Here is a 51,320-nt window from a genome sequence, read left to right as displayed (position 1 = left end):
GGGCGGCGACGCGGCCGGCGGGGGGGGCGGCGGGGGCCCCCGGGGGGGCCGCCCCCCCCCCGCGCGCGCCCCCCCCCGCCCCGGCTTCGTCGGGGGGCGGGGGCGGTTCCGGACGGTGTCGTGACCGGCTTGGTCGGAGGTCGGGGGCGGCTTCGAGGGGGGTCGGGAGCGGCCCGGCTTCGTCGGGGTCCGGTGCGCTGCGAGGATGTGAGTTCAGGAAGTTCAGCCGGCCGAAGCGGGCCGGCCGGGGCCGCGGGGGACTACACCTGTATGGCGCCCCGGGAGAAGCAAGGGAGGAAGAACACCATGGTGGTCACGCTCGCCAAGGGCGGGAACGTCTCGCTCACCAAGGCCGCGCCGAACCTGACGCAGGTCCAGATCGGCCTCGGCTGGTCCGCCCGTTCGACCACGGGCGCACCGTTCGACCTCGACGCGAGCGCCCTGCTCTGCGGTGGCGGACGGGTGCTCGGTGACGAGTACTTCGTCTTCTACAACAACCTCAAGAGCCCCGAGGGCTCGGTGGAGCACCAGGGCGACAACCTCGTGGGCGGCGACGACGCGGGTGACGACGAGCTGATCCTGGTCAACCTGGAGCTGGTCCCGGCCCAGGCGGACAAGGTGGTCTTCGCGGTCTCGATCTACGAGGCCGAGGCCCGGCTGCAGAACTTCGGACAGGTGCGCAACGCCTACATCCGGGTCGTCAACTCCGTCGGCGGCGAGGAGATCGCACGCTACGACCTGTCCGAGGACGCGTCCAGCGAGACCGCGATGATCTTCGGCGAGCTGTACCGGTACGCGGGTGAGTGGAAGTTCCGCGCGGTGGGCCAGGGGTACGCCTCCGGCCTGCGCGGGATCGCGCTCGACTTCGGCGTCAACGTACAGTAAGGGCGTAAAACGGACTTATCGCACCGATCAACGATCAGATGATCACCGATCAAACGATCAAGAGAACAGAGGGCAGTGCGGGGGTGACCTGACCGGGCCCGGCCCGGTCAGGCGTCTCGGGACCAGGCCGCCCCCGACACGGCCAGAACCCGAAAGGTAGCCAACTCCCGTGTTCCTCCGCACATTCGGCTGGTCGTTCGCGATCACCGCCCTGGGCCTGATCGCGGCCGGACTGCTCTGGGGAGCCCAAGGCTTCGGCATCGTGCTGATCCTCTCCATCCTGGAGATCTCCCTGTCCTTCGACAACGCGGTGGTCAATGCCACGGTGTTGAAGCGGATGAACCCGTACTGGCAGAAGATCTTCCTGACGGTCGGTGTGCTGATCGCCGTCTTCGGGATGCGACTGGTCTTCCCGCTGCTGGTCGTCGGCCTCACCGCGAAGCTCAACCCCGCGACGGTGATCGACCTCGCCCTGCACTCCAACGCGACCCACGACGGCCTCACGTACGGCCAGTACCTGGAGGCGGCCAACCCGGCCATCGCGGCCTTCGGCGGCGTCTTCCTGTTGATGATCTTCCTCGACTTCGTGTTCGACGAGAAGGAGCACAACTGGCTCGGCTGGCTGGAGCGCCCGCTGGAGAAGGTCGGCAAGCTGGACGCCCTGTCCAGCGTCGTCGCCCTGGTCGCGCTGGTGCTGGCCTCGCGCTTCTTCGCGGCGGAGCACGCCGAAACCGTTCTGCTGGCCGGTGTGCTCGGCCTGGTCACCTACCTCGTCGTCGGCGGCCTCTCCTCGATCTTCGAATCGGGCCTGGAGGAGGAGGCCGAGCGCGAGGAGGAGGCGGAGAAGTCCGGCAAGTCCGTCGTCCAGGTGGCCGGCAAGGCCGCGTTCTTCCTCTTCCTCTACCTGGAGGTCCTGGACGCGTCGTTCTCCTTCGACGGCGTGGTCGGCGCCTTCGCGATCTCCAACGACATCTTCCAGATCACCCTGGGCCTCGGCATCGGCGCGATGTACATCCGCTCGCTGACCGTCTTCCTGGTCCGCAAGGGGACCCTGGACGACTACGTCTACCTGGAGCACGGCGCCCACTACGCGATCGGCGCGCTGGCCGTGATCCTGCTGGTCGGGATCAAGTACCACATCCCGGAGATCGTCACCGGCCTGATCGGCGTCGCCTTCATCGGGCTGGCCCTCCTCTCCTCGATGCTGCGCAACCGGCGCGAGGCGGCGGAGGGGGAGAAGGAACTCGTGGGCAGCGGGCAGTAGTCCGCCGCCCGCCACCCCCTCTCCGGCCGTAGGGCCGGGGAACGCGACGGCCGCCTCCGGGGATCCGGGGGCGGCCGTTCGCGTTGTTCCTGCGTTGTTCCTGCGTTGTTCCTGCGGGGTGCCGGGCGGGGCGTCAGCCCAGCTGCTGCTCGATCGCGCGCAGCTTGCGCTCCAGCGAGTCCAGCTTCGGCATCGAGAGGGTGTCGTCGTCGGCCGTCAGGTCGATGGTCGAGCTGCGGTAGGACGAGGACGAGGACGACGCCGAGCTGCCGGTCGAGCCGCTCGTGGAGCCGCTCGTGGAACCGCTCGTGGCGGAGGCGTAGGACGACCCGACGGCGGCACGCGGGCGGCGGCCGGTGTCCAGGGCGGAGCGGTCCAGCGTGCTCGCCGAGAGGGACGGGGTGGGGGAGAGGTACGGGTCGTGCGCGGTCGGGGCGGTGCGGTCGCTCTCGGCGGCTAGGGCAGGCTCCGTAGCGGTCTGGCCGTCTCCGGCCGCCGTGAGCGCGGGCACCTGACGCCCGCCGCGGGCCCGGGCGAGCATGCCGCCCTGGCGCGAGATCGCCTTCAACTCGGCCCGCTCGCGGCGGTCGGCGGAACGGGCGCGCACCTTGGCGTCCAGCTTCGCCTGGCGCTCCTCGCGCACCTCCTCGACCGCCTCGTCCAGGCTGCGGACGTTCTCCAGCAGCATCAGCGACCAGGCCGCGTAGGTCTCGCGCGGGGCGCGCAGCCAGCGGACGATGCGGATCTGCGGCAGCGGACGCGGCACCAGGCCCTGCTCGCGCAGCGCGGCCTTGCGGGTCTGCTTGAGCGCCCGGTCGAACAGGATCGCCGCCGAGATCGACATGCCGGAGAAGAACTGCGGGGCGCCGGCGTGGCCCAGGCCGCGCGGGGCGTGCACCCAGTTGAACCAGGCCGAGGCGATCGCGAACACCCAGACCAGCAGGCGGGAACCGAGCGCGGCGTCACCGTGGCTGGCCTCGCGGACGGCGAGCACCGAGCAGAACATCGCAGCGCCGTCCAGGCCGAACGGGACGAGGTACTCCCAGCCGTTGGACAGGCCCAGGTTCTCGATGCCGAAGCCCACCAGGCCGTGGAAGGAGAGCGCGGCCGCGACGCCGGCGCAGCAGAACAGCAGGGTGTACGAGGAGATGCCGTAGATCATCTCCTTGCGGCGGCGGCGCTCCTCGCTGCGCTCCCAGGAATCGCCGGCCTCGTCGTGCTTCGTGCTCTTGAATCGCAGCGTCGCCATCAGGATGGCGATGAACAGCAGGGCTGCGCCGCCGACGACGGTCCAGACCAGCTGTATGGAGGTCAGGTTCATTGCGGGTCGGGCCTCGGGTTTCCGCAGGGGACAGGTTCACAGCGCGACACAGGTGGTCAGGTCCCGCGGGGCGGGTGCCGCCTGACGGTTCGTTCGTCGCCGCACGACGTGCCCACCGCGCCCGCGCAGGGGCGGACGGGACACCTGTGCGGCTAGACGATATCGCGTCCGAAGGGGCGGCATGTTACGGGAGGGCGGCTTCCCCGGGCCAATCGACCCACCGGTTCGGGTCGCGGGTTCGGGTTGCGGGTTCGCGCCGCGGGTTCGCGCTGCGGGTGGGCGTCAACGGCCGGGCGGGGTAGGGAAAGGAGGAGTTCGGGTATCCGTCGGCCCGGTCGATGCCCGATCATGGACCAGCGGATCGTCCATGGACCGGCGGATCGTCAGACCGCCGCACGGAGGCAGGGGGAGAGGACTGGATGGTCTCGATCTGGGAGTACCTGCGCGGGGACAAGAGCTACACCTTCGACAACCCGGGCGGGCAGCACAAGGTCACGCTCACCAAGTCGGCGCCGCAGCACGCGATCACCGGCTCGGCCGCCACCACCGGCTACCTCTACGTCAACCTGCACTGGACCATGCGCTCGGGCGCCGTCCGGCCGAGCACCCGGGACACCCTCAAACGGTTCTTCAGCCCGCGGATCCTCAGCCCGCTGGAGCCCGACTCGCCGGGGGGCAACGAGCAACTGAACGTCGACCTCGACCTCGCCTGCATGTACGAACTCTCCGACGGCACCCGGGGCGTGGTGCAGCCGCTCGGTGAACTCTTCGGCGACCTGCGGGAACCGCCGTTCATCAAGCTCAGCGGCGACGACCAGTACGGGGCGCCCTCCGGCGAGACGATGTACGTCAACCTGGAGAAGAAGGACAAGTTCAAGCGGCTGCTGATCTTCGTCTACATCTACGACGGCACCCCGGCCTTCGAGCAGACCCACGCGGTGATAACGATCGTGCCGCAGACCGGGCCGCGGATCGAGATCAAGCTGGACGAACGTGCCCGGTCGGCGCGCTCCTGCGCGGTGGTGCTGATCGAGAACGCCGGGGACAACCAGCTGACCGTGCGCCGCGAGGTGCGGTACGTGAACGGGTTCCAGGCGGACATCGACCGGTTGTACGGCTTCGGGATGCAGTGGCAGCGGGGGTACAAGGGGCAGCAGCCGGGCGGGGGCGGGGACTGAGTCCCTGGCGGGGGCGTGGTGTTGCCCGGGGCCGGGGTGTCGCGCGGGGCCCCGCCGGGCGGCCCCGCCGGGCGTCGGGCTCGGCGGGGCGGGGTGTGGGGCGGGTCCGGGGTGCGCGGTGGTTCCGGCGGTTCCGGTGGGGACGGCGCAGTGGGTCAGTGGGGCTGGAACTGCGGTCCCTGCGGGGGCAGCGCGAACTCCTCGGCGGGCGGGCCCTGGGTCGGTGCCGGTGCCGGGGGCTGCGGCGGGACGGGCGGCTGCTGGCCGGTGCCCGGCTGGTGCTGGGGGTAGCCGTACCCGGTGCCGGGCTGGTGCTGGGGGTAGCCGTAGCCGCCGGAGTGGGTGCCCGGCTGGGGCTGCTGCGGCGGGTACGGCTGGTGGGGCTGGGGGTAGCCGTAGCCGGTCGCGGGCTGGTGCTGGGGGTAGCCGTACCCGGTGCCGGGCTGGTGCTGCGGGTAGCCGTAGCCGCCCGACTGGGTGCCCGGCTGGTGGGCCGGGGGCTGGTGGGTCGGGGGCTGGTGTGCCGGGGGCGCGGGCGGGGCCGGCGGGAGGTTCGGGGGCACGGTGGGCGGGGCCACCGGCGGGGGCGGGGTGGCCGGGCCGTTCGCGGTGGCGGCCGCCGGGGCAGGGGCCGGGGTGGCCGGAGCGGCCGGGGGCTGGGCCGGAGGTTGGGTCGGGGACTGGGGGACGGCCGGGCTCAGGGTGAAGGTGCCGGGTTCGGGCCGGGCCTCGGAGCGCGGGTCGGGCAGCGGGGTGGCCCGCGGGTCGACCGCGCCGGTGGGGGTGGCGGTGGAGGCGGGAGCCGGGGTCGACCGGGCCGCGGCCGCGGCGGCGGCCTCCGCCTCGTCGTCGACCGTGATGCCGAAGTCGGTGGCCAGGCCGATCAGTCCCGAGGTGTACCCCTGGCCGATCGCCCGGAACTTCCACGAGCCGTTGCGCCGGTACAGCTCACCCGCGACCAGCGCGGACACGTTCTCGGCGTCCACGATCGCGAACTCGGCGAGCGGAACCGCGCCGTCACCCGTGGCGGCGTCGAACAGCAGCAGCCGCAGCCCCGGGACGGCGCGGAACGAGCCGCCCTCGGAGGAACCGGCCAGCACCACCCGGTCCACCTCGACCGGCAGCTTGGCCAGTTCGACCTCGACCGTGTCGATGATCTCGGCGCCGCCCGCGGTGTGCTGCTTGGGCAGGTGGCGGACCAGGCCGGAGGGGTGGCGGGGCTGGTTGTAGAAGACGAAGTCGGCGTCCGAACGGACCTTGCCGTCGGTGCCGAGCAGCAGCGCGGACGCGTCCACGTCCGGCGCACCGGGCGTGGCGCTCCAGCGCAGCACGGCGCGGACCGCCGCCGCCGGCAGTGCGATGTTGGCGCCCTTGGCCATCACGTGCGTCATAGCGGACCATCCTGCCCGTTCGCCACCCCTTCGGACAACGTGACCGGGACGGTCGGCGTGGGGGCGGACTTTGCCAAGACTTGCGTCGGATCGAGGTTTGCGGCGGGCCTTCGCTGACCGGCGAGTGGTCCGTTCGCGCCGGGCCGTTGCCCGCAGGATGATCGTTCCGGGTGGGTCGGGTGCCGGCCGGATGTTCCGGGAGTTCAGTGCCCCGACGCCGGGAACGGCCGGAAACCGTCCGTACGATGGGCCTTCGAACAGGCCCCCGGAGGCCGGTGGAGGGGAGTCCGCCGGCGGTGCGTCCAGGCGGAAACCGCGGGCCGGAGGCCGTCCGTCCGGTCGGCCAGCCCGCCGTCCAGCCCCGAGGAGAGCACCATGCGCCATTTCGGCCACCTCGCCGACGACGTCCGCGCCCGGCTGTTCCTGGAGCAGCCGCGGACGTTCACCGCGGGGAGCGAGCCCGCGGTGCTCGCCACCGCCCTCGGCGGCACCCTCTACAGCCCCGCGACCAGGCCCGCACTGGCCGCCGACATCCGCAAGCTGGCCGGGCAGGGCGTGGTGTCGATGGTGCTCTGCCTGGAGGACGCGATCGCCGACCACGAGGTGGATGCGGGCGAACGCAACCTGATCGAGCAGTTGTCGGACCTGGTCAATGATTTCACCGATTGTGCACAGGATCATCCGCTTCTCTTCATCAGGGTCCGCACCGCCGAGCAGATCCTCGACCTGGCCGAGCGGCTCGGCCCGGCCGCCGGGCTGCTGAGCGGCTTCGTCCTGCCCAAGTTCACCCCGGAGACCGGCGGCGCCTACCTGGCCGCGCTCGCCGCCGCCGAGGCCGCCACCGGGCGGCGGCTGTTCGCCATGCCCGTCCTGGAGACGCCCGAACTCGCCCACCTGGAGACCAGGCGCGAACAGCTCTTCGGCATCGCCGGCCTGCTCGCCGAGCACCGCGACCGGGTGCTCGCCGTCCGGCTCGGTGTCACCGACCTGTGCTCCGCCTACGGGCTGCGGCGCTCACCCGACCTCACCGCCTACGACGTGGCCCTGGTCGCGGCCGTGATCGGTGACGTGGTCAATGTGCTCGGCCGGGCCGACGGCACCGGGTACACCGTGACCGGGCCGGTCTGGGAGTACTTCCCGGTGCAGGAGCGGATGTTCAAGCCGCAGCTGCGCCGCACCCCGTTCGCCGCGACGGCCGGCACCGCCCGGGCCTCCGGCGAGGAGGTCCGCCGGAGGATCATCGAGCACGACCTGGACGGGCTCATCCGCGAGGTCGAACTCGACCGCGCCAACGGCTTGTTGGGCAAGACCTGCATCCATCCCAGCCACGTCCCCGCGGTGCACGCGCTGTCCGTGGTCACGCACGAGGAGTACTGCGACGCGCGCGACATCCTGCGACAGGAGCAGGACGGCGGCGGGGTACTCCGCTCGGCGTACACGAACAAGATGAACGAGGCCCGGCCGCACCGCGCCTGGGCGGAGCGGGTGCTGCTGCGGGCGGAGGTCTTCGGGGTGGCCCGGGAGGACGTGAGCTTCGCGGAGCTCCTGTCCGCCTGCCTGTGCGGCTGACCCCGGCCCCTCGATCCGACCGTCATGGCCCGACCCGATCCGACCCGGCATGACCCGACCCAGTACGACCCGACACGCGCGAAACCGATCGATCAGCACCACCGAAGGCGGGACCAGCAGTGAAGAGAGCAGAGACGGCGGCGGTGGCGGCGGAGGGCGGCTGGACCGGGCGCTGGGTCGCCGAGCGGGCCGGGATCGCGCTGACCGGATCGGAGCGCCTGCCCGAACTGGTCGGCCTGGCCCTGCGGTCCGGCAACCCCAAGCGGGCCCACCTGCTGGTCTCCAGCGTGCTCGGCAAGCACGTCCCGCAGCGGCCCGCCGTGGTGCACGGCGCCGGCCTCGAACTCGGCCGCCGGGTCCGGGAGCTGCTCGGCCCCGCGGAGGCCGGCCGGGCCGTCGTGCTCGGCTACGCGGAGACCGCCACCGGCCTCGGCCACAGCGTCGCCGACGGGCTCGACGCACCCTGCCTGCACTCCACCCGCCGCCCCGTCCCCGGGGTGCCCCCGCTCGGCGGCTTCGAGGAGGAGCACTCCCACGCCACCGGGCACCTGCTCCTCCCGGCCGACCCCGAACTCCTCTCGGGTGACGGTCCGTTGGTGCTGGTGGACGACGAGCTCTCGACCGGCCGGACCGTCCTCAACACCATCCGTGAACTGCACCGCCGCCACCCGCGCGGCCACTACGTGGTGGTCGCCCTGGTCGACCTGCGCTCCGCCGAGGACCGGCACCGGCTCGCCGCGGCCGCCGCCGAACTCGGCGCCCGGCTCGACGTGGTGGCCACCGCGAGCGGTGGCGTCGACCTGCACGAGGACATCGTGGCCCGGGCCGAGCGGCTGATCGCCGCCGTCCCCCAGGCCGCCCCGCCGCCGGCCGTCGAGCCCGCCCCGCTGGTCCGGGTCGAGCTGGACTGGCCCGCCGGGCTGCCGGACGGTGGACGGCACGGCTTCACGGCGCACGACCGCGAGCGGCTGGACGCCGTACTGCCCGCTCTGGCCGGGCAGTTGGCGCAGGCGCTGGGTGCCGGCGCCGGGCCGGCGGACGGTGCGGCGGTGGGTGCCGGCGCGGCGGTCGGTACGGGTGCGGCGGTGGACGGTGCCGAGCAGCAGCGGGTCCTGGTGCTCGGCTTCGAGGAGCTGATGTACGCGCCGCTGCGGCTCGCCGAGGCGCTCGCCCAGCGGTTCGGCGGCGACCGCATCCGCTACTCCACCACCACCCGCTCGCCCGTCCTCGCCGTGGACGACCCCGGCTACGCCATCCGCACCCGGCTGGTCTTCCCGGCCCACGACGACCCGCAGGACGGCGGCTCGCGCGAGCGCTACGTCTACAACGTCGCCCCCGGTGCGGACGGGGCCCGCCGCTTCGACGCCGTGGTGCTGGTGGTGGACGACGTAGCCGATACCCCGGCCCTGCACCAGGGGGAGTACTCGCTGCTGCGCCAGCTGCGGCAGGTGACCGACCGGGTGGTCCTCGCGGTACTCCCCTCGTACCGCCCGGTGCTGCCCGCCGCGCCGTCCTCCGCGCTGTCCTCCCCGCCGTCCTCCCCGTTGCCGGCTGCGCTGCCGACTCCGCTGTACGGGCCGGAGTTCTCCTCCTACCGTCCGGAGGAGGTCGCCTGGCTGCTCAAGGACCTCTCCGACGTCCCGCTGGAGGCCCCCACCGAGGAGCGGGAGGAGGCCGTCCAGCACGGCGGCGCCCACTACGCCGAGTCGCTGCCGGTCGAGTACTGCCCCAGCCCCGAGTACCAGGAGCTGTTCCACCAGGCGCTGCGCGGTTCGGCCCGCCGGATGGCGCTCGCGGTCGGCACCGTCGCCGAGACCCTGTTGCGCGAGCGGGGGCCCGGCCTGGTGCTCGCCTCGCTGGCCCGGGCCGGCACGCCGGTCGGCATCCTGGTCCGCCGCTGGCTGGCCTTCGCCCACGGCCTGTCCGTGCCGCACTACGCGGTGTCCATCGTCCGCGGCCGCGGCATCGACCAGGTCGCGCTGCGCTATCTGGCGGCCCACCACCGGGCGTCCGACGTAGTCTTCGTGGACGGCTGGACCGGGAAGGGCGCGATCACCCGCGAACTCACCGACGCGCTGGCCGGCACCGGCTTCGACCCGGACCTCGCGGTGCTCGCCGACCCGGGCCGCTGCGTCCGGACGTACGGCACCCGGGAGGACTTCCTGATCCCCTCCGCCTGCCTCAACTCCACGGTGTCCGGGCTGGTCTCGCGCACCGTACTGCGGGCCGGACTGATCGGCCCCGGAGACTTCCACGGCGCCAAGCACTACGCCGACCTCGCGGGCGGGGACGTCTCGGAGGCCTTCCTGACCGCAGTGGCCGACCACTTCGGGGAGGTCCGCGCCCTCGCGGTCGAGGCGGCCGGACGGCTCGCCGCCGACCCGGACCGCACGCCCGACTGGGCCGGCTGGGCCGCCGTCGAGCGGATCAGCGCCGAGTACGGCATCGACAACATCAACCTGGTGAAGCCCGGCGTCGGCGAGACCACCCGGGTGCTGCTGCGCCGGGTGCCCTGGCGGGTGCTGGCCCGGCGCGGCGCGGGCACCGACCTCGACCACGTACGGCTGCTCGCCGCCCAACGCGGCGTCCCGGTCGAGGAGGTGGACGGGCTGCCGTACAGCTGCGTGGGCCTCATCCACCCCCGCTACAGTCGGGGCGCGACGGGGGAGAGCGGACGGGCCGTGACGGGGAGGGAGTCCTGATGGGTGCCGTGGACGGTACGGGTGGCAGCGCGGGTGGCGGTGCGGGCAGTGCAGGTGGTCCGGGCGGAGCGGGTGGTCCGGGCGGTGACGAGGGTGGCGTGCTGGTGGCCAGCGACCTCGACCGTACGCTCATCTACTCCGAGCGGGCCCTGGCCCTGGCCGGCCCCGACCGGCTCGCGCCGCGGCTGCTCTGCGTCGAGGTGCTGGACGGCCGCCCGCTGTCCTTCCTGACCGAACGGGCCGCCGCCCTGCTGGTCGAACTGGGCCGCCGGGCCCGCTTCGTACCCGCCACCACCCGGACCGTCGAACAGTACCGACGGGTCAACCTGCCCGGACCGACGCCCACGTACGCGATCTGCGCGAACGGCGGGCAGCTGCTGGTGGACGGCGAGCCGGACCGCGACTGGCGCCGCGAGATCACCGCGCGGATCGCCGCCGGCGCCGCCCCGCTGGACGAGGTGGTGCGCCAACTCGCCCTGAGCGCCGACCCGGAGTGGACGCGCAAACGGCGGGTCGCCGACGAGCAGTTCGCCTACCTGGTCGTCGAACGCGACCGGCTGCCCGACGGCTGGCTGCCCGAACTCACCGGCTGGTGCGCCGAACGCGGCTGGCGGGTCTCACTGCAGGGCCGCAAGGTGTACGCCGTGCCGCAGCCGCTCACCAAGAGCGCCGCGCTCGCCGAGGCCGTCCGCCGCAGCGGCGCGCACACCGTCCTGGCGGCCGGCGACTCCCTGCTGGACGCCGACCTGCTGCTCGCCGCCGACGCCGGGTGGCGGCCCGGGCACGGCGAACTGGCCGACGGCGGATGGACGGCCCCCGGCGTCACCGCCCTGGCGGAGGTGGGGGTGGCGGCGGGGGAGGAGATCGTCCGCCGGTTCCTGACGGCGGCCACCGCGGCCACCGCCTCGGTCATGCCCGCCGACCCCGTCGTCGCCGGTTAGCCGTCGGTCGGTCGCCACCGGTCCTCCTCGGTCAGCCGCAGCACCCGCCGCCGCAGCAGCCGCCCCCGCCCCCGCTCGGGGCCTGCTGCGGCGCGCCGCCCGCCGCGCCGGTGACGGCGACGGTGGACAGCAGCTTCACGGTGTCCGGGTGGCCCTGCGGGCAGACGGCGGGGTCGTTGGCCTGCGCCATCGCGCGGCGGAGCTCGAAGGTGGCGCCGCAGGAGCGGCAGCGGAAGTCGTAGCGTGGCATACCGGCAGGGTACCGACCGCGCTCAACGGTGCGGGCCCAGATCGCCGCGGATCATGCCGATCACCCGTGCCGCCGTCTCGCGCACCGCCGCCAGCTCGGTCAGGAAGTGCCAGTAGTCGGGGTGCCGGCCCGAGGCCTGGAGGGTCTCCAGCGCCCGGTCCAGTCGGGCCACCGCCTCGTCCAGCGGGCCGGCGTGCCGCGGGTCCGGCGCGGTGCGGCCCGCCATCGCCAGCCGCTGGGCGTCCCGGACGGCGAAACGGGCGCGCTCCGCCTCCCGGTTCGGGTCGTGCTGCACCTCGTTCAGCTGCCGCAAGCGGTCGTTCACGGCCTGCACCGAGCCGTCCGCGGTCTCCAGCAGCGCGCGGACCGTACCGATCGCGGCCGTGGCGTCCGCCCACCGCTGCTCGTCCCGGGCCCGGGCGGCCTCGGCGAGCTTGCGCCCGGCGGCCCGGCCCGCCTCGGCGACCTGCTCGGGCACCCGCTGGAGGTCCTGCCAGCAGGCCGTGCTGAACCGGCGGCGCAGCTCGCTCAGCGCCGGATCGACCGTCTCCGCCTTGGTCTCCAGCGCCTGGATCCGGGTCCGCAGGCTGGACACCCGGCGGTCCAGCTCCCGGGCCCGCTCGGGCAGCTGGGCGGCATCGGCGGTGATCGCCTCCGCCCGCCGCCGCACCTCCTCGGCCCGCTGCAGCGTGGCCGCCACGCCGTGCCGCGCCGCCCCCTCGTTCAGCCGCCCCAACTCCGGCGCCAGCTCGGCCAGCCGGGCCGCCAGGTCGTCCGCCCGCAGCCCGGCGCCGCGCACCTCGTCCAGCGTGGTGGTCGCCCGCAGCAGCGCGTGCTTGGCCTGCTCCACGGCCGGTGTGACCCGCATCAGCTGCTGCTCGGCGTGGAGCAGGGTCGGCTGGAGGCGGCGCAGGAAGTCGGTCAGCTCGGCGCGGGCCGAGCGGAGCTGGCCCTGCACGTCCACCAGCAGCCGCCGGGCCTGGGCCACCGAACCGGCGTCCAGGTCCTCCCGGTCCAGGTCATGGGCGTCGAGCGCGGCCAGGTAGTTCACCGTGACCTGCTCGACCCGGCCGGAGATCGCCGGCAGCTCGGCCAGCACCCGCTGCGCCGCCACACCCTCCTCGACCGCCCGGACGGTCTCCACCGCCAACCGGAGCTCGCGCTGCGTCTCGTCCAGCTCGTAGAACGCCTCCTGCGCCGCGGCCCGCGCCTCCCGCGCCTCCGCCCGCACACCGTCCCCGGCACCCCGCCGCCCCCACCAGCCGCCACTGCCCGCCGACGCCAGCCCGACCGCCCCCAACGCACCCGCCAGCACCACCGGCAACACCAGCGCGTCGCCCAGCGCACTCCCCGCCCGACGCCGCCCCCGCCGCCCGCTCCCGCCGGCCACCGCCACTGCGCGCTCCCTGCTCCGACCCGCTGATCCGCGCCCATTCTCCCCGATCCCCCCGCACCACGGGCAGCCCCCTCCCACCACCCCACCCCGCCCGCACCACACCACCCCGCCGGACCAGGTACCCTAGGCACTCGTCGTACGCCCGAAGGGCCACGACCGGGGGCGCGTAGCTCAGTGGTAGAGCGCTGCTCTTACAAAGCAGATGTCGGCGGTTCGAAACCGTCCGCGCCCACCCCGTGAACAGCTGAAACGCGCACTGCGGCCCAGGTCAGGAGCATGATTCCGACCTGGGCCGCAGTCGTTCCGGCAGGCTGACAGCAGTCTTGGACGGTTTCGATGCGCGAGTCCGACGCCTGAATCTCTCCTAAACGATCTCGGGGAGTCGGGGCCCGGTGCCGGCTCAGGCAGGGGAGGCGCTCCCGGTCGGTGGTGCGAGGTGAGGGGCTCCACCTCGGGGTGGACGGGGGTGGAGCGGGGGTGGCTCCACCCGGGGGTGGTGGTGGGGTGGTGGGGTGGGGCGGAGGCTTGCGGGATGGGAGCTCTGCAGTCGGTATTGGGTGTGGTGACCGGGACGTGCGTGGCGATCTTCTGCGTGGCCTGGGTCGCGGGTGTCGTCTACTTCGCTGTGGTGGGGAGGTCCGGGTTCCGGGGGTGGTTGGGCGGGTTGCGCCGTTCGCTGTTGCGGCGGGTCCTGTTGGGCGTCGGGGTGTACGTGGTGCTGGCGGTGGTGGACCGGACTCAGGGTTTCTGGCGGGAGTTGAGGTTCTGGCAGCCGGAACTCGCGGTGCTGGGTGGGGTGTTGGTGGTGGCCTCGACGGCTTTCCTGCTGTGGGCCCGGTGGGTGCTGGGCACGATGTGGGCGAGTGTGCCGGCCGTTCAGGAGCGGCACGAGCTGCGGACCGACGGGCCGTACGGGCTGGTGCGGCACCCCATCTACACCGGGCTGCTCGGGCTGGTCGGCGGGGGCATGCTGGCCTGCGGCTTCGGGGTGTGGGTCGCCTATCTGCTGGTCGTCGTCCCGTGGTTGCTGCTGAGGGTGCGGGCCGAGGACGGGATGATGGCCGGCCTGTTCGGGGCGGAGTACGAGGGATACCGGGCCCGGGTGCCGGCGCTGGTTCCGCGGGGGTGGCACCGCCCGGGTCCGTCCGGGAGTTGAGGGCGTCCCCGGGGCGCCGGGGCGGGGGCCTGCTGTGGTAGGAGAAACGGGTGACTACCAAGGCTTTTGATGCGGTGCTGTGTGATGTGGACGGTGTGATCCGGTTCTTCGACGGGGCCGGGGTGGCCGCGCTGGAGCGGGCCGCCGGGGTGGAGGAGGGGAGCACGGCGGCGGTCGGGTTCGCGCCGGTGAACGACCTGCCCTTGTTGTTGGGGCGGATCGGCCGGGCGGAGTGGGTGGACTCGATCGCGCGCGGGTTGGCCGGCCGGGTGTCGGAGGAGGCGGCCCGGGGCCTGGCGGAGGCGTTCGCGCACTCGCCGTTCTGGGCGGACGAGGTCGTGGTGGAACTGCTGCGGCGGGTGCGGGAGCACTGTCGGGTGGTGCTGGTGACCAATGCGACGGTGTGGCTGGACGAGGACCTGGCGTTCCTGGGGCTGACGGACCTGGCGGACGAGGTGGTGAACAGCTCCCGGGTGGGCAGCGCGAAGCCGGACCGCCGGATCTACGAGATCGCCGCCGGGCGGGCCGGGGCGAGGCCGGAGCGGTGCCTGTTCGTCGACGACCGGCAGGAGAACGTGGACGCGGCGGTGGCACTGGGGATGACCGGGGTGCTCTACCGGGGCCCGGAGGACCTGCGGCGGGCGCTGGCACCGCTCCTGGGGTGACTGGTGACGGGTGATGGGGACGGGTGACCGGTGGCGGGGCCGCAGGGGCCGGGCGAGGATCGGGGGGACCGTACGGACCCCTGAGGGCGGTGGGCGCGGATGGCGGAGCGGACGGGGGAGGCGGGGGAGACCCGGGCGGAGCTGTCGGCGCGGTTGAACTGGTTGCGGGCCGCCGTGCTGGGTGCCAACGACGGCGTGGTCTCGACGGCCGGGATCGTGACCGGTGTGGCGGGCGCGGCCGGGTCCCGCGCCGCGCTGCTGGCGGCGGGGGTGGCCGGGCTGCTGGCGGGGGCGATGTCGATGGCGGCCGGCGAGTACGTCTCGGTCAGCACCCAACGGGACACCGAGCGGGCCGCGTTGGCGAAGGAGCGGCGCGAGCTGGCGGAGGACCCGGAGGGGGAGCTCGACGAACTGACCGACTACTACCGGGACAGCGGGCTGGCCGACGGGCTGGCCCGGGAGGTGGCCACGGCGCTGACCGAGCGGGACGCGCTGGCGGCCCACGCGCAGACCGAACTCGGCATCGATCCGGAGGCGTTGACCAATCCCTGGGAGGCGGCGCTGGCGAGTGCGGCCGCGTTCACGCTGGGTGCGCTGGTGCCGCTGCTGGCGGTGCTGCTGCCGCCGGAGTCCTGGCGGCTGGGGGTGACGGTGGCCGCGGTGGTGCTGGCGCTGACGGCCTCGGGCTGGACGAGTGCCCGGCTCGGCGGGGCGGGGGCGGGGCGGGCGGTGGCGCGCAACGTGGCGGGCGGGCTGCTGGCGATGGCGGTGACGTACAGCGGCGGGGTGCTGCTGGACCACGTCACCGGCTGAGGCGCCCGTCGGTTGCCCCGCCCGTCGGCCGTCCCGCCCGTCGGCTGCCGCGCTCGACGGGCAGGCTCCGGCGGCCTGTGTTTGTGTGGCTGCAAACCGCTTGGGAGAGGTGAACCATCGTGACCATGCCCCCGTTCGGATCGAACGACCCGTTCTCCGACCTGCTCAGCCGGTTCTTCGGGATGAGTCCGCTGGCCTCCCCGCCCGCCGTGCAGCGGGTGCCGATCGGGCGGCTGCTCAGCGAGTCCTCCCAGGAGCTGCTGGGGCTCGCCGCGCAGCGTGCGGCCGAGGACGGCAGCAGCGACCTGGACACCGCGCACCTCGCCTGGGCGGCCACCCGGGTGGAGCCGTCCCGGCGGATGCTGGAGCGTGCGGGCATCGACCCGGACCGGCTCTCCGGGGACCTGGAGCACGCGCTGCCCTCCGGCAACTCGGAGGCGCTGGACGGGCGGCCCGCCCTGACCCCGTCGGCCAAGCGCGCGCTGCTCGCCGCGCACGCCCGTTCGCAGGCGGTCGGCGCCTCGTACATCGGCCCGGAGCACATCCTCGGTGCGCTGCTGGAGCAGGAGCGGTCCGGTGCGGGGACGGCGCTGCGCAACGCGGCGCCCTCGCAGGAGGCGTTGAAGTCGGTGCTGGACGGGCGCGGCACGGGCGGCGAGCGCAGCAGCACGGGCGGGCACCCGAGCGACACCCCGACCCTGGACGAGTACGGGCAGGACCTCACCGAGGCGGCGCGCGGGGGCCGGTTGGACCCGGTGGTCGGGCGGGCCGAGGAGATCGAGCAGACCGTGGAGATCCTCTCCCGGCGGACCAAGAACAATCCGGTGCTGATCGGGGAGCCGGGCGTCGGCAAGACCGCGATCGTCGAGGGCCTGGCCCAGCGGATCGTCTCCGGGGACGTCCCGCAGAGCCTGCGGGACAAGCGGGTGGTCACCCTGGACCTGACCGCGCTGGTGGCCGGCTCCAAGTACCGGGGCGAGTTCGAGGAACGGCTGAAGAAGGTGATCGACGAGGTCACGGCGGCCGAGAAGAGCGTGATCCTCTTCCTGGACGAGCTGCACACCGTGGTCGGCGCGGGCGGTGGCGGCGAGGGGTCGATGGACGCCGGCAACATCCTCAAACCGGCCCTGGCGCGCGGGGAGTTGAGCGTGGTCGGCGCGACCACGCTGGACGAGTACCGCAAGCACGTGGAGAAGGACGCCGCGCTGGAGCGCCGCTTCCAGCCGGTGCTGGTGCCGGAGCCGAGCGTCGAGGAGACGATCGAGATCCTCCGGGGGCTGCGCGACGCGTACGAGGCGCACCACCAGGTGCGGTTCACCGACGAGGCGCTGGACGCGTCGGCGACCCTCTCCGACCGGTACGTCAGCGACCGCTTCCTGCCCGACAAGGCGATCGACCTGCTGGACCAGGCCGGCGCCCGGGTGCGGCTGCGCAGCCTGAGCGGCTCCACCGAGTCGACCTCGGTGCAGGACCGGATCACCAAGTTGAAGCGGGAGCTGGACGAGGCGGTCGCGGACGAGGAGTTCGTCCGGGCCGCCAACCTCAAGTCCGAGCTGCGGCGCACCGAGGACGAGCTGGCGGCGATCGCCGAGTCCCGCGAGGAGGTCGTCGACGTGACCGCCGACGACATCGCGCAGGTGCTCTCCTCCCGCACCGGCATCCCGGTCGCGGAGCTGAACGCGACCGAGCGGGAGCGGCTGCTCAGGCTGGAGGACCACCTGCACGAGAAGGTGATCGGCCAGGACGAGGCGGTCACCGCCGTCGCCCAGGCGGTGCGCCGCGGCCGCGCCGGAATGGGCGACCCGGACCGGCCGACGGGATCCTTCCTCTTCCTCGGGCCGACCGGTGTCGGCAAGACCGAGCTGGCCAAGGCCCTGGCGGCGCTGCTGTTCGGCGACCCGGACCGGATGATCCGCTTCGACATGAGCGAGTTCCAGGAGAAGCACACCGTCTCCCGGCTGGTCGGCTCCCCGCCCGGGTACGTCGGCTACGAGGAGGCCGGGCAGCTGACCGAGGCGGTCCGCCGCAAGCCGTACAGCGTGCTGCTCTTCGACGAGGTGGAGAAGGCGCACCCGGACGTCTTCAACCTGCTGCTCCAGGTGCTGGACGACGGGCGGCTCACCGACTCCCAGGGGCGTACGGTCGACTTCCGCAACACCGTGGTGATCATGACCAGCAACATCGGCTCGCAGCGGATCCTGGACCACTCGGGCAACGTGGACGAGATCAGGGACGACCTGATGCGGGACCTGCGCCGGCAGTTCCGGCCGGAGTTCCTCAACCGGATCGACGAGGTGATCGTCTTCCACGCGCTCACCCGGAAGGACCTGCTGTCGGTGGTCGACCTGCTGCTGGAGCGCAGCCGGCGGCGGCTGCGGGCCCAGGACGTGCGGCTGGAGGTCACCGAGGCGGCCAAGGAGTACCTGGTCAACCGCGGCTACCAGCCGGAGTTCGGGGCCCGGCCGCTGCGCCGGACGATCCAGTCGGAGCTGGACAACCGGATCTCCAACCTGCTGCTGGACGGGACGGTGCGGGAGGGGGACACGCTGATCGCGGACGTCGGTGACGGGGAGCTGACGGTGACGCTGGCGCGGCCGGAGGCGTCGGCGGCCGTCGCGGAGGCGTCGGCGGGGGCGCAGCCGGAGGAGTAGCCGGGGGCGCCAGCAGGGGGAGTAGGGGGAGGCGCGGGCGGAGGGGTAGGCGCAGGGTGCGGGCGGCCGGGGCAGGGAGCTGACCGGTTCGGGCGTACTCCAGCGGGAGTACGCCCGAACGCCACCGGTGGAGGACGCGCCGGGGCCGGGCGCGGGTCTAGCCTTCCGGGCATGATGCCGCCCACGTCCCCACCGCCGGAGCAGGGGCCGCCCTCCCCGGAGGCGCCGCCCGAACCGTGGCGCCCGCCGTGGGCGCGGGGGGCCCGCTCGGGCCTGCCGGTGCGGCTGGCGGCGGCGGCCGCCGTGGTGCAGGTGGTCGGGTCGGGGTTCGCCGCCCGCCACCAGGACGGCCGGGCCCCGCTGGACGCCGTCGGCTACCTGCTGTTGCTGCTCGGCCCGGCGCTGCTGGCGGTGTTCGGCCGCCGTCCGGTCGCCGCGGTGGCGGGGACGTCGGTGGTCACCGCCGGGTACCTGGCCGCCGGGTACCCGTACGGCCCGGTGTTCGTGAGCTGGGTGATCGCCTGCTGCTTCGCGATCGGCTACGGACACCGCCGGGCGGCCTGGACGGGGGTCGCCGGGGTGTACCTGGTGCACGTCCTGATGTCCTTCGTCCTGCCGGACGACTGGCAGCGCGCCGCCAAGCCCCGGTTCGTCTGGCAGGTCGAACTCGGCCTGCTGGCCTGGCTGCTGCTGATGCTGGCGGTCGCCGAGCTGATCCGCTTCCGGCGCGAGCGGATCGCCGCCCACCGGGCCTACCGGCAGCAGTTGGAGCAGCGCCGGGCCAACGAGGAACGGCTCAGGATGGCAAGGGAGTTGCACGACATCCTGGCGCACAGCCTGTCCCTGATCAACATCCAGGCCGGGGTCGCGCTGGCGCTGCTGGACCGGCGGCCGGAGGAGGCCCGCACGGCGCTGGTCACCATCAAGTCGACCAGCAAGGAGGCGCTCGGCGAGGTCCGCCAGGTGCTCGCCACGCTGCGCGGGCCCGACGCCGCGCCGCGTGGGCCGGCCCCCGGGCTGGGGCGGCTGGACGAACTCACCGAGCAGGCCGACCGGGTGGGGCTGGCGGTCGAGGTGCTCGAGGACGGCGTCCGCCGCCCGCTGTCCGCCACCGTCGACCTGACCGCCTTCCGGATCGTCCAGGAGGCGCTGACCAACGTGATCCGGCACTCGGTGGCCCGGGAGGCGGTCGTGGTGCTGGACTGGCGGGACACCGCCGTCCTGGTGGTCCGGGTCGAGGACCCGGGGCCCGCGGTGGTCGCGGACGCCGGCGGGTCGGGCAGCGGGCTGGTCGGGATGCGGGAACGCGCCTCCGCGTTCGGTGGCACCATCACGGCGGGGCCGCTGCCCGGCGGCGGCTTCCGGGTCCGGGCGGAGCTGCCGACACCGAAGGCGGAGAGCGATTGATTCGGGTACTGCTGGCGGATGACCAACTGCTGGTCCGGGCGGGCTTCCGGGCCCTGCTGGACCTCCAGGACGACCTCACCGTGGTCGGCGAGGCGGACGACGGCGAGGCGGCGCTGCGGCTCGCCCGCGAACTGCTGCCCGACGTCGTGCTGATGGACGTCCGGATGCCCCGGATGGACGGGCTGGAGGCCACCCGGAGGATCGCCGGGGATCCGGCGCTGTCCTCCGTACGGGTGGTCGTGCTGACCACCTTCGAGCTGGACGAGTACGTCTTCGAGGCGCTGCGCTCGGGGGCGTCGGGCTTCCTGGTCAAGGACACCGAACCGGCCGACCTGCTGCGGGCGATCCGGGTCGCGGTGGCCGGGGACGCGCTGCTCTCGCCGGGTGTTACCAGGCGGTTGATCGGCGAGTTCGCGGCCCGCTCCAAGGGGCCGGAGACGGCTCCGGAGGGGCTCTCGGACGTCTCGGCGCTGACCGAGCGGGAGCGCGAGGTACTGGCGCTGGTCGGGATGGGGCTGTCCAACGAGGAGATCGCCCGGCGGCTGGTGGTCAGCCCGCTGACGGCGAAGACGCACGTCAGCCGGGCGATGGTGAAGCTCGGGGCGCGGGACCGGGCGCAACTGGTGGTGCTGGCCTACGAGTCGGGGCTGGTGCGGCCGGGCTGGCTGGGCTGAGGCGCCGCGGCCGGCGGGGCGGGCGGGGCGGGGCCTCGGGCGCGCCTCCGTGCGCCGGGCCTCGGGCGCACCTTCGTACGCCGAACCCCGGGCCCGCTTCCGTACGGCTACTTCCGGCCCGGCGTGGCGCGGGGCATCCGTACTCTCCCGGGAGTACCCCAACTGCCGCTGCTGGTAGGACGCGTGATGAGACCCCTCGGCGGGACGCTCAAGGCACCTCGGGAAGACCCGGGGCCGTGGAGCCGACCGAGGAGATGAACCGTGATGACCACACAGCTGGCGGAGCAACTGGCGGACTGGCACGGGCCGGGCCCCTGGATCCTGCTGGTGCCCCTGGTCTGGATCGCCGTGGTGGTCCTGGTGATCACCCTGCTGCGCCGGACGGTCTGGCGGCGGCGCGGCGCCTGCGGGTTCGGGGCCGGCGCCCCGGGTGGCGCGGAGCACCCGCTCGCCGTCCTGGGCCGCCGCTACGCCGAGGGCGACATCGACGCCGAGGAGTACCGCGCCAAGCGGGCGGTGCTCACCGAGCCGACGCGGGACGTCCCCCGGGGCGGTGGCGCCGCGTGACCACCCTCGACGTCGTACGCGGCACCGCCGCCCGGGTCGCCGACGCCGTGAAGGTCTACGGCGTCGGCGGCACCGAGGTCCGGGCGCTGGACCACGTGACGGTGGAGTTCCCGGCCGGGCGGTTCACCGCGATCATGGGGCCGTCCGGTTCGGGCAAGTCCACCCTGATGCACTGCGCGGCCGGACTGGACACCCTCACCGCCGGCAGCGCCTGGATCGGCGACACCGAACTCGGCCCACTGAACGACCGGCGGCTCACCCTGCTGCGCCGGGAGCGGATCGGCTTCGTGTTCCAGGCCTTCAACCTGGTGCCCACGCTCACCGTCCGGGAGAACATCACCCTCCCGCTGGACCTCGCCGGAGCCGCCCCCGACCAGGCCTGGCTGGACACCCTGATCGGGGTGGTCGGCCTCGGCGACCGGCTGCGGCACCGCCCGAGCGAGCTCTCCGGCGGCCTGCAGCAGCGGGTCGCGGTGGCCCGGGCGCTCGCCGGGCGGCCGCAGGTGGTCTTCGCCGACGAGCCGACCGGCAACCTCGACTCCCGCACCGGCGGCGAGGTGCTCGGCCTGCTGCGCCGCGCGGTCGACGAGATGGGGCAGGCCGTCGTCATGGTCACCCACGACCCGACGGCGGCCGGCCACGCCGACGAGGCGCTGTTCCTCGCCGACGGGCGGCTGGTGGACCGGATGGCGCGGCCGAGCGCCGACCGGGTGCTCGACCGGATGAAGGCCTTCGAACGGGGGCGGTCATGACCGCGGCCGACGCCACCCTCCGGCTCAGCCTGCGCTCGCTGCGCGCCCACAAGCGCCGGCTGGCCGGCACCCTGCTGTCCATCCTGCTCGGCGTCGCCTTCCTGACCGGCACGATGGTGCTCGGCGACACCCTGCGGGCCAACTTCGACACCCTGTTCGCCGATGCCAACGCGGGCACCGACGCGGTGGTCCGCAGCGCCGACGTCCTGGACTCCCCGGCGGCGCCCGGCGGGGTGCGGGCCCCGGTCGACGCCGCGCTCGCCGACCGGCTGCGCGCGCTGCCCGGTGTGGCGGCCGCCGAGCCGTCCGTCCAGGGCGCGGGCCAACTCATCGGCAGCGACGGCAAACCGGTCGGCGGCCAGGGCCCGCCCACCCTGGCGGGGAACTGGCTCACCGACGCCCGGCTGAACCCCTACCGGCTGGCCGAGGGCCGGGCACCGGCCGCGCCGGGCGAGGTCGTGGTCAACCGGGGCGCGGCCAAGGCGGGCGGGCTGCACCTCGGCTCGACCACCGTGCTGCGCACCCCCGATCCGGTGCCCGTCACCGTCGTCGGCATCGCCACCTTCGGGGCGAGCGCGGACGGCATGGGGCCGAGCACCTTCACCGCGATGACCTTCGCCGACGCCGAGCAGCACCTCACGCCCAAGGGTTCGGGGCAGGCCAGCTCGATCCAGGTCCGGGCGGCGGGCGGGGTGTCCCAGCGGGAGCTGGTCGACCGGATCGGCCCGCACCTGCCCGCCGGCGTCCAGGCGGTCACCGGCGCCGCGGCCACCCAGGAGAGCACCCAGCAGGTGTCCGGGCGCTTCCTCAGCCTGTTCACCACGCTGCTGCTGGTGTTCGCCGGGATCGCCCTCCTGGTGGCGACGTTCACCATCCACAACACCTTCGCCATCGTGGTCGCCCAGCGGACCAGGGAGAACGCGCTGCTGCGGGCACTCGGCGCGGCGCGCGGCCAGGTGCTCGGGGCGACGCTCGCGGAGGCGTCCCTGGTCGGTCTGCTGGCCTCGCTCGGCGGGCTGCTCGGCGGGATCGGGGTCGCGGCCGGCCTCAAGGCGCTGTTCTCGGTGCTCGGCTTCGCCCTGCCGACCGGCGGCATGGTGATCAGCACCGCCGCCGTGGTGCTGCCGCTGCTGGTCGGCACGCTGGTGGCGGTCGGTTCGGCGCTGCTGCCGGCCGTCCGGGCCGGCCGGACGGCGCCGCTGGCGGCCCTGCGGGAGACGGCGGTCGACGGGGCGGCCCGGGGCCGGGCGGGGCTCGTCCGGGTGGTGCTCGGGGGCCTGCTGCTGGCGGGCGGCGTACCGGTCGCCGTCCTCGGTGCCACCGACGGCCCGTCGGTCCTGCTGACGGCGGGCGGGGCGCTGGCGGTGCTGGCTGGCACGGTGGTGCTCGGGCCGGTCGCCGCGGCCGTCGCGGTCCGGACGCTGGGCGCACCGCTGCCCGGGCTGCGCGGGGTCTCCGGACTGCTGGCCCGGCGCAACGCGGCCCGCAACCCGCGCCGGACGGCGGCCACGGCGAGCGCGCTGATGATCGGCGTCGCGGTGGTCACGCTGTTCACCGTCTTCGGCGCCTCGATCAGGGCCACCCTGGACGACACGGTGGACAAGTCCTTCGCGGGCGACCTCGCCGTCACCACCGCCTCCTTCGGGGCGGGCGGCAGCGGGATCAGCCCCAAGGCGGCGGACGCCCTGGCCGCGCTGCCCGAGGTGCGGCAGACGGTCGGGCTCGGTCGCGGCGTCGCCCGGATCGACGGGCACGGCCGCACCCTGGACGTCACCGACCCGGCCCGGCTGCCCGGCATCGTCGACCTCGGCCGGGTGGACGGCTCGCTCACCGCGCTCGGCACGGACGGCCTCGCCGTCTCCCGCAGCGAGGCGAAGCAGCACGGCTGGCGGCTCGGACAGTCCGTCACCGTGGGCTTCACCGACGGATCGAGCGGGCCGTTCACCATCCGTGCCCTGTACGAGGGCGGCGGGTTGGCCGGCGACTACCTGATGACCAGGCAGGTCTGGGCCCCGCACCGGGGGCAGGACGCCGACACCATGGTCGCGATCGGGCTGCGCGACGGCGTTTCGCCGTCCGCCGGAAAGGCGGCGGTGGTCAAGGCGCTGGTGCCCTACGGCAGTCCGCAGGTGCAGGACCGGGCCGAGTACGCGAAGAGCGCGGCCTCCGGGGTCGACATGATGCTCTCGGTGGTCTACGCGCTGCTGGCGCTGGCCGTCCTGATAGCCCTGCTCGGCATCGCCAACACCCTCACGCTGGCGGTGCACGAGCGGACCAGGGAGTTGGGGCTGCTGAGGGCGGTGGGCCAGACCAGGGCGCAGCTGCGCGCGATGGTCCGCTGGGAGTCCGTGCTGGTGGCGGCCTTCGGGACGGTGGGCGGCCTGGGGCTCGGGGTCTTCCTCGGCTGGGCGCTGGTGAAGGCCTCGGACAGCGCGGGGACGGGGTCGTTCGCGCTCCCGGGCGGGCAACTGGCCGTGGTCCTGGCGGCCGGACTGCTCGCGGGAGCGGTGGCCGGGCTCCGCCCCGCCGGGCGGGCCGCGCGGCTGGACGTGCTGCGGGCGATCGCGGCGGAGTAGGAAGGAGGGAGCGGTGGAGCAGGAGGGGGTACGGGAGCGGGGGAGGCCCCCTCGCAGAGGGCCTCCCCGAGGTCCCGGGTCCGGCGGGTCAGTGCGCCGGCGGGTCAGTGGTCCGGCGGGTCAGCGGGCCAGCCGGCCGGCTGATCAGCTCACCGTGACCTGCGGGAACACCTCCCGCAGCAGCGGGTCCGGCAGCCCGCGCTTGCGCCACTCGCGCGGGTAGCCGAGCGAGACCTCCTCGAACGGGACGCCGTCGTAGGAGGTCTTGCGCGGAATGTGCAGGTGCCCGTAGATCATCGCCGCGGTGTTGAAACGGCGGTGCCAGTCGGCGGTCAGCTCGGTGCCGCACCACTGGGCGAACTCGGGGTACCAGAGCACTTCGGTGGGGTGGCGGACCAGCGGGTAGTGGTTGACCAGGACCAGCGGGACGTCCGGGTCGCAGGCCGCGAGCCGCTGCTCGGTCAGCCGGACGCGCTCGCGGCACCAGGAGTCGCGGTCCGGGAACGGGTCCGGGTGGAGCATCCGCTCGTCCGCGCAGACGATGCCGCTCTCGTACGCGGCCGCCAGGGACTCCTCCTTGGTGGTCGTCCCCGGGGCGCGGAAGGTGTAGTCGTACAGCAGGAAGAGCGGGGCGATCCGCACCGGGCCGGCGGGGCCGTGCCAGAGCGGGTAGGGGTCCTCGGGGGTGACGACGCCGAGGGCGCGGCACAGTTCCACCAGGTGGTTGTAGCGGGCCACGCCGCGGAGCTGGACCGGGTCCTCGGGGTGGGTCCACAGCTCGTGGTTGCCGGGGGCCCACACCACGCGGGCGAAGCGGTCGGCGAGCAGGCCGAGCGCCCACTCGATGCTGGTGGTGAGTTCGGCGACGTCACCGGCGACGAGCAGCCAGTCGTCGGGGTGGGTGGGCCGGAGCTTCTCCACCAGGTCGCGGTTCTCCCGGTAGGAGATGTGCAGGTCGCTCACCGCGAGCAGCCGCCCGCCCCCGCCCGCCCCGGTGGGCCTCGGCTGTGCGTCGCTGCGGATCTCGGTACTCACTCCTGCCCCCTGTGGTCACCCGGCCGATGTGGCCACCCTACGTGGCGGGCGGGGGTCGTGGGCAGGGTTGACATGATCGACTGTTCGGCCCGGGGCGCCAGGGAGTTGAAGCCCGGTCAGGAGCCGAGGTCGATGAGCACACCGTGGGAGGTGGCGGTGGTGACGGCGAGGATGGCCAGCGAGGCGATGCCGAGGGCCAGGCCGAGGAAGGCGCGGCCGCGGCGGCTGGTGCCGCGGACCAGGGCCAGGGTGGCGAGGGTGACGGCGATCGGGCCCAGCACGAGGTTGAAGAGCAGCAGGCCCGGGAGGCCGAGCAGGAAGGAGGCGACGGCCAGGTTGTCGGCCTCGGCGGTGCCCTGACGCTCCTCGGCGGCGCGCTCGGCGCTGCTGCGGACGGCGGCGGTACGGCCGGCGCTGTTACGGCTGGTGACGGCGTTGCTGGTGACGGCGTGGTCGGTGACGGTGCTCATGGCGGTGGCGGTCCTCTCGGCGGTCGACGGGAGTGGACGGTGCGGCGGGCTCAGCGGTGCCGCAGGCGGGCGACGCCTTCGCGGGCGCCGAAAGCGAGCAGCCAGGCGGAGATGGCGGCGGAGGCGGCGAGGAACACCGGGAGGGGGAGGTGGGCGGCGGTGCCGATCAGGACTCCCATGGCGACCAGTGCGGAGAACAGGATCACGGCTGGCTCCTTCGGCTGCGGATGCGGCTGCTGCCGCGCCGATTTCGGTTGACAAGTGTTCACTGACTTCGAGGCCCACTGTACGCCCGGCTGGCCAAGTTCGGCAAACGACTGTTTACTGAATGGCGTGAATCACACCGTGGGGGCCAGACAGGCCCAGAAGCAGCAGAGCCGGCGGGCCTTGCTGGACGCCGGTCTGCACCTGCTGGCCGATCAGAACCTGGCGAGCCTGGGCGTCCGCGAGGTCACCCGGGAGGCGGGGTTGTCCCCGGCCGCCTTCTACCGGCACTTCCCGGACCTCGCCGCCCTCGGCGTCGCCCTGGTCGAGGAGTCGCTGGCCAGCCTGCACGTCATGATCCGCTCGGTGCTCGCCGAGGCCGGGGGCGCCGAGGAGCTGATCGACCGGGCGGTGGACGTCATCCAGCGGCACGTCCGCGAACACCGGCCGCACGTGCGCTTCCTGTCGCGCGAGCGGCACGGCGGGGTCCGGCAGGTGCGCGAGGCGATCGACGCCGAACTGGGCCGATTCGCCGCCGAAGTGGGCTCCGCCCTGGCGCTCCAGCCGGTCTCGGCGGGCTGGAGCGAGCAGGACCTGCGGATGCTGGCCGAGCTCTACGTCGACCACATGGTGTCGACGGCCTCCGCCTTCCTGGAGGCCCAGGAGGCGGACCCCGCCCGCGAGCAGCGGATCGCCGCCACGGCGCGCTCGCAGCTGCGCCTGATCAGCCTCGGCCGGCGGCACTGGCAGGGGAGTTGACCGCAGCAGGGCCCTGAGTGCCGGGCCGGGCACCCGCCCGGGCGCCGGGCGGTCGATTCCATGACCAGGGGTGTTCTCTTGGTCTGGTTTTGACTCTTGACAGTAAGTCATGTCCGCGACAGCTTTGGGGGACCCCCACACCGAGAGGTCTCTCATGAAGAAGCCGCTCATAGGCATGCTCGCCACGCTCCTGGTCGCGGGAGCCACCGCCCTCGGCGGTGCCGCCCCGGCCCAGGCCGCCGCCCCGGTGCAGGTCACCGCCCCGACGGAGGCCGCTGCCCAGGCCGAGGGCTCCGCTCCGGCGGCCAAGCCGGCCGCCGTCAGCTTCGCCGGGACGGTCGCGCTCAGCAACTGCTCCGGCTCCCTGGTGCGGATGCCCGGCTCGGCCGCGACCGACCCGGCCCTGGTGCTCTCCAACGGCCACTGCCTGGAGTCCGGTATGCCCGGCCCCGGCGAGGTCGTCCTCAACCAGCCCTCCAGCCGGACCTTCACCCTGCTCAACTCGACCGGCGGCCGCCTGGCCACCCTGCGCGCGACCAAGGTGGTCTACGGCGCGATGACCGACACCGACGTGTCGATCTACCAGCTGAACACCAGCTACGCCTCGATCAAGTCGAAGTACGGGATCTCCCCGCTGACGATCGCCGACACCCACCCCAACCAGGGTGCGGACATCCGGGTCGTCTCCGGTTACTGGAAGAAGATCTACTCCTGCTCGATCGACGGCTTCGCCTACCAGTTGAACGAGGCCGACTGGACGTTCAAGGACTCGGTCCGCTACACCTCGGGCTGCAACGTGATCGGCGGCACCTCGGGCTCGCCGGTGGTCGACGCCTCGACCGGTCTGCTGGTCGCCGTGAACAACACGATCAACGAGAGCGGCGAGTCCTGCACCCTGGACAACCCGTGCGAGGTCGACGAGTCGGGCGCGGTCACGGTGCACCAGGGCATCGGCTACGCCCAGGAGACCTACGGCATCCCCGCCTGCTTCGCACCCGGCAACCGCCTCGACCTCACCCTGGCCGGCTGCACCCTGCCCCGCCCGTAGGCCCCGCTCGCACGCCCTGCCTGTAAGCCCTGCCCGTAAGCCCTGTCCGTGCAAGCCCTGTCCGCAAGCCCTGGCCCGGCCCGGGTGCCCCGGCCCGCCCGCACCGCACCCCCTCGGCGGGCGGGCCGACCCACCTGGCCTCCGGGCCGTCGAAGGAACCGCAGCGACCCCCTTGACCAGCACCTTCTCCCCGATGGGCCACCCGCGACCAGGCGGGTGGCCCATTCGGCCGTCCACCGGGCGGCCACCGCACCACCCGCACCGCAGAGTAGTGCCGACGAGGCACGTCATGTCCGTTGACCAGATGGAGAGTTGATGACCACCAGGTTCAAGAGGCTACTGGTATCCGCCCTGCTGATACCGATGTTCGCGATCGGCGGCCTGGCCGCTCCGGCCTCGGCCGACACCGGCCGCGGGGCCGAGGCGTCCGGGGCCGCGCACGGCCGGAGCCCCGCCGACGACCCGACCGCCGACATCAAGGACCGCCTGGCGGCGATCCCCGGCGTGACGATCACCGAGGAGAAGCCCACCACCACCGGCCACCGCTACTTCCTGGCCACCTACACCCAGCCGATCGACCACTTCCGCCCCTGGCTGGGCACCTTCCAGCAGCGTTTCAGCGTGCTGCACCGCGGCTACGACCGCCCGACCGTCTTCTACACCAACGGCTACACGCTGGGCACCACGCCGTCCCGCACCGAGCCGACCCGGCTGGTGGACGGCAACCAGGTCTCCATCGAGTACCGGTACTTCACCCCCTCCCGCCCGGAGCCGGCCGACTGGTCCAAGGCGGGCATCCGCCAGCAGGCCGCCGACTCGCACAAGCTGGTGACCGCGCTCAAGCGGATCTACGACCAGGAGTGGCTCTCCACCGGCGCCAGCAAGGGCGGCATGTCGTCGACCTTCTACCGCCGCTTCTACCCGGACGACGTGGCCGGCACGATCGCGTACGTCGCGCCGAACAACACCGACGTCAGCGACTACGCGGCCTACACCGAGTTCTTCCGCAACGTCGGCACCCCGGAGTGCCGTGCCAAGCTGAACGCCGCCCAGCGCGAGCTGCTGGTGCGCCGTGACCGCCTGGAGTCGCGCTACATCGCCGACAACAAGGCGGCGGGTTCCACCTTCAACACCCTCGGCACCCCGGACCGCGCCTACGAGGCCGGCGTGCTCGACGTCGTCTGGGCGTTCTGGCAGTACAGCCTGGAGTCGGACTGCGCGAAGGTCCCGGTGGCCGCGACCGCGACCGACGACGAGCTGTACGCGTGGTACGACGCCCAGTCGGGCATCACCGGCAACAGCGACCAGTCGCTGGCGAAGTACACCGCGTACTACTACCAGGCCGCGACCGAGCTGGGTGCGCCGTTCTTCGACGTCTCGTACTTGAAGGACCAGCTGCACTACGACTACAAGGACCTCTACTCGGCCCGCTCCTACGTGCCGAAGGAGATCCCGACCGTCTTCAACCCGAAGGCGATGCCCGACATCGACCGCTGGGTGAAGCGCGAGGGCGAGCGGATGATGTTCGTCTACGGCGGCAACGACCCGTGGGGTGCCAAGCCGTTCCACCTCGGCCGGGGCAGTGACGACAGCTACGTCTACGTCGTGCCCGGCGGCAACCACGGCTCCAACATCGGCAAGCTGCCGGCCGACCAGTCGGCGGAGGCCACGGCCAAGGTGCTGGAGTGGGCCGGTCTGGGCGACCAGGCCGCCGCCCGCTCGCTCGCCAAGTCGGCGCAGCCGGGGGCGCCGTTCGGCCCGCTGGACGTCGAGGGCCAGCGCCTGGAGCAGGAGCGCCGCCCGCTGTAGCGCTGCGTAGCCCAGGAGCAGAACCAGGAGCAGGACCAGGAGGCCGCCCCGCCCGGGGCGGCCTCCCGTCGTTCCCGCCGCCGATCCCGCCGTCGTTCCCGCAGGTCCCGCTGCTGCCGCCGTCTCGGCTCTCCCTCCCCCTCCCCGAAGCAGTGAATCGGTGCTTCAATGCTTCCATGGCCTACCGACGCACCCCCGCCGTCCAAGCCCGCCTGGACGCCCAGCGCGAGGCGGTGCTGCAGTCGGCGGTCGGCTTGCTCGCCGAGCGCGGTTACGGCGGCTGCACCATGGCCGCGGTGGCGGACCGCGCCGGGATCGCGACCGGCAGCCTCTACCAGCACTTCGCCAACAAGGCCGAGCTGTCGGTGCAGTTGTTCCGCCGGGTGGTCACCCGCGAGATGGCCGCGGTGAACGCCGCCGTCGCGCTGCGGGACACCCCGCGGCAGCGGATCGCCGCCGTGGTCGAGACCTTCGCCACCCGTGCCCTGCGGGCCCCCCGGCTGGCGTACGCGCTGCTGGTCGAGCCCGCCGACACGGTGGTGGACGGCGAGCGTCTGGTGTTCCGGCGGGCGTTCCGGGACGTGATCGCCACCGAGATCGCCGCTGCCGTGGCGGCCGGCGAACTCCCCGAGCAGGACCCGGTGCTGACCGCCGCCGCCCTGGTCGGCGCGGTCGGCGAGGCCCTGGCCGGCCCGCTCGCGGCCCAGCCCTCGGGCCCCCAGCCCCCCGACGCCCGGCTCCCCGGTCCTCAGCCCTCCGACCCTCAGCCTTCCGGCCCCCGGCCCCACTCCGACCCCCAGCGGGCCACCGCCGAGGTGGTCCCCGCCCTGGTCTCCTTCACCCTGCGTGCCCTGGGAGGACGCGATGACAGCGACGCATGAGGTCACCAACCAGGTGCCCCTGCCGTACGGACACGACACCGCCGCCGATCCGACCCTGCTCGCCGCCCTGCACCGGGCCGGCGCCGGCTGGGCCGAGCCCGAACTGCGCGAGCTCGGCCGCCTGGCGGGCTCCGAGCAGGCCGCCGACTGGGGCCGGCTGGCCAACGAGAACCCGCCGGTGCTGCGCACCCACGACCGCTTCGGCCACCGGATCGACGAGGTCGAGTTCCACCCGTCCTGGCACGAGCTGATGCGCACCGCCGTGTCCTACGGCCTGCACGCCGTGCCCTGGCGGGACGACCGGCCCGGCGCCCACTCCGCCCGCGCCGCCAAGTTCTTCGTCTGGAGCCAGGTCGAGGCCGGTCACACCTGCCCGATCTCGATGACCTACGCCGCCGTCCCGGCCCTGCGCCAGAACCCGGCCCTGGCAGCCGAGTTGGAGCCGCTGCTGGCCGCCACCGAGTACGACTACGGGCTGCGCGAGCCGCGCACCAAGCGCGGGCTGATCGCCGGCATGTCGATGACGGAGAAGCAGGGCGGCTCGGACGTCCGGACCAACACCACCACCGCCGTCCCGCAGTCCGACGGCAGCTACCGGCTCACCGGGCACAAGTGGTTCACCTCGGCGCCGATGTCCGATCTCTTCCTGACCCTCGCCCAGGCCCCCGGCGGGCTCAGCTGCTTCGTGCTGCCGCGCGTCCTCCCGGACGGCAGCCGCAACCGACTGCACCTGATGCGGCTCAAGGACAAGCTCGGCAACAAGTCCAACGCCTCCGCCGAGCTGGAGTACGACGGCGCGGTCGGCCTGCTGGTCGGCGAGGAGGGCCGGGGCGTGCCGACCATCATCGAGATGGTCAACATGACCCGTCTGGACTGCACGATCGGCGCCGCCTCCGGGATGCGCTACGGCGCCACCCGGGCGGTCCACCACGCCCTGCACCGGCGGGCGTTCGGCAAGGCGCTGGTCGACCAGCCGCTGATGCGCAACGTGCTGGCCGACCTGGTGGTGGAGTCCGAGGCGGCCACGGCCGTCGCGATGCGGCTGGCCCACGCGACGGACCTCACCCTCGCCGGGGACGGGAACGAGGCGCTGGTGCGGCGCCTGGGCCTGGCAGTGGCCAAGTACTGGGTCTGCAAGCGCGGTCCGGCGCACTCCGCCGAGGCGCTGGAGTGCCTGGGCGGCAACGGCTACGTCGAGGAGTCCGGGATGCCCCGGCTCTACCGCGAGGCACCGCTGGTGTCGATCTGGGAGGGCTCCGGCAACGTCGCCGCCCTGGACGCCCTGCGCGCCATGGCCAAGCGGCCGGAGACGATCGAGGCCTTCATGGGCGAGCTCGACGCGGCGGCCGGGGCGGACCGCCGGCTGGACGCGGCCGTCGCCGGACTGCGCAAGCAGTTCAGCGACCCGACCGACCTGGAGTACCGCACCCGGCGGCTGGTGGAGTCGATGGCGCTGGCCTTCCAAGGTTCGCTGCTGGTCCGGTACGGCAGCCCGGCGGTGGCCGACGCCTTCTGCGCGAGCCGGCTCGGCGGCGACCACGGCGCCGCCTTCGGCACCCTGCCGTCCGGCGTCGACACCGCCGCGATCATCGACCGCGCCCGCCCGGTGCCCGCGTGAACGATCGGGAGCACGATCTCGCGAACGATCGGGAGCACGACCCCGCGAACGACCAGGAGTCCGCAGGCGTACGGGAGTTCTGGCAGGGCCTGGGCCTGCCCGGGCTGATCGACGTGCACACCCACTTCATGCCGAAGAACGTCCTCGACAAGGTCTGGGCGTACTTCGACGCGGCCGGTCCGCTGGTGAACCGCCCCTGGCCGATCACCTACCGCGAGGCCGAGGAGCAGCGGGTCCAGCGGCTGCGGGACTTCGGCGTCCGGGCGTTCACGTCCATGCTGTACCCGCACAAGCCGGGTATGGCCGGCTGGTTGAACGCCTGGGCCGCCGAGTTCGCCGCCCGCACCCCGGAGTGCCTGCACACCGCGACCTTCTTCCCCGAACCCGGGGCGGCCGGTTACGTGGCCCGCGCGATCGAGGACGGCGCCCGGGTGTTCAAGGCGCACCTCCAGGTCGGCGGCTACGACCCGACGGACGACCGGCTGGACGAGGTCTGGGGGCTGCTCGCCGAGACCGGCACCCCGGTGGTCACCCACTGCGGATCCGGGCCGGTGCCGGGCAAGTTCACCGGTCCCGGCCCGATCGGCGCGGTGCTGGACCGGCACCCGGGCCTGGTCCTGGTGGTCGCCCACCTGGGCATGCCCGAGTACCGCGACTTCCTCGACCTCGCCGAGCGCCACCCGGCCGTCCGGCTGGACACCACCATCGCGTTCACCGACTTCGCCGAGGCCGACGTGCCCTTCCCGCGCGACGAACTGCCGCGCCTGCGCGGGCTCCGGGAGCGCGTCCTGCTCGGCAGCGACTTCCCCAACATCCCGTACCGGTACGTCCACCAGCTGGAGGCGCTGGCCGGACTGGGGCTGGGGGAGGAGTGGCTGCGGGCGGTCTGCCACGACAACGCGGCCGCGCTGTTCGGTCTCACCTGAGGCCTCACCTGAGGCCTCACCCGTGGCCTCGCCCGAGGCTTCGCCCGTGAGGCCTCGCCCGAGGCTTCACCCAAGTCCCACCCCGGGCCTCACCCGACCGCGCGCAGCACCCCCACCGCGTCCGCGTGCAGTCCGGGCGCGGCGGTGAGGAAGCCGTCCGAGCCGGCCGTCCAGGCCGACCCGGCGGTGTCCGTCACCGTCGCGCCCGCCTCGCTCGCCACCAGGGCGCCCGGCAGCAGGTTGCCCGCGTCCTGCCCGTACTGCCAGAACAGCGCCAGGTGCCCGGAGCCGACCTGCGCCACCTGGAGCGCGGTCGGGCCGAGGTTGCGCACCGCGAGCACCGCGCCCGCCATCGCGGACAGCGACTCGCCGGCCCGGCGCAGCGCCACCGGGTCGGCGGCCACCAGCGGCGGCTGGCTGGTGGCTGCGACGGTGGCCGCCAGCTCGCGCTCCAGCGGCGCGATCGGCCGCCCGTCCAACTGGGCGCCGCCGCCCAGCACCGCCCGGTAGGTCCGGCCCGCGCCGAACAGCTCCGGGGCGTGCACCACGGCCAGCACCGCCGCGCCGTCGCGCACCAGCGTGGCCGTCACCGCCCAGTGCGGCTGCCCGAGCAGGTACTGCACCGCGCCGTCGGTCGCGTCACAGACCCACCACTCGCCCTCGGCGGGCACCGAGCTGTCCAGTTCCTCCGGCACCCACCCGGCCTGCGGGCGAAGCGCGGTGAGCCGCTCGCGCAGTTCGGCGGCGGCCGGGCCGTCCAGCTCGGCGAACCGGGCCATCGCCTCCTCGACCGTCCGCCCCGGGGTCGGCTCGACCGGCCGGGCCGCCGCCAGCCCCGCGCCGACCTCGCGCACCGCCGCCTCCACGGCCTCCGTCAGCGCCCACAGCTCCGCGACCTGTCCCTGTCCGTCCATGTCCTGCCTCCTCGGCTCCGTGCTGCTCCGCCCCGGTCCGGTGCGTCCCGGCGCGTTCCGGCCGCGTTCCGGCCGGGCAGGACAAGGAGTACCGTCAGGACTGCCGAACAGGACGTACGGGCAGCCCGAAGCGACGGAGATCGGACACCATGGACCTCGACACGACGGATCCGGACACCGTGCTGGACACCCTGGACCGCCGCCTGGTCTGCGCGCTCCAGGTGGACGGACGGGCCGAGCCCGGCCGGATCGCCGAGGTGCTGGGCGTCTCCGCCCGGACGGTCACCCGCCGGCTGGGCCGGATGCGCGAGGCCGGAGTGCTCCGGGTGGTGCGGCTGCCCGACGTCGAGGACGCCGCCGTGGGCGCGCTGCTGCTGCGGGTCCGGGTGCTGCGCGGCCGGGTGGACGCCCTCGCCCGGGCGCTGGCCGACCGCTCGGACGTGCCCTTCGTCGACGTGATGCTGGGCGGCCACGAGGTCGGCGCCGTGATGCTGGGCGACGCCCACGGCCGGGACCGGCTGCTGTACGGGCAGCTGCCCGCGACCGGTGCCGTCGTCGAGACCACCACCCACGCCGTCCTGCACGCCTTCGCGGACGCCGGGCAGTGGCGGGCCGGCGGGCTGACCGACGAGGAGGCCGCCGCGCTCGCCCGGCCGCTCGCCCCGCGCCCCGCCGTGCCCCCGCCGCTGGACGACCTCGACCGCGCCCTGCTGGACCGGCTCGGGCAGGACGCCCGGCAGTCCCACGCGGTGCTGGCCGGGGCGGTCGGCGCGCCCGAGTCGACCGTACGGCGCCGACTGCACCGGCTGGACGGGCTCGGCCTGCTGCGCACCCACGCCACCGTGGACCCCCGGCTGCTCGGCATGGCCGTGGACGCCAACCTCTGGCTGGACGTGCCGCCGGGCCGGCTCGCCGAGGTCGGCGCCGAGCTGGCCCGCCACCCGCAGGTGCACGGCGTCTTCGCCACCAGCGGCCCGACCAACCTGCTGGCCACGCTGTTCTGCCCGGACCACGGCGGCCTCTACCGCTTCCTCACCGACACCCTGGGCCCGCTGGGGGTCACCCGCGCGGAGACCACGATCACCGCCCGCGCGGTGAAGCGGGCCGGGGTGCTGCTGGACCGGCCGTCGCGCGCACGGTGAGCTCCGGGCGGGCCGGGCCGGGCGCCTCGCCCGTGCGGTGGCCGGGTACGTGACCCGCGGGGTAATCGACGGGCGCCGTCCGGCCCGGCAGGGTGGAGGTACCCGGGCGGGCGGTCGGCGCCACCGGGACACCACCCCGGTCAGGAGACGATCCGCATGCGTGCGAACGCACACCCCGTCACCCCCGCCACCCCCGCCCGGCCCGCTGCGGTGTTCTCGCCGTGGACGGTCCGCGGGGTCCTCGCCCTGGACGCGGTGGTCACCGCGGGCAACGGCCTGGCCTATCTGGCCTTCGCCGGTCCGCTCGGCGGCCTGCTCGGGGTCGGTCGTCCCACCCTGCTGGTCCTCGGGCTGCTCCTGACCTGCCACGGCCTGGTGCTCGGCGCGCTGGCCGCCCGCCGCCCGCCGCGGCCCGCGGTGCTGGCGGTGGCGGGGATCAACGCCGGGTGGGTGCTGCTCAGCCTGGTCGCGCTCGCCGTCCGGTTCGCGCCGACCGCGTCCGGCACGGTCTGGGTCCCGGTGCAGGCCGCCGCCGTGGCGCTGTTCGTGGTGCTCCAGCTCGCGGCCCTGCGCCGGAGCGGTGCCCGGCGGTAGGGCCGACCCACCGGGCACCGCTCCGGCGCAGGGCTACCGGTCCGGGCCGACCACGGACTGCAGGTGCTGCACGGTCTCCCGGTCGGCGGGCAGGAAGGTCTCCAGGGCGAGTTCGGAGACGGTCACGTCCAGTGGTGTGTTGAAGGTGGTGACGGTCGACAGGAAGGAGAGCACCCGGCCGTCGTGCCGGACCCGCAGCGGCAGCGCGAAGGGGTTCCGCTCCTCGGCGGCTTCCGGGGTCGGCTCCTCCTCCGGTTCGGGGTAGCCGAGCACTTCCTGGTACAGCTGCCGCAGCGGTTCCGCGTGGATCCCCGGCTCCAGCCGCTCCTCCAGCCGGGAGAGCAGGTGCCGCCGCCACTGCCGGAAGTTGACGATGTGCCGTGCCAGCCCGTCCGGGTGCAGGGCGACCCGGACGGCGTTGAACGGCGGCCGGAGCAGCTCGGGGGCGACGCCGTCCAGCAGCAGGGTGAGCGAGCGGTTGGCCGCCAGCACCCGGAAGGTGCCGTCGACGACCACGGCCGGGTACGGGTCGTGGGCGGCGAGCAGCCGTTCGACGCCGCCGCGCAGCGCGTCCATGGACGGGGCGTCCAGCGGTGTCTCGGGGTAGTGCGGGGCGTAACCCGCCGCCAGCAGCAGGGAGTTGCGCTCGCGCACCGGGACGTCCAGCTGTTCGGCCAGGCGCAGCAGCAGCTCCCGGCTCGGCCGGGCGCGGCCGTTCTCGACGAAGCTGAGGTGTCGGGCCGAGGAGTTCGCCCGCAGGGCCAGCTGGAGTTGGCTGAGCTGCCGCCGCTCCCGCCAGCCGCGCAGCAGCGGTCCGACGCCGGTCCCTGTCGGGCCGCCCATGCCCGCCATGATCGTCATGGGCAAGGACGGTACTCGAACCGACCCCGTCCGCGGGAGGGGGCCGTGGGTGCGGGTGTCGTGAGGTCGGGTGTCGTGAGATCGGGTGCCGGAGGTTCAGGCGCCGGTGGTCGAGCCGGGGCGGATCACCATCAGCACCACGACCACCGCCCACAGCAGGTTGAACACCCCGGCGGTCATCGGCAGCAGCCGCAGGCCGCTGACGGCCTTGGTGCGCTGCTCGTCCGCCGGGTCGAGGCCGAGCGCGTCCACGGCGGCCTGCTGGCCGGGCAGCACGAAGAGCAGCAGGGAGAGCGCGGCGACCGCGGTGAGCACCATGGAGGCGATCAGCCAGGACTGGCCGAGCACGTCCATCACCTGGGCCACGCCGATGCCCAGCAGCGGCACCGCGACGCCGAGCAGCGCGTAGACCTGGGTGATCCGGTGCAGGACGCGCAGCACGCCCGCGTCCGAGGCCTGGTCCGGGCCGCCGGCCAGGGCGGCCTTCGCCCGGCGCGGGAACATGCTGACGGCCACCGCGACCGGGCCTATGAACAGGACCGACGCGAGGACGTGCAGGCTCAGCAGGAACTTGGCCATGGCGGGGCACCCTTTGATCCGGTGGGCAGCGGGGGGACGGCGGGCGTGCGCGCTCGGCGTGCCCACGACCAGGCACGCTAACACCGCTTATCCACCGGCCCCGCGCTCGGGTGCCCGGCCCGGTGCCCCGCTCAGCCCGCCGGGACCAGCTCCACGATCCGCGGCGGGGCGGTGCTGACGGCCGCGACGGCGGCGCCCTGCCCGGGGTCGGTCCAGTCGAGCAGGTGGAGGTCCTCGAAGCGGCTGTGCAGCGGGGCGCCGGGCGGGACGTCCAGCGGCAGGGCGGAGAGGTCGACCTGCCCGAGGGTGTCCAGGGTGACCCGCCCGATCTTGATCAGCGACTCCTTGCGCACCCACTGCCGCAGGAACGCCCGGTCCGGCTCCGGGGCCGCCTCGACCAGGGCCAGCTCGGCGGGGGCGAGCACCCGGCGGGCCACGGCGCGCAGCGAGCCGCCCCGGCCGGCCAGCTCGACGTCCACGCCGACCGGGCGCCGGCCCGCGCCGGCCGCGACCACGCCCCGGGTGTGCGACAGGCTGACCTCCACCCCGGGGTGGTCGGGCAGGTAGGGCTTGCCGTGGTCGGCGAGGCCGCAGTCCGGGCACTCCTGGGCGAGCACCAGCCCGGCGACCGGGACGCCGAGCAGGCGGGCGGCGCAGAGCCGGACCAGCACGTGCCCGGCGACGAAGTCGGTCCGCCCGGACTCCTGCCGGAAGCGTGCGGCGCGGGCCCGCTCGATCTCGGTGAGCAGGTGTTCGCCCGCCTCGGGGTGCCGCAGTACGGCGTCGGCGGACGCGACGGCGACGAGCGGCGCGTCCTGCTCCTGGGCCTCGGTGGTCATGACCTCCAACCTAGTCCGCCCAGCCGCCGGGCGGGGAGCCGGACCCTGGGGGAGCGGGCGGGACCGCGGTCCCGGCGGCGGGCGGGTCGGGCGGAACGAGGGGTCGTCCGCAGGGTGCTCGGATCCGATCTGAGGGCCCGCAGGGTGTGAACAGTCCGTTTTAGGATTGAATGTCTCTGATCTGTGGGATCATCAGGAGATATGAATGAATCTGGCAGGTCGTCCGGACCTGCCCTTTTCTCTGCGCGGAGGAATTGTCGATGGGTCAGGCCACCGGTTCGCCGGATCACCGAGCGACCGCCGTGAGAAGAACACCCGCCACCGGCCGCCGCCGGGCCGTCCGGATCGCCGTGGCGACCGCCGTCGCCGCCGTGCCGCTGGCCGCCGTGCTGACGGTCGGTTCGGCCGCCCCGCTCGCCCCGCCGCTGGGCGCCTGCTCCGGCCCCGACTGCCCCGCCACCTGGCCGCCGCCGAACAACGGCGACTTCACCGGGCGGGACGCCACGATCAACGTCTTCACCGGCGGCGACTACACCGTCAACGGCCGCGCGGCCGAGGCCGAGGGCAAGATCGTCACGCTGGGGAACCTGACCGTCGACAAGAACGGCGGCGGCGTCTACAACATGGGCGTGGTGGGCGTCGGCTCGCGCGTCGTGCCGCCCGACGGCAGTGACTTCGTCACCACCGGCGGCAACGTCGACGTCAGGACCGGCAACTCGATCCTGATCGGCGGCAGCGATTCCCACGGCCCGGCCTTCGGCAACCTGCGCCACGCGGGCGGCGTCACCGGCACCGTCAGCATCGACCCCACCGGCCGGTCGATCCAGGACCCGAACGCCGCCGCGCCCTACCAGGACGTGCTGACCCGGATCGAGGAGGTCTCCGACTGCGTCGGGCGGGCCACCGCGACCGGCACCGTCGACGTCTCCTCCAGCCAGGCCACCTTCACCGGTGACGGCGTCAGCATGAAGCAGGTCTTCAACGTCACCCAGAACCTGGCCTCCCCGAGCGGCGGCCAGATCGGTCTGGTCTTCACCAACATCCCGGCCGGGGCCACCGTCGTGGTGAACATGCTCGGGGACAGCCCGGTCATCAACACCTACACGGGCACCGGCCTGGCCGGCGACCAGACCACCGACCTGCGCTCCAAGCTGCTGTACAACTTCCCGACCGCGACCTCGGCGCAGATCAACGGCAGCGCCCAGTTCCAGGGCGCGGTCATGGCCGGCAACCCGGGCAGCACCACGACCCTCGCCCAGCCGGGCATCAACGGCCGGGTCTACCTCGCGGGCAACCTGATCCACACCGGTACGGGCGGCTACGAGATCCACAGCTACCCGTTCGACGGGGACCTGCCGGACTGCCGGGTGACGCCGAGCCCGACACCGACCTCGCCCTCCCCGACGTCGCCGTCCCCCACCTCTCCGTCGCCGACGTCGCCGTCGCCGACGTCGCCCAGCCCCACCTCGCCCAGCCCCACCTCGCCGAGCCCGACGTCCCCGTCGCCGACGTCCCCGAGCCCGACCTCGCCGCGTCCGACCCCGACCTCCCCGAGCGCGAGCACCACCTCGGCATCGGCGAGCTCGTCCACGTCGAGCGCGGGCCCGGCCCCGACCAGCCACCACCCGAGCGGTCACCACCCCGGTGGCCACGGCGAGTTGCCCTCGACCGGTGCGGGTAACGCGCCGGTGGTCTTCGGCCTGGCCGGTGTCGGCCTGCTCGGCCTGGGTGGCCTCGCCGTGCTGGCCGCCCGCCGTCGCCGGGGCCGCCACAGCTGACGCCCCGGCCAGTGCCCCTCGGGCCGCCCGCCCTCGTGGCCGGGCGGCCCGAGTCGCGTCAGCGCCCCGACTCGGTGCCCCGACCCAGTGCTCCGGCTCAGCCCCCCGACGGGTATCCGGCGAGTCCGGAGGCGAGCAGGCCGAAGGCCCGGTCCGCCGCCGACGCGACCCGTTCCCGCACCTCCTCGGCCGGCTCCCCGGCGACCATCGCCCGCCGCACCTCGCCGAGTGCCGCCCGGTGGGCCCCGGCGAGGGCGCCGGCCACCACCCGGGGGAGCGGGTCCGCCGGTCCGGCGTCCGACTCCTCGGCCAGGGCGGCGGCCAGGGCGGCCTCGGAGCGTTCGCCGAGTTCCAGCAGCCGGGCCCGCAGGGCCGGGCTGTCCGCGACGATCCGCCAGAACGCGGCCATCCGGGGGTCGAGCCCGATCGTCGGCTCCCCGTCGGCGAGGCCCGCCAGCAGGTCGGCCCGGACGGCGTCGACGGCGGAGCTGCCGGCGGGCCGGCGGCGGACCACGTCGGCGAGGTGGCCGACGACCTCGTCCTGCCGGTCGAAGAACAGGTCCTCCTTGGTCGGGAAGTAGTTGAACACCGTGTTGGGCGAGACCCCGGCGGCCCGGGCCACCTCGACGACGGTGACCCGGTCGAAGCCGTGCTCGGCGAACAGGCCCATGGCGGTGTCGGAGAGGAGTTCCCGGGTCTGCTGCTTCTTGAGTTCGCGAAGTCCCATGGCCGCATCGTAGCGCCGAATCATGGTGTCACTTAAAACTTGCAGTGACACCAAAAATATCGGCTACGGTGTCGCCATGACCTTCACCTTCGGCATCTACCCCGGTGGACTGCTCGGCGACGAGGCAGGGCTGATCCCTCCCGTCCGCCCCGACGATCCCGCGGAGATCACCGCCGCCCTGCGCGAACTCCAGGGGGAGGCGGCCGAGTTGCTCGTGCGCGCCTACCGCCTGTACCCGGACGGCGCGCACACGCCGGAGCGGCCCGAGCGGTACGCCGCCGAGGGGCGGAAGCTCGACCTCGTGCTCCAGTTCCGCGAGCGCAGCGGGGAGTTGGCGGGCTGGCTGGACTTCGTCCGGCGGACCGTCCGGGCCGAAGGCCCTCGCCTCGCGCTCCTGCAGATCTGCGAGGAGCCCAACCTGGACCTGCCCGTCCTCGACGGCAGCACCCCGAACGTCCGCCGGGCGCTGGTCGAGGGTGTCGTCGCGGCCAAGGAGGAGGCGCTGGCCTGCGGTTACGACCACCTGGCGGTCGGTTTCAACGCGGTGCCGAGCTTCGACCCCGCCGACACCTTCTGGCCGGAGCTGGGCCGGCTCGCCGACGAGCGCTTCCACCGTGCCCTGGACTACGTCGGCCTGGACTTCTTCCCGGACGTCTTCCGCCCCGTCCCGGAGGGGCGGCTCGCGGACGCGGTGCGGGCGGTGCTCACCGGCTTCCGGAACGACGCGCTGCCCCGGGCCGGGATCGGGCCGGCCGTCCCGTTGCGGATCTGCGAGAACGGCTGGCCCACCGGTCCGGGGCGGAGCGAGGCCCGGCAGGCCGAGGTGGTGGAGCAGGTGGTCCGGGCGGTGGCCGGGCTGGCGGGTGAACTCGCCGTCCGGAGCTACTCGTTCTTCTCCCTCCGGGACGCCGACAGCGCCGGCCCGGGTCCGTTCCACCACTTCGGACTGCTTCGCGACGACTGGACGCGCAAGCCGGCCTTCGGCGTCTACCGCCAGTTGGTGGCCGAGTTGACGATCGGTCAGTCGATCGGCTGAGCGAAGAACCGCTCCACCGTGCGGCGTTGGGCGGCGACGGTGTGCACCGGTTCGCCGACCACCCGGCCGGCCAGCACGACGGCCAGGTCGCCGACGTCCTGCCGCAGTACACCGGCGGCCTGCGTCCGGTCGGCGGCGATCCGGGCGCGGCCCGTGGCGAGGAGCAGTTCGCGGTCGCGGACGCCTTCGGCGCGGGCCGCCGCGATCGCCGCCGTGCCGCGCTCGGTGTACTCCTGGCGGATCCGGGCCGCCTGGTGCCGGGCCTCGGTGATCTCGTGCAGCGCCGCGTCCCGGACCGCCTCGGCCTCGGCGCGGACGGCCTCCGCCCGTTCGGCGCGCCCCTCGGTCGCGTCCCACCGCTGGGCCCGCACCCGTTCGATGCGGGGGAGCAGGACGACGCCGAGGGCGAACATGAGCAGGAAGAGCTGGGCCAGGCCGAGGACCAGCATGGAGGGATCCGGCTTGAGCGGACCGAGTTCGATGTTCACGCCAACCTCCCCAGGGTGTGACGGATCGTCAAGGACGAGGTTTCCCTGGTGCGATGGCGGTCGAACTCCCGCTCGGGCATGAGCTGCGTCACGTCGCCGGGCGCGCCGTGCTCCCGGTCCCGCTGCGGGCTACTGGCCCATGACGTACCTGACGGTCGGCCCGGTGGTCCAGCCGCCGTCCACCGCCAGCTCGGCGCCGGTGACGTAGGAGGAGTCGTCGGAGAGCAGGTAGACCACGGCGGTGGCGATCTCGGGCGCCTCGCCGACCCGGCCCATCGGGGTGTTGGGGTAGTTGCCCTCGCCGCGCCGGATGCCGACCGAGGCGGTCATCGGGGTGTAGGTCATGCCCGGGTGCACCGAGTTGACCCGGATCCGCTCGGTGCCGAGCTCCACCGCGCCGATCTTGCTGAGGCCGCGCACGCCCCACTTGGAGGCGCCGTAGCCGGCGGTGAGCGCCAGGCCCATCAGGCCGGCCGCCGAGGAGATGTTGACGATCGAGCCGCCGCCGGCCGCGCGCATCGCCGGGACGACGGTCTTCATCCCGATGAACACGCCGGTCAGGTTGATGTCCAGGACCTTGCGGAAGTGCTCGACGCTCTCGTCCGCGAGCAGTGAACCGGTGGAGATCCCGGCGTTGTTGACCAGGCCGTGCAGGGCGCCGAACTCCGCCACCGCGAAGTCCACCACGCGCTGCCAGTCCGCCTCGGAGGTCACGTCGTGCCGGACGAACCGGGCCCGCTCGCCGAGTTCGGCGGCGGTGGCCGCGCCGTCCTCCGCCAGCACGTCGGTGATCACCACGTTGGCGCCGGCCGCGACGGCGAGCCGGGCGGCCTCGGCGCCGAGGCCGCGGGCGCCGCCGGTGATCAGGACGGTCCTGCCGGTGAGGTCGTTCATGACGTGCTCCTTCGGGGGGTGGGGGCGGAGAGCATGGCGGCGGACACCGTCACCAGGTCGGCGAGGAAGGTCTCCTCGTCCGTGAGGGGGGTGGACCCGGTGAGGTACTGCTGCGCCCGGTCGGCCAGGGCCGCGCCCACCAGGGTGAGGACCAGGTCGATCCGTTCCAGCCGGATCGGCTCCGGCAGCGCGGCGATCCGCTCCTCGACCAGCTCGATCAGCCGCCAGTAGCCGCCGCCCGCGAGGGTGGGGTGCGGGGTCCGGGTGCGGACCCCGCTGCTGTGGCTGACCTGGGCGGAGATCCGCAGGCAGTACCGGCCCTGTTCGGTGCGCAGTTCGGTGGCCTCGGCCGCGACCAGCGCGTCGAGCAGTCCGGACAGGTCCGAGTCCGCGAGTGCGGGCAGACGCGGCGCGAGGGCCCGCTCGGTGCGGTCCTGGCGGCCGGCCATGATCGCGTCGAGCAGGCCCTCGCGGGAGCCGAAGTGGTACTGCACGGCGGACGGGTTGCCCTGTCCGGCCAGCCGGGTGATGTCCCTGGTCAGGGCACCCTCCACGCCCCGGGTGGCGAAGAGTTCCTCCGCCGCCCGCAGCAGCCTGTCGCGGGTCTCGTGGCCCGCCGATGTCCTTGCCATGCGCACCAGATTAATACTGTGCATTATTAACGGCAAAGGCCCCCCGCCGCCGGCCCCTTCCGCCGGCCCCTTTCCGCCGGCCCCTTGCCCCGGTCAGGTCACCTCGCCCCGACGGGAGAACCGTTCCTCCCGCCACTCACCGCTCTCCAGCACCTCGGCCAGCTGCCGGGCCGCGTCCCACACCTCGGTGTACGAGAGGTACAGCGGCGTGAAGCCGAAGCGCATCAGGTCCGGTGCGCGGAAGTCCCCGATCACCCCGCGCGCGATCAGCGCCTGGACCACCGGGTACCCGTCCGGGTGCCGCAGCGCGACCTGGCTGCCCCGCCGGGCGTGCTCGCGCGGGGTCACCACCTCGATCCCGTCCAGGCCCTCCACCAGCGAGACGAACAGGTCGGTCAGCGCCAGGCTCTTGACCCGTACGGCGGCCAGGTCGGCCCGCTCCCAGATGTCCAGGGAGACCTCCAGCGAGGCCTGGCCGAGCAGCGAGGGCGAGCTGGTCAGGAAGCGCCCGATGCCCGGCCTGGGGTCGTACCCGGGCTCGAAGGCGAACGGGCGGGCGTGCCCGAACCAGCCGCTCAGCGGCTGCCGCGGACCGGCCGCCAGGTGCCGCTCGGCGACGTACAGGAAGGCCGGCGAGCCGGGGCCGGAGTTCAGGTACTTGTAGGTGCAGCCGACCGCGAAGTCGGCGCCGGCGGCGCCGAGTTCGACCGGCAGCGCGCCGACGGAGTGGCAGACGTCCCAGATCATCAGGGCGCCCGCGGCCTGCACCCGGGCGGTGATCCCGGGCATGTCCAGCAGTTCGCCGGTGCGGTAGTCCACGTGCGAGAGCACCACCGCGGCGACGTCGCCGTCCAGGTGCCGGTCCAGCTCCTCGGGGCGGATCAGCACGCTGCGCCCGCCCTCGACCAGGCCGGTCACGCCCTCGGCGATGTACAGGTCGGTCGGGAAGGCCTCGACGTCGCCGAGCACCGTGCGCCGCCCCGGGCGCAGTTGGAGCGCGGCCGCGAGCACCTTGAACAGGTTCACCGAGGTGGTGTCGCAGACGACCACCTCCGCCGGATCGGCCCCGATCAGCGGCGCGATCCGCCGTCCCAGCCGGTACGGCTGCTCGAACCAGCCGGCGTCGTTCCAGCTGCGGATCAGCTCCCGGCCCCACTCGCGCTCGACCACCCGGGCCACCCGCTCGGGCGTGCGCACCGGCAGCGCGCCCAGCGAGTTGCCGTCCAGGTAGATCACCCCGTCCGGCAGGGCGAACTCCTCGCGGAACGCCGCCAGCGGGTCGACGGCGTCCAGCGCCGCGCAGTCCTCGCGCGTGGTCATGCCCGTTCTCTCCTTCGCCACCGGCTCGGTCACAGCTCGTCCCGGATGGTCCACAGCTCCGGGAACACGTCCTGCTCGGCCGCCTTGCGCAGCCAGGTCAGTCCGCTGGAACCGCCCGAGCCGGGCTTGGCGCCCATGGTCCGCTTGACCGAGCTGAGGTGCCGCTGGCGCCAGCGGGTGACCCGCTCGGCGACGTCCAGCAGCGTCTCGGCGAGCGGCTGGAGGTCGGCGTACTCCGGCTCGGTGTAGACCCGGCGCCAGGCCGCGGCGACCTCCTCGGAGGGCCGGTAGCGCTGCTCCGGGACGGCCGCGGGCACCGCCAGGCCGCGGCGGGCCAGCAGGCCGAGCACCTCGTCGTACAGGCCGGGGGAGCGCAGTGCCTCGGCCAGCTCGGCCCGGGTCTGCGGCATCCCCTCGTACATGTTCAGCAGCGCGGCGTTCTTGTTGCCGAGCAGGAACTCCAGGTGCAGGAAGGCCGAGGACTGGAAGCCGGAGGCCTCGCCGAACAGGGCGCGGAAGGAGTTGAACTCCTGCGGCGTCATGGTGGCCAGCAGGTCCCAGGACTCCACCAGCACGTCCTGGACGTGGGTGCCGCGGCGCAGCGCGGCCCGCGCGGCGGTCGGGTCGTCCTCGCGCAGCGCCTGCCGGGCGATCGTCCACTCGTGCCGCAGCAGGTCGAAGAGCAGCTCCATCACCTGGGTGGTGACGATGAAGGACAGCTCGGCCGGCTCCTTGCTGCGCGGGTGCTGGAGGCTGTGCAGCTCCTCCAGCCGCACGTACTGCGCGTACGGGGTGCCCCGACCCGGCCGGCCGTCCCCACCGAACGACAGGCTGGGTGTCTCCACCGTGTCGTGCCCCATCCCGATCCCTCCTGCTCCGTCCGGGCCGCGTCGCCCGGGTCCGGTGGAGCGGACGGACGTCCTGGTTCCACCGGGGTGCCCATTGTGCGGCGCCGCGGTCCCCCGCTTGAATGGCCGACGAGCACCGCAACAGGGCTTCGGGTTGTCGTTCGCGAGGCGTTCGGTCGATCTGCTTTACGAATGAAAAACCGCTGATCACACCTGCTGATCACCATCGCTCCGGGAGCCCCCATGGACGCCGTCGACCGCCGCCTGCTGGCCGAACTCCAGGCCGACGCCAGACTCTCGTACAACGAACTCTCCCGCCGGGTGAGCCTGTCCGCACCCGCGGTGGCCGAACGGGTCCGCCGCCTGGAGGCGGACGGCGTGATCAGCGGCTACCACGCCCACGTGGACCCCACCCGGGCCGGGCTGCCGATCACCGCGCTGGTCCAGGTGCAGTGCTACGGCCCGCGCTGCGTGCTGCGCGACCCCGAGGTGGCGACCTGGCCGGAGGTGCTGCAACTGCACCGGGTCACCGGCGGGGCCTGCTGCGTGCTGCTGGTCGCGGTCGCCACGATGGCCGAGTTCGAGGCGCTCTGCGACCGGCTCGGCGGGTACGGGCCGCCGGCCAGCTCGATGATCCTCTCCAGCCCGGTACCCTGGCGGCCGCTGCTGCCGAGCTGACCGGCGCGAGCCCGCCTGCCCCCCCCGGCGCCGGCCGGCCCTGGCGCCGGTTGGCCTTGACGCGGACGTCAGGGAGTAGGTTCCTCGGCATGCCGAACGAGCGCCACATCCTGCTGCTGCCCGGGAGCCTGCGGGCCGGTTCCGCCAACGAGGCCGTGCTGCGCACCGCCGCCGCGGTGGCCGACGACCTGCCCGGCGTCCGGACCACGTACTACGCCGACCTGGCCGGGCTGCCGCACTTCAACCCGGACCACGACACCGACCCCCTGCCGGAGCCGGTGGCCGCGCTGCGGGCGGCGATCGAGGCGGCCGACGCGCTGCTCGTCTGCACCCCCGAGTACGCCGGGACGCTGCCCGGCTCGTTCAAGAACCTGCTGGACTGGACGGTCGGCGGGATCGAGATCTCGGACAAGCCCGCGGCCTGGATCAACTGCGCCGGGCCCGGCCGCGGCCAGGGCGCCGAGGCGACCCTGGGCACCGTCCTGGGCTACACCGGCGCGGCCGTGCTGGCGCAGGCCTGCGTGCGGATCCCGCTGGAGCGCGGCGCGGTCGGCCCGGACGGGCTGGTCGCCGACCCGCTGGTGCGCGGGCGGATCGGCGAGGTGCTGACCCTCCTGGCGGCCGGCTGAGCGCCCGTCCGGGGGCTGCGGCTCAGTGCCCGGCGGGCAGCGGCACCCCGAGCCCGGCCAGGCCCTCCAGGAAGAGCTCGACGCCGACCGCCGCGAGCAGCAGCCCGAGCAGCCGGGACGCCACCTCCAGCGAGGTGCTGTGGGTGCGCCGCATCAGCGGCGCGAGCACGGCCACGCAGAGGTAGTTGAGCACCGCGACGGCCACGTACGCCCCGGCGACGGCGGCCTTCCAGCCCCAGTTGTCCTGGTTGAGCGAGGCGACCAGGACGGCGGTGATCGCGAGCGGGCTGGCGATGTACGGCAGCAGCAGTTCGCGGATGCCGTCCACGAGCGGGTTGCCCAGGTGCTCGTCGTCGTCGCCGTCCGCGCCGAGGTGGAGGCCGAAGACCAGCGCGACGGCGTAGACGAAGAAGATCGCCCCGCCGGCGAGCTGCAGCGACTGGTCGCTGATGTGGAAGAGCGTGGTCACCTCGTCCGCGCCGAAGCCGAGGACCAGGCCGATCAGCGCCGAGACGGCCGTGCTCCAGGCGGCCAGCCGCCGGAGCTCCCGGGTGCTGCGGTCCCCGGCCAGCCTGGCGAAGGTCAGCAGGGTCTTCGGCGGGCCGACCACGGCGAAGAAGGTGATGAAGGCGCTGCCCAGGTTGAAGACGAACATGGGCCCAGCATTCCTTGTCGGGGCCGGATTCGCCCGGATGGCGGCCCCGGGTCGAGCCGGCGGGCGCTCTCGGGTGCCATGGAGGTACGGACGACCACTCCCCCGGCGGAAACGAGGATGCGACATGTGCCTGAACCGTAGGGACCTGGGCCTGCTGGCCCTGCGCAGCGCGGTCGGCGGGGTGCTGATCGCGCACGGGACCCAGAAGCTGTTCGGCTGGTTCGGCGGTGGCGGCCTGGAGGGCACCACCCAGGCGATGGACCACATGGGCTTCCACCCGGCCCGGGAGAGCGCCATCGCGGCGGGCGTCGGCGAGGCGGGCGGCGGCGCGCTGCTGGTGGCCGGGCTGGCCACCCCGGCGGCCGGTGCGGTGGTGGCCGGGACGATGGCCGGGGCCGTGGCGGTGCACGCCCCGGCGGGCTTCTTCGCGATGTCCGGCGGCTACGAGTACCCGGCGTTCCTGGGCGGGACCGCCCTGGCGATGGGCCTGGCCGGCCCCGGGCGGTACTCGCTGGACCACCTGACCGGGCACGTCTTCGACCGGCCGTGGGTCGGCGCGCTGGCCTTCGTGGCGAGCGCGGCGGGCGCGTACGGGGTGGTGGCGCGCCGTCGGCACCTGGTGCGGCTGCGCGAGGAGCGGGCGGCGGTGGAGGCCGACGAGCAGGAGGGCTCCGGGCTGTCCTGAGGCCGGGCCCCGTCCGGAAGGCCGCAGGAGGCCTCACCCGGAGGCACCACCCCTGCTGGCGGGCGCGGCGGGCGGCTCGGAGGGTGGGCGGGAGGTGTGCCGGGCAGCCCGGCGCCGGAAGGAACGAGGACCCGCATGGACCGCCAGCCGCTCACCCGGGCCGCCTCCGGGCCGCGCCGCACCGCACCGCGCCCGGCCGTACCGACGAACCGTCAGCACCGGCTGGCCGCAGGGGTGTTGGCGGCCGCCGTGCTGGGTTCGGCGGTGCTGGCCGGCTGCTCCTCCGGCAAGAGTGCGCGCGGTGAGGCCTCCGCGGCGGCCGGCGAGGTGCAGAAGGCGGCCAGCGCCGCCGCCTCCGCCGCGTCGGCGCTGGCCTCGGCGGCCGGCGGCGTGGGCGGGCTGCTCGGCTCGGCGCAGGCGGAGGCCTCCGCGGCGGTCTCGGCGGCCTCCTCGGCGGTCGCCGGGATCAAGGGCGGGCTGGACGCCAAGGGGGACGTCTCGGTCGGCGCGGTGTCGACCGGTCCGGACGGCAGGCCGCAGGCGCAGCTGACCGTCACCAACCACGGCCAGGAGTCGTACCGGTACGTGGTCCAGGTGAACTTCACCGACGGGAGCGGCAAGCTGCTGGACGCCACCGCGGTGACCGTCCAGGACGTGGCGGCGGGCCAGAGCGCCCAGGCCACCGCGCAGGCCAACCGGGAGCTCAGCGGCACGGTGGAGGCCGAGGTGGCGAACGCCGTCCGGTTCTGAGCACCGGGCCGCGGGGAGCCCGTTCCGGCTCCGGGCGCCGCCGTTCCGGGGCGGGTGCGGAACCTTAAGCGGGTCTCAAGGCCAACAGGACCCCTTGACGGGGGAGTTGGTCTAGTCCATTTTTATTCCCCAGGTGCAGGGAGCCCCTGAACCGGCGTCACCGGCCTCGTGCCGGGGGCGCCGGTTCGGCACATCCCGGTGTCCGTCATGGCCTGTCCGCTCGATTCCCACCCCTGATCTGTCATGTCCCGGTCGTCCGGCCCCACCCCGGACGCGCCACCCCACCGGGCGACGGAACCCCCACACCCAGGAGTCACGCACCCATGCTGCGCTCACGCATTGAAAGGGCCGGGACCCCGGCTCCGGACGGGCCCCGCCGGCGCCGCCCGAAGAGCCTGGCCGCCATCGCGGCCGGCACCACCGCCTCGCTGCTGCTCGGCGCCGGCCTCGCGCTGTCCGGCGGTGGCGCGGCCAACGCCGCGACCACCAACTCCACCGGCGCGACCGCCACCAGCGGCGGCATCAAGGTCGCCTACTACGACCAGTGGTCGGTGTACGCCAACGCGTACTACCCGAAGACGATCCAGGACACCGGCGTGGCCGGGAAGCTGGACTACCTGATCTACGACTTCGCCAACATCTCCCCGTCCGACCTGGGCTGTTTCGAGGCGACCAAGGCCGCCGACACCAACGACAACAACCCCAACGCCGGTGACGGCGCGGCCGACGCCTTCGCCGACTACCAGAAGAGCTTCGGCGCGGACATCTCGGTGGACGGCGTCGGCGACGTCTGGAACCAGCCGATCGCGGGCAACTTCAACCAGCTCAAGAAGCTCAAGGCGAAGAACCCCAACCTCAAGATCCTGCTGTCGATCGGCGGTTGGACCTACTCCAAGTACTTCTCGTCGGCGGCCGCCACGGACGCCTCGCGCAAGCACCTGGTCTCGTCCTGCCTCGACATGTTCATCAAGGGCAACCTCCCGTCCGACGCCGGCTACGGCGGTCCGGGCACGGGCAAGGGCGTCTTCGACGGCATCGACATCGACTGGGAGTACCCGGGCGGCGGCGGCCACACCGGCAACATCTCCAGCCCGGCCGACAAGCAGAACTTCACCCTGCTGCTGCAGGAGTTCCGCAACCAGCTGGACGCCCAGGGCAAGGCCGACAACAAGACCTACGCCCTCTCGGCGGCGGTCGGCGCCGGCCAGGACAAGATCATGAACGTCGAGACCGACAAGATCGGTCAGTACCTGACCTTCCTCGACGTCATGACCTACGACATGCACGGCGGCTGGGACCCCCAGGGTCCGACCAACCACCAGGCCCCGCTGTACTCCGGCCCGAACGACCCGTCGACCCCGGCCAAGCCGGGCAACGGCAAGTACTCGATCGACAACGCCATCAAGGCGTGGACGGTCGGCGACGCCCAGTACGGCATCCCCGGCGGCTTCCCGGCCAACAAGATCAACATGGGTGTGCCGTTCTACTACCGCGGCTGGACCGGCGTCCAGAACAACGGCAAGAACGGCCTCTTCCAGCCCGCCACCGCCCCGGCCACCGGCGCCGCGATGTCCGGCAACGTCCCGGGCATCCAGATGTACAAGGAGCTGGCCGGCTTCGTCGACAACCCGTCCAAGACCTTCTGGGACGACGACGCCAAGGCCGCCTACTTCTACGACGGCACCACCTTCTGGAGCGGTGAGAACGCCAAGTCCATCCAGGCCAAGCTGGACTACGCGCACTGCAACGGCCTCGGCGGCTCCTTCGCCTTCTCGCTGTACGACCTGGGGACCAACACCAGCCTGTTCGACACGATGGTGAACGCCACCAACGGCTCCGCTGCCGGCTGCCCGGCCCCGCCGACCGGCACCCCGACGCCGACCCAGACCCCGACCGGCACGCCGACCGGGACCCCCACCGGTACCCCGACGGGCACCCCGACCGGCACGCCCACCGGGACTCCGACCGGCACCCCGACCACGCCGGCCACCTGCTCGGCCGCCCCGAGCTGGGACCCGAACGCCACCTACGCGGCCGGCGGCACCAAGGTCTCCTGGAAGGGCCACTACTACACCAACAAGTGGTGGACCAAGGGCGACGACCCGACCCAGAGCGGCCAGTGGGGCGTCTGGACCGACAACGGTCCCTGCTGACCCGCTGACCCGCTGATCCGCGGAGCGGCTGACCTGCCGACCCGCTGACCGTCCGGGGTCCACGGACCCCGCGGCACCTGAACGAGAACGGAGTCCGGGCCCCCCGGGGGGCACCCCCCGCGGGGGGGGCACGCGGGGTGCGGGGGCGCGACCGGCGGGGCGGGCCGGTGGGGCGGGGGGCCGCGGGGGGTGGAGTTAGTAGAAATACGT

48 protein-coding genes and 1 tRNA gene are annotated in these 51,320 nt (G+C 73.8%); 31 read left to right on the top strand and 18 right to left on the bottom strand.

Annotated features, from left to right (window positions below; all coding sequences use genetic code 11):
- The first annotated feature begins 306 nt into the window (after positions 1 to 306).
- Together ACFXOZ_RS26815 and ACFXOZ_RS26810 are read left to right on the top strand one after the other, a co-directional pair.
- On the top strand, positions 307 to 885 hold the full coding sequence (locus tag ACFXOZ_RS26815; RefSeq protein ID WP_375887786.1) for a TerD family protein: 579 nt from the start codon (positions 307 to 309) through the stop codon (positions 883 to 885).
- Positions 886 to 1,054: 169 nt separating this feature from the next.
- Positions 1,055 to 2,149: a DUF475 domain-containing protein gene (locus ACFXOZ_RS26810; protein ID WP_375887788.1), complete on the top strand. Its 1,095-nt coding sequence runs from the start codon at positions 1,055 to 1,057 to the stop codon at positions 2,147 to 2,149.
- A 133-nt stretch (positions 2,150 to 2,282) separates the two neighbouring features.
- Here ACFXOZ_RS26810 and ACFXOZ_RS26805 read toward each other — a convergent pair whose 3' ends face one another.
- Positions 2,283 to 3,470 (bottom strand): DUF2637 domain-containing protein, encoded by a 1,188-nt coding sequence (locus ACFXOZ_RS26805; protein WP_380593053.1) that lies wholly within the window; start codon positions 3,468 to 3,470, stop codon positions 2,283 to 2,285.
- A 419-nt stretch (positions 3,471 to 3,889) separates the two neighbouring features.
- Between ACFXOZ_RS26805 and ACFXOZ_RS26800 the strand changes: the two genes are divergently transcribed.
- A complete protein-coding gene (locus ACFXOZ_RS26800; RefSeq protein WP_375887791.1) occupies positions 3,890 to 4,648 on the top strand; it encodes a Tellurium resistance in 759 nt (252 codons plus the stop codon).
- A gap of 155 nt (positions 4,649 to 4,803) precedes the next feature.
- Here ACFXOZ_RS26800 and ACFXOZ_RS26795 read toward each other — a convergent pair whose 3' ends face one another.
- The gene (locus ACFXOZ_RS26795) at positions 4,804 to 6,039 is read right to left on the bottom strand and encodes a TerD family protein (protein WP_380593052.1); all 1,236 of its coding nucleotides are present in this window, start codon (positions 6,037 to 6,039) and stop codon (positions 4,804 to 4,806) included.
- A 375-nt stretch (positions 6,040 to 6,414) separates the two neighbouring features.
- Here ACFXOZ_RS26795 and ACFXOZ_RS26790 point away from each other — a divergent pair, with 375 nt between their 5' ends.
- The 3 genes from ACFXOZ_RS26790 to ACFXOZ_RS26780 all read left to right on the top strand — a co-directional run bounded on the left by ACFXOZ_RS26790 (position 6,415) and on the right by ACFXOZ_RS26780 (position 11,251).
- Positions 6,415 to 7,608: an HpcH/HpaI aldolase/citrate lyase family protein gene (locus ACFXOZ_RS26790; RefSeq protein WP_380593051.1), complete on the top strand. Its 1,194-nt coding sequence runs from the start codon at positions 6,415 to 6,417 to the stop codon at positions 7,606 to 7,608.
- A gap of 119 nt (positions 7,609 to 7,727) precedes the next feature.
- A complete protein-coding gene (locus ACFXOZ_RS26785) occupies positions 7,728 to 10,310 on the top strand; it encodes a phosphoribosyltransferase (RefSeq protein WP_380593050.1) in 2,583 nt (860 codons plus the stop codon).
- Positions 10,310 to 11,251 (top strand): HAD family hydrolase, encoded by a 942-nt coding sequence (locus ACFXOZ_RS26780; RefSeq protein ID WP_380593049.1) that lies wholly within the window; start codon positions 10,310 to 10,312, stop codon positions 11,249 to 11,251. Before ACFXOZ_RS26785 ends, ACFXOZ_RS26780 begins: the two co-directional genes overlap by 1 nt.
- Before the next feature lie 31 nt (positions 11,252 to 11,282).
- Here ACFXOZ_RS26780 and ACFXOZ_RS26775 read toward each other — a convergent pair whose 3' ends face one another.
- The gene (locus ACFXOZ_RS26775) at positions 11,283 to 11,501 is read right to left on the bottom strand and encodes a zinc ribbon domain-containing protein (protein WP_375887805.1); all 219 of its coding nucleotides are present in this window, start codon (positions 11,499 to 11,501) and stop codon (positions 11,283 to 11,285) included.
- Positions 11,502 to 11,523: 22 nt separating this feature from the next.
- A complete protein-coding gene (locus ACFXOZ_RS26770; RefSeq protein ID WP_380593048.1) occupies positions 11,524 to 12,897 on the bottom strand; it encodes a hypothetical protein in 1,374 nt (457 codons plus the stop codon).
- Between the two features lie 160 nt (positions 12,898 to 13,057).
- On the opposite strand from ACFXOZ_RS26770, the gene ACFXOZ_RS26765 reads away from it, so the two are divergent.
- From ACFXOZ_RS26765 to ACFXOZ_RS26720, 10 genes are all read left to right on the top strand, one after another.
- Positions 13,058 to 13,129 (top strand) — tRNA-Val (locus ACFXOZ_RS26765).
- Between the two features lie 300 nt (positions 13,130 to 13,429).
- The gene (locus tag ACFXOZ_RS26760; protein ID WP_380525257.1) at positions 13,430 to 14,053 is read left to right on the top strand and encodes a methyltransferase family protein; all 624 of its coding nucleotides are present in this window, start codon (positions 13,430 to 13,432) and stop codon (positions 14,051 to 14,053) included.
- A gap of 50 nt (positions 14,054 to 14,103) precedes the next feature.
- On the top strand, positions 14,104 to 14,718 hold the full coding sequence (locus ACFXOZ_RS26755; RefSeq protein ID WP_380525256.1) for an HAD family hydrolase: 615 nt from the start codon (positions 14,104 to 14,106) through the stop codon (positions 14,716 to 14,718).
- A gap of 99 nt (positions 14,719 to 14,817) precedes the next feature.
- Positions 14,818 to 15,531, top strand: a complete 714-nt coding sequence (locus ACFXOZ_RS26750; protein ID WP_380525255.1) for a VIT1/CCC1 transporter family protein — start codon at positions 14,818 to 14,820, stop codon at positions 15,529 to 15,531.
- Between the two features lie 125 nt (positions 15,532 to 15,656).
- The gene (locus ACFXOZ_RS26745; protein WP_380525261.1) at positions 15,657 to 18,182 is read left to right on the top strand and encodes an ATP-dependent Clp protease ATP-binding subunit; all 2,526 of its coding nucleotides are present in this window, start codon (positions 15,657 to 15,659) and stop codon (positions 18,180 to 18,182) included.
- A gap of 171 nt (positions 18,183 to 18,353) precedes the next feature.
- Positions 18,354 to 19,589, top strand: coding sequence for a sensor histidine kinase (locus ACFXOZ_RS26740; protein WP_380593047.1), 1,236 nt, complete (start codon positions 18,354 to 18,356; stop codon positions 19,587 to 19,589).
- The gene (locus ACFXOZ_RS26735) at positions 19,586 to 20,263 is read left to right on the top strand and encodes a response regulator (RefSeq protein ID WP_375887821.1); all 678 of its coding nucleotides are present in this window, start codon (positions 19,586 to 19,588) and stop codon (positions 20,261 to 20,263) included. Before ACFXOZ_RS26740 ends, ACFXOZ_RS26735 begins: the two co-directional genes overlap by 4 nt.
- 264 nt (positions 20,264 to 20,527) lie before the next feature.
- Positions 20,528 to 20,830 carry an SHOCT domain-containing protein gene (locus ACFXOZ_RS26730; RefSeq protein ID WP_375887823.1) on the top strand — a complete coding sequence of 101 codons (303 nt, stop codon included), beginning with the start codon at positions 20,528 to 20,530 and terminating at the stop codon, positions 20,828 to 20,830.
- Positions 20,827 to 21,582: an ABC transporter ATP-binding protein gene (locus ACFXOZ_RS26725; RefSeq protein WP_380593046.1), complete on the top strand. Its 756-nt coding sequence runs from the start codon at positions 20,827 to 20,829 to the stop codon at positions 21,580 to 21,582. The genes ACFXOZ_RS26730 and ACFXOZ_RS26725 overlap by 4 nt, the downstream gene beginning before the upstream one ends.
- The gene (locus ACFXOZ_RS26720) at positions 21,579 to 24,158 is read left to right on the top strand and encodes an FtsX-like permease family protein (RefSeq protein ID WP_380593045.1); all 2,580 of its coding nucleotides are present in this window, start codon (positions 21,579 to 21,581) and stop codon (positions 24,156 to 24,158) included. The genes ACFXOZ_RS26725 and ACFXOZ_RS26720 overlap by 4 nt, the downstream gene beginning before the upstream one ends.
- A 144-nt stretch (positions 24,159 to 24,302) precedes the next feature.
- Here the strand turns inward: ACFXOZ_RS26720 and ACFXOZ_RS26715 are convergent, their stop codons facing one another.
- From ACFXOZ_RS26715 to ACFXOZ_RS26705, 3 genes are all read right to left on the bottom strand, one after another.
- Positions 24,303 to 25,181, bottom strand: coding sequence for a metallophosphoesterase family protein (locus tag ACFXOZ_RS26715; protein WP_380525260.1), 879 nt, complete (start codon positions 25,179 to 25,181; stop codon positions 24,303 to 24,305).
- A gap of 128 nt (positions 25,182 to 25,309) precedes the next feature.
- Positions 25,310 to 25,663, bottom strand: coding sequence for a DUF4190 domain-containing protein (locus ACFXOZ_RS26710; protein ID WP_380593044.1), 354 nt, complete (start codon positions 25,661 to 25,663; stop codon positions 25,310 to 25,312).
- Between the two features lie 50 nt (positions 25,664 to 25,713).
- Positions 25,714 to 25,869, bottom strand: coding sequence for a hypothetical protein (locus ACFXOZ_RS26705; RefSeq protein WP_375887834.1), 156 nt, complete (start codon positions 25,867 to 25,869; stop codon positions 25,714 to 25,716).
- A 127-nt stretch (positions 25,870 to 25,996) separates the two neighbouring features.
- Here ACFXOZ_RS26705 and ACFXOZ_RS26700 point away from each other — a divergent pair, with 127 nt between their 5' ends.
- From ACFXOZ_RS26700 to ACFXOZ_RS26675, 6 genes are all read left to right on the top strand, one after another.
- Positions 25,997 to 26,626 carry a TetR family transcriptional regulator gene (locus ACFXOZ_RS26700; RefSeq protein WP_380406134.1) on the top strand — a complete coding sequence of 210 codons (630 nt, stop codon included), beginning with the start codon at positions 25,997 to 25,999 and terminating at the stop codon, positions 26,624 to 26,626.
- Positions 26,627 to 26,780: 154 nt separating this feature from the next.
- Positions 26,781 to 27,674 carry a trypsin-like peptidase domain-containing protein gene (locus tag ACFXOZ_RS26695; RefSeq protein WP_380593043.1) on the top strand — a complete coding sequence of 298 codons (894 nt, stop codon included), beginning with the start codon at positions 26,781 to 26,783 and terminating at the stop codon, positions 27,672 to 27,674.
- Positions 27,675 to 27,989: 315 nt separating this feature from the next.
- Positions 27,990 to 29,483: a S28 family serine protease gene (locus tag ACFXOZ_RS26690; protein ID WP_375887840.1), complete on the top strand. Its 1,494-nt coding sequence runs from the start codon at positions 27,990 to 27,992 to the stop codon at positions 29,481 to 29,483.
- Positions 29,484 to 29,659: 176 nt separating this feature from the next.
- The gene (locus tag ACFXOZ_RS26685) at positions 29,660 to 30,364 is read left to right on the top strand and encodes a TetR/AcrR family transcriptional regulator (protein WP_380593042.1); all 705 of its coding nucleotides are present in this window, start codon (positions 29,660 to 29,662) and stop codon (positions 30,362 to 30,364) included.
- Positions 30,348 to 31,982 (top strand): acyl-CoA dehydrogenase family protein, encoded by a 1,635-nt coding sequence (locus ACFXOZ_RS26680; protein WP_380593041.1) that lies wholly within the window; start codon positions 30,348 to 30,350, stop codon positions 31,980 to 31,982. Before ACFXOZ_RS26685 ends, ACFXOZ_RS26680 begins: the two co-directional genes overlap by 17 nt.
- Positions 31,979 to 32,908 (top strand): amidohydrolase family protein, encoded by a 930-nt coding sequence (locus tag ACFXOZ_RS26675; protein WP_380525248.1) that lies wholly within the window; start codon positions 31,979 to 31,981, stop codon positions 32,906 to 32,908. The genes ACFXOZ_RS26680 and ACFXOZ_RS26675 overlap by 4 nt, the downstream gene beginning before the upstream one ends.
- An 89-nt stretch (positions 32,909 to 32,997) precedes the next feature.
- On the opposite strand, the gene ACFXOZ_RS26670 is transcribed toward ACFXOZ_RS26675, so the two are convergent.
- Complete coding sequence (locus tag ACFXOZ_RS26670) at positions 32,998 to 33,822, bottom strand: inositol monophosphatase family protein (RefSeq protein WP_380593040.1); 825 nt, start codon at positions 33,820 to 33,822, stop codon at positions 32,998 to 33,000.
- Positions 33,823 to 33,971: 149 nt separating this feature from the next.
- Between ACFXOZ_RS26670 and ACFXOZ_RS26665 the strand changes: the two genes are divergently transcribed.
- A complete protein-coding gene (locus ACFXOZ_RS26665; protein WP_380593039.1) occupies positions 33,972 to 34,964 on the top strand; it encodes an Lrp/AsnC family transcriptional regulator in 993 nt (330 codons plus the stop codon).
- Between the two features lie 156 nt (positions 34,965 to 35,120).
- Positions 35,121 to 35,558 carry a hypothetical protein gene (locus ACFXOZ_RS26660; protein ID WP_380593038.1) on the top strand — a complete coding sequence of 146 codons (438 nt, stop codon included), beginning with the start codon at positions 35,121 to 35,123 and terminating at the stop codon, positions 35,556 to 35,558.
- Positions 35,559 to 35,591: 33 nt separating this feature from the next.
- Here the strand turns inward: ACFXOZ_RS26660 and ACFXOZ_RS26655 are convergent, their stop codons facing one another.
- From ACFXOZ_RS26655 to ACFXOZ_RS26645, 3 genes are all read right to left on the bottom strand, one after another.
- Complete coding sequence (locus ACFXOZ_RS26655; protein WP_375887854.1) at positions 35,592 to 36,419, bottom strand: helix-turn-helix domain-containing protein; 828 nt, start codon at positions 36,417 to 36,419, stop codon at positions 35,592 to 35,594.
- A 96-nt stretch (positions 36,420 to 36,515) separates the two neighbouring features.
- Positions 36,516 to 36,998 carry a DUF2269 family protein gene (locus ACFXOZ_RS26650; protein ID WP_375887856.1) on the bottom strand — a complete coding sequence of 161 codons (483 nt, stop codon included), beginning with the start codon at positions 36,996 to 36,998 and terminating at the stop codon, positions 36,516 to 36,518.
- A 131-nt stretch (positions 36,999 to 37,129) separates the two neighbouring features.
- Complete coding sequence (locus tag ACFXOZ_RS26645) at positions 37,130 to 37,837, bottom strand: 4'-phosphopantetheinyl transferase family protein (RefSeq protein WP_380525244.1); 708 nt, start codon at positions 37,835 to 37,837, stop codon at positions 37,130 to 37,132.
- Between the two features lie 302 nt (positions 37,838 to 38,139).
- On the opposite strand from ACFXOZ_RS26645, the gene ACFXOZ_RS26640 reads away from it, so the two are divergent.
- Positions 38,140 to 39,615, top strand: coding sequence for a choice-of-anchor A family protein (locus tag ACFXOZ_RS26640; protein WP_380593037.1), 1,476 nt, complete (start codon positions 38,140 to 38,142; stop codon positions 39,613 to 39,615).
- Between the two features lie 97 nt (positions 39,616 to 39,712).
- Here the strand turns inward: ACFXOZ_RS26640 and ACFXOZ_RS26635 are convergent, their stop codons facing one another.
- On the bottom strand, positions 39,713 to 40,342 hold the full coding sequence (locus ACFXOZ_RS26635) for a TetR/AcrR family transcriptional regulator (protein ID WP_380593036.1): 630 nt from the start codon (positions 40,340 to 40,342) through the stop codon (positions 39,713 to 39,715).
- 76 nt (positions 40,343 to 40,418) lie between these two features.
- Here ACFXOZ_RS26635 and ACFXOZ_RS26630 point away from each other — a divergent pair, with 76 nt between their 5' ends.
- Positions 40,419 to 41,378, top strand: coding sequence for a hypothetical protein (locus ACFXOZ_RS26630; RefSeq protein ID WP_380593035.1), 960 nt, complete (start codon positions 40,419 to 40,421; stop codon positions 41,376 to 41,378).
- Here the strand turns inward: ACFXOZ_RS26630 and ACFXOZ_RS26625 are convergent.
- The 5 genes from ACFXOZ_RS26625 to ACFXOZ_RS26605 form a co-directional block, all read right to left on the bottom strand.
- Positions 41,363 to 41,866 (bottom strand): hypothetical protein, encoded by a 504-nt coding sequence (locus tag ACFXOZ_RS26625; RefSeq protein WP_380593034.1) that lies wholly within the window; start codon positions 41,864 to 41,866, stop codon positions 41,363 to 41,365. The genes ACFXOZ_RS26630 and ACFXOZ_RS26625 overlap by 16 nt on opposite strands.
- A 129-nt stretch (positions 41,867 to 41,995) precedes the next feature.
- Positions 41,996 to 42,760 (bottom strand): glucose 1-dehydrogenase, encoded by a 765-nt coding sequence (locus ACFXOZ_RS26620; RefSeq protein WP_380525239.1) that lies wholly within the window; start codon positions 42,758 to 42,760, stop codon positions 41,996 to 41,998.
- A complete protein-coding gene (locus ACFXOZ_RS26615) occupies positions 42,757 to 43,392 on the bottom strand; it encodes a TetR family transcriptional regulator (protein WP_380593033.1) in 636 nt (211 codons plus the stop codon). Before ACFXOZ_RS26615 ends, ACFXOZ_RS26620 begins: the two co-directional genes overlap by 4 nt.
- Before the next feature lie 93 nt (positions 43,393 to 43,485).
- Complete coding sequence (gene kynU / locus ACFXOZ_RS26610; protein ID WP_380593032.1) at positions 43,486 to 44,712, bottom strand: kynureninase; 1,227 nt, start codon at positions 44,710 to 44,712, stop codon at positions 43,486 to 43,488.
- Between the two features lie 29 nt (positions 44,713 to 44,741).
- Positions 44,742 to 45,572: a tryptophan 2,3-dioxygenase gene (locus ACFXOZ_RS26605; RefSeq protein WP_380525236.1), complete on the bottom strand. Its 831-nt coding sequence runs from the start codon at positions 45,570 to 45,572 to the stop codon at positions 44,742 to 44,744.
- 231 nt (positions 45,573 to 45,803) lie between these two features.
- Here ACFXOZ_RS26605 and ACFXOZ_RS26600 point away from each other — a divergent pair, with 231 nt between their 5' ends.
- Positions 45,804 to 46,238, top strand: coding sequence for an Lrp/AsnC family transcriptional regulator (locus ACFXOZ_RS26600; protein WP_030288688.1), 435 nt, complete (start codon positions 45,804 to 45,806; stop codon positions 46,236 to 46,238).
- An 89-nt stretch (positions 46,239 to 46,327) separates the two neighbouring features.
- A complete protein-coding gene (locus ACFXOZ_RS26595; protein WP_380406186.1) occupies positions 46,328 to 46,867 on the top strand; it encodes an NADPH-dependent FMN reductase in 540 nt (179 codons plus the stop codon).
- 22 nt (positions 46,868 to 46,889) lie between these two features.
- Here the strand turns inward: ACFXOZ_RS26595 and ACFXOZ_RS26590 are convergent, their stop codons facing one another.
- Entirely contained in the window at positions 46,890 to 47,522 is a 633-nt protein-coding gene (locus ACFXOZ_RS26590) for a MarC family protein (RefSeq protein WP_375887882.1), read from the bottom strand.
- Positions 47,523 to 47,646: 124 nt separating this feature from the next.
- Between ACFXOZ_RS26590 and ACFXOZ_RS26585 the strand changes: the two genes are divergently transcribed.
- The 3 genes from ACFXOZ_RS26585 to ACFXOZ_RS26575 all read left to right on the top strand — a co-directional run bounded on the left by ACFXOZ_RS26585 (position 47,647) and on the right by ACFXOZ_RS26575 (position 51,110).
- A complete protein-coding gene (locus ACFXOZ_RS26585; protein WP_375887885.1) occupies positions 47,647 to 48,207 on the top strand; it encodes a DoxX family protein in 561 nt (186 codons plus the stop codon).
- 135 nt (positions 48,208 to 48,342) lie between these two features.
- Positions 48,343 to 48,957 carry an FxLYD domain-containing protein gene (locus ACFXOZ_RS26580; protein WP_380525234.1) on the top strand — a complete coding sequence of 205 codons (615 nt, stop codon included), beginning with the start codon at positions 48,343 to 48,345 and terminating at the stop codon, positions 48,955 to 48,957.
- Positions 48,958 to 49,280: 323 nt separating this feature from the next.
- Positions 49,281 to 51,110 (top strand): glycosyl hydrolase family 18 protein, encoded by a 1,830-nt coding sequence (locus ACFXOZ_RS26575; protein WP_380593031.1) that lies wholly within the window; start codon positions 49,281 to 49,283, stop codon positions 51,108 to 51,110.
- Positions 51,111 to 51,320: the final 210 nt, after the last annotated feature.

It is taken from the genome of Kitasatospora sp. NPDC059160 (assembly GCF_042755465.1).
Taxonomy (GTDB): Bacteria; Actinomycetota; Actinomycetes; order Streptomycetales; family Streptomycetaceae; genus Kitasatospora.
The sequence above is the reverse complement of the archived record's forward strand: the minus strand, read 5'-3'. Positions and strand labels throughout refer to the sequence as shown.

Bases quoted from the DNA above. Each gene is read 5' to 3' on its own strand.
- ACFXOZ_RS26685 (WP_380593042.1), top strand. From the start codon at position 29,660: ATGGCCTACCGACGCACCCCCGCCGTCCAAGCCCGCCTGGACGCCCAG.
- ACFXOZ_RS26790 (WP_380593051.1), top strand. From the start codon at position 6,415: ATGCGCCATTTCGGCCACCTCGCCGACGACGTCCGCGCCCGGCTGTTC.
- ACFXOZ_RS26600 (WP_030288688.1), top strand. From the start codon at position 45,804: ATGGACGCCGTCGACCGCCGCCTGCTGGCCGAACTCCAGGCCGACGCC.
- ACFXOZ_RS26775 (WP_375887805.1), bottom strand. From the start codon at position 11,501: ATGCCACGCTACGACTTCCGCTGCCGCTCCTGCGGCGCCACCTTCGAG.
- ACFXOZ_RS26800 (WP_375887791.1), top strand. From the start codon at position 3,890: ATGGTCTCGATCTGGGAGTACCTGCGCGGGGACAAGAGCTACACCTTC.
- ACFXOZ_RS26650 (WP_375887856.1), bottom strand. From the start codon at position 36,998: ATGGCCAAGTTCCTGCTGAGCCTGCACGTCCTCGCGTCGGTCCTGTTC.
- ACFXOZ_RS26695 (WP_380593043.1), top strand. From the start codon at position 26,781: ATGAAGAAGCCGCTCATAGGCATGCTCGCCACGCTCCTGGTCGCGGGA.
- ACFXOZ_RS26595 (WP_380406186.1), top strand. From the start codon at position 46,328: ATGCCGAACGAGCGCCACATCCTGCTGCTGCCCGGGAGCCTGCGGGCC.
- ACFXOZ_RS26690 (WP_375887840.1), top strand. From the start codon at position 27,990: ATGACCACCAGGTTCAAGAGGCTACTGGTATCCGCCCTGCTGATACCG.
- ACFXOZ_RS26630 (WP_380593035.1), top strand. From the start codon at position 40,419: ATGACCTTCACCTTCGGCATCTACCCCGGTGGACTGCTCGGCGACGAG.
- ACFXOZ_RS26680 (WP_380593041.1), top strand. From the start codon at position 30,348: ATGACAGCGACGCATGAGGTCACCAACCAGGTGCCCCTGCCGTACGGA.
- ACFXOZ_RS26795 (WP_380593052.1), bottom strand. From the start codon at position 6,039: ATGACGCACGTGATGGCCAAGGGCGCCAACATCGCACTGCCGGCGGCG.
- ACFXOZ_RS26745 (WP_380525261.1), top strand. From the start codon at position 15,657: ATGCCCCCGTTCGGATCGAACGACCCGTTCTCCGACCTGCTCAGCCGG.
- ACFXOZ_RS26740 (WP_380593047.1), top strand. From the start codon at position 18,354: ATGATGCCGCCCACGTCCCCACCGCCGGAGCAGGGGCCGCCCTCCCCG.
- ACFXOZ_RS26615 (WP_380593033.1), bottom strand. From the start codon at position 43,392: ATGGCAAGGACATCGGCGGGCCACGAGACCCGCGACAGGCTGCTGCGG.
- ACFXOZ_RS26805 (WP_380593053.1), bottom strand. From the start codon at position 3,470: ATGAACCTGACCTCCATACAGCTGGTCTGGACCGTCGTCGGCGGCGCA.
- ACFXOZ_RS26590 (WP_375887882.1), bottom strand. From the start codon at position 47,522: ATGTTCGTCTTCAACCTGGGCAGCGCCTTCATCACCTTCTTCGCCGTG.
- ACFXOZ_RS26760 (WP_380525257.1), top strand. From the start codon at position 13,430: ATGGGAGCTCTGCAGTCGGTATTGGGTGTGGTGACCGGGACGTGCGTG.
- ACFXOZ_RS26670 (WP_380593040.1), bottom strand. From the start codon at position 33,822: ATGGACGGACAGGGACAGGTCGCGGAGCTGTGGGCGCTGACGGAGGCC.
- ACFXOZ_RS26645 (WP_380525244.1), bottom strand. From the start codon at position 37,837: ATGACCACCGAGGCCCAGGAGCAGGACGCGCCGCTCGTCGCCGTCGCG.
- ACFXOZ_RS26635 (WP_380593036.1), bottom strand. From the start codon at position 40,342: ATGGGACTTCGCGAACTCAAGAAGCAGCAGACCCGGGAACTCCTCTCC.
- ACFXOZ_RS26730 (WP_375887823.1), top strand. From the start codon at position 20,528: ATGACCACACAGCTGGCGGAGCAACTGGCGGACTGGCACGGGCCGGGC.
- ACFXOZ_RS26815 (WP_375887786.1), top strand. From the start codon at position 307: ATGGTGGTCACGCTCGCCAAGGGCGGGAACGTCTCGCTCACCAAGGCC.
- ACFXOZ_RS26780 (WP_380593049.1), top strand. From the start codon at position 10,310: ATGGGTGCCGTGGACGGTACGGGTGGCAGCGCGGGTGGCGGTGCGGGC.
- kynU (WP_380593032.1), bottom strand. From the start codon at position 44,712: ATGACCACGCGCGAGGACTGCGCGGCGCTGGACGCCGTCGACCCGCTG.
- ACFXOZ_RS26660 (WP_380593038.1), top strand. From the start codon at position 35,121: ATGCGTGCGAACGCACACCCCGTCACCCCCGCCACCCCCGCCCGGCCC.
- ACFXOZ_RS26710 (WP_380593044.1), bottom strand. From the start codon at position 25,663: ATGAGCACCGTCACCGACCACGCCGTCACCAGCAACGCCGTCACCAGC.
- ACFXOZ_RS26580 (WP_380525234.1), top strand. From the start codon at position 48,343: ATGGACCGCCAGCCGCTCACCCGGGCCGCCTCCGGGCCGCGCCGCACC.
- ACFXOZ_RS26605 (WP_380525236.1), bottom strand. From the start codon at position 45,572: ATGGGGCACGACACGGTGGAGACACCCAGCCTGTCGTTCGGTGGGGAC.
- ACFXOZ_RS26620 (WP_380525239.1), bottom strand. From the start codon at position 42,760: ATGAACGACCTCACCGGCAGGACCGTCCTGATCACCGGCGGCGCCCGC.
- ACFXOZ_RS26720 (WP_380593045.1), top strand. From the start codon at position 21,579: ATGACCGCGGCCGACGCCACCCTCCGGCTCAGCCTGCGCTCGCTGCGC.
- ACFXOZ_RS26665 (WP_380593039.1), top strand. From the start codon at position 33,972: ATGGACCTCGACACGACGGATCCGGACACCGTGCTGGACACCCTGGAC.
- ACFXOZ_RS26575 (WP_380593031.1), top strand. From the start codon at position 49,281: ATGCTGCGCTCACGCATTGAAAGGGCCGGGACCCCGGCTCCGGACGGG.
- ACFXOZ_RS26585 (WP_375887885.1), top strand. From the start codon at position 47,647: ATGTGCCTGAACCGTAGGGACCTGGGCCTGCTGGCCCTGCGCAGCGCG.
- ACFXOZ_RS26750 (WP_380525255.1), top strand. From the start codon at position 14,818: ATGGCGGAGCGGACGGGGGAGGCGGGGGAGACCCGGGCGGAGCTGTCG.
- ACFXOZ_RS26655 (WP_375887854.1), bottom strand. From the start codon at position 36,419: ATGACGATCATGGCGGGCATGGGCGGCCCGACAGGGACCGGCGTCGGA.